Raw genomic sequence first — 55717 nt, 5'->3', positions numbered from 1 at the left:
TCCAGAGGGCCCTCAATTTTATCCGGCAGATCAAGTAACAGATCACCCAGAGCGATTTATTATTTCTGAATTAATTCGTGAAAAAGTGCTGCATTTAACGAGAGAAGAGATCCCTCACAGTATTGCGGTTGCGATTGAATCGATCAAGCCAGATGAAAACGGCAAGATTCATGTTGCAGCGACCATCGTCGTAGAACGTGATTCACAAAAAGGGATTGTGATTGGTAAGCGCGGCAGCTTATTAAAAGAAGTGGGACAAAAAGCGCGCAGAGACATTGAAGCACTTTTAGGCTCAAAGGTGTATTTAGAGCTTTGGGTAAAGGTGCAGAAGGACTGGCGTAATAAATCCACACATCTTCGTGATTTCGGATTTAGAGAAGACGAATATTAAAAACCCATACAGTTGTTAGTAGATCTGACAATGGTGCGGTTCGATTAGTAAAAATTGTTTATCATGAAATGGAGGTAGCCTGGTCAAGATAAAATTAATATGTTGGATGTAGCGTTGCTGCTTCTAATAAAGAAAGGTGGGGTTTTTATGTTGAATTTTACATGGAACGTATTTTCACAAACAGGAAGCGTTGACACGTATCTGCTTTTCAAAGAGTTAGAAAAGGAGAACCTGGAAAGACCCGATGTACTTGAAGAAGAAATAGCACGACTTGATTTTCCAATCTTATAATTCTTGACCCCCTCCAACGCTCGGAGTGTAGACAAATGCTCATTAAAAGTGAAGGAATCGTCCTTAGAACAACAGATTATGGCGAAACAAACAAAATTGTCACGCTGCTCACTAGAGAACATGGGAAAATTGGTGTGATGGCAAGAGGCGCTAAGAAATCGAACAGCCGCCTGTCAGCCATAAGCCAGCCGTTTTTATACGGAACCTTCCTGATCCAATCATCAACAGGACTTGGAACGCTCCAGCAAGGTGAAATGATGGAAAGCATGCGAACCATTCGGGAAGATTTATTTCTGACCGCATATGCCGCATATATGACAGAATTACTTGATAAAGGAACAGAAGAAAAGAAGCCAAACCCTTACTTGTTTGAACTTCTTCTTCAATCTTTACGCCATCTCAATGAAGGCACAGATGCTGATATTATTTTATTTATCGTAGAGGTTAAAATGCTGTCAGTGATGGGGTTGAAGCCTGAACTGGACCAATGTGTACACTGCGGTCAAAAAGAAGGGCAGTTCCATTTCTCAATTAGAGATAACGGATTCATCTGTAGGCAATGCTTTTCTAAAGATCCATATAAACTGCCCTTATCCCCAGCAGCAGCAAGACTGCTCCGTTTGTTTCATTATTTTGATTTATCAAGGCTTGGTCAGGTTGACGTGAAACCACAAACGAAACAAGAAATTCGTCAAGTGCTCGATCATTATTATGAAGAGTATTCAGGTCTTTATTTAAAATCAAAAAAATTCATGAATCAAATGGAATCCATGAAAAAGCTAATGGACGGTGAAAACAAAAGTTGACATCTCTCGTGACTTTTTGTAAGATCATCTAAGATCAAATATGTTGCATTGACAGAAAGAAGTACTTACGTATCAGCCATAAAAGCGACCTTAGGGCGGTGTGAGCTAAGGATGGACACGTAACGAAAGGCATTCTTGAGCAACGTAAAACAAAGCGGCTGGGTGCTACGACACCAGCAAATAGGGTGGAACCGCGGGAAAAACTCTCGTCCCTATGTTTGCAAGGAACCTTGTGAGCATAGAGACGGGAGTTTTTGTGTTTTGCAAAGAGGTTCTAGGCCCCACCGCCATACATAGCGGATGGTGTAAAAAAGATGGAGGTGCGATCATTGAATATTCAAGACATGATTTTGACACTGCAAAAGCATTGGTCAAATGAAGGCTGCGTATTAATGCAGGCATATGACACAGAAAAAGGTGCTGGAACGATGAGTCCATACACGTTCCTCAGAAGCATTGGACCAGAGCCATGGAAGGTAGCCTATGTAGAACCTTCAAGACGCCCGGCTGACGGCAGATATGGAGAAAACCCAAACAGATTGTATCAGCATCATCAATTTCAAGTGATCATTAAGCCATCACCTGACAATATTCAAGAACTGTATCTAGAATCATTGAAGGCGCTTGGCATTGACCCGCTGAAACATGATATTCGTTTTGTTGAAGACAACTGGGAAAACCCATCTCTTGGCTGCGCAGGACTTGGCTGGGAAGTTTGGCTTGATGGAATGGAAATTACGCAATTTACGTATTTCCAGCAAGTCGGCGGTTTAGAATGTAAGCCAGTTTCTGTTGAAATCACATACGGAATTGAGCGTCTTGCTTCTTACATCCAGGACAAAGAAAATGTATTTGACCTTGAATGGACAGATGGCTTTACTGTAAGAGATTTATTCTTAATGGCTGAATACGAGCATTCTGTGTATACGTTTGAAACATCTAATACGGATATGCTGTTCGATTTATTTACAACATATGAAAAAGAAGCACATAGCCAAATGGACAAAGGGCTTGTTCACCCGGCATATGATTATGTACTCAAATGTTCTCACACATTTAACCTGCTTGATGCCAAAGGCGCGATTTCTGTGACTGAGCGAACAGGCTATATCGGAAGAGTACGTCAGTTAGCGAGAAAAGTAGCCAAAACATATTACGAAGAACGAGAAAAACTAGGATTCCCTATGCTAAAAGAGGAGGCGGCTTCTCATGAATAAACAAGATGTATTACTTGAAATCGGCTTAGAAGAGATGCCGGCTCGTTTCATGCCAGAAAGCACAAAGCAGCTGGGTGACAAAGTAAAAGCTTGGTTCGTAGCGCAAAATATTTCATTCGAAGACGTTGCTTTATTTAATTCACCAAGACGTCTAGCTGTACTCGTCAAAGGTGTTGCAGAAAAACAAGAGGACATCAAAGAAGAAGCAAAAGGACCGGCTAAAAAGATTGCTCAAGATGCTGAAGGCAATTGGACAAAAGCTGCCGAAGGTTTTGCCCGCGGACAAGGTGCTTCAACTGATGATCTGTATTTCAAAGACATCAAAGGTGTGGATTATGTCCATGTCCAAAAGTTTCAAGAAGGAAAACAAGTCAAAGACCTTCTTCCAGCATTAGGGGACATTGCCGCTTCATTGAGTTTTCCAAAGAACATGAGATGGGGAAGCGAGGATTTACGCTATATCCGTCCAATTAAATGGATTATTTGTTTATTTGGTCAAGAGATCATTCCTGTCGAAATTGCAGGAGTGAAAAGTGGACGGGAGACTAGAGGACATCGTTTCCTAGGGACGACAGCCAGCATTGACACACCAGCTTCTTATGAGCAAACATTAAGAGATCAATTTGTCATTGTTGATTCAGATAAAAGAAAACAATTAATTACTGAGCAATTACATGCCCTTTCTTCCGAAAAAGGCTGGGTCATTCCAGTTGATCCTGAGCTTCTAGAAGAAGTGAACGATCTCGTTGAATATCCAACCGTTCTATTTGGTTCTTTTGAAGAAGAATTTCTTGCGCTGCCAGAAGAAGTGCTTGTCACGACAATGAAAGAGCATCAGCGTTATTTCCCAGTGAAAAATGAACAAGGGGAATTACTGCCGCATTTTATTACGGTCAGAAACGGGAACAGTGAGGCACTTGAAAATGTGGCAAGAGGGAACGAAAAGGTCCTTCGTGCACGTTTATCAGATGCGGCATTTTTCTATAAAGAAGACGAAAAACTCGTCATTGAAGACAACATTCAAAAACTTGATAAAGTCGTATTCCATGAGAAACTTGGCACGATTGGCGACAAGCTGAAAAGAGTAACAGACATTGCTGTCCGCCTTGCTAGTCATGTGGGTGCAGATGAAGAAACGTCTAAACGCGCTGCAAGAGCAGCTAGTATCTCTAAGTTTGACCTTGTGACTCAGATGGTCTATGAATTCCCAGAACTGCAAGGAATCATGGGTGAAAAATATGCTAGAGCACTTGGCGAGCATGAAGAAGTGGCAAAGAGTATCAACGAGCACTATATGCCGCGTTTTGCCGGTGACGATGCGCCGTCAACACTTATTGGGGCGATTGTTGCAGTGGCGGATAAGCTAGATTCTATTTGTTCATTCTTCTCAATTGATGTCATTCCAACGGGCTCTCAAGATCCTTATGGATTAAGAAGACAAGCGAGCGGTATCGTTCAAATCCTGCTCGACCGCCAATGGAATCTTTCATTTAAAGAGCTTTTAGCACTAGCTCAAGTAGATGCAAAACATGAAGCTGTTCTCATTGAATTTTTAACACACCGTTTGAAATATGTTCTCCAAGCAGAACATATCCGTCATGACGTGGTGGAAGCAGTCCTTGATGTTGAAAATATTGAACCATATGCGGTTGTGAAAAAAGCGGCTGTTCTTGAAGAGAGCGTGAAACAGGAGAGTTTCAAAGAAACGGCTGAGGCACTAGGCCGCGTCATTTCAATCAGTAAAAAAGGGGAAGACGCACAGATTCAGCCTGAACTGTTTGAAAATGAACACGAACAAAAGCTATTTGAAGCGTATCAGCAAGCGGAAAAAGCCGTCAACGAGTATATGGCAAAAGGTCAGTACCAATCAGCACTTGAAGCGCTAGATACATTAAAAGCACCAATTGTTCATTATTTCGACCATACCATGGTTCATGCCGATGATGAAAAACTGAAACAAAATCGTTTGGCACAAATGGTCAAACTTGCAAAAGTCATTCAATCATTTGCGAATATGAACAATTTAATTGTAAAATAAATACCTAAGAACGGTTGCCTTTTTCGAAGGGCAATCGTTTTTTACTCATTTAATTCACGGTTTTTGAGTGGATTTTTGTTTCATTCGGACGAAGATGCGCTATAATATGATGAGTTATGAAATTGATATACATAAAGTAAGGATTCGCTCTCTCTATTTAAAGGTGGTGAGTACAATCGAGTTAAATAAACGGCAAGAGCAGATTTTACAGATTGTCAAAGAGAATGGTCCGATCACTGGAGAGCATATCGCCGATCGGCTGAACTTAACAAGGGCTACCCTCAGGCCGGATTTAGCCATTTTAACGATGTCTGGCTTTTTAGAAGCAAGACCAAGGGTCGGCTACTTTTTTACAGGCAAAACAGGCACGCAGCTTCTGGCAGATAAGCTGAAAAAACTTCAAGTGAAAGATTTTCAGTCCATTCCGGTCGTGATACACGAGAATGTTTCGGTTTATGATGCGATTTGTACGATGTTTTTAGAGGATGTGGGCACATTATTCGTTGTGGACGATCACTCTATTTTAACAGGCGTGTTATCAAGAAAAGACCTCCTTCGAGCAAGTATTGGGAAACAAGAGCTTCCATCTATACCTGTCCATATTATTATGACAAGAATGCCGAACATTACCGTTTGCCGCAAAGAAGATTTTATTATGGATGTGGCCAAGCACTTGATTGAAAAGCAAATAGATGCACTTCCTGTTATAAAAGATACGGATAAAGGCTTTGAAGTGGTCGGCAGAATTACGAAAACAAACATGACGAAAATACTTGTTAGCTTATCAGAGAACGAAATTATCTAATTACAGAAGACTGCGAGGGGATGTTATGAGTAATCGCGTAATTTTTGTTGTATCAGATTCAGTAGGAGAAACGGCAGAGCTCGTGGTCAAAGCGGCACTTAGCCAATTTGATGGCGGCTCATCCGACCATTCAAATATTAGAAGAATCCCATATGTAGAGGATGTCGGTACGATTAAAGAAGTGATTTCATTGGCGAAAGCAGATAATGGGATCGTTTGCTTTACTCTTGTTGTGCCAGAAATGCGCCAATTCTTAATAGAAGAAGCAGAAGCGAATGGCGTCGTGTACTATGACATTATCGGTCCACTTATTGATAAAATGGAGACGGCATATGGAAATGAAGCGAAACATGAGCCAGGTCGTGTACGTCAATTAGATGAGGACTATTTTAAAAAGGTAGAAGCCATTGAATTCGCTGTGAAATATGATGATGGCCGGGACCCAAGAGGTATTCTAAAGGCTGATATTGTGCTGATTGGTGTATCGCGTACGTCTAAGACACCACTTTCTCAATACTTAGCACATAAACGCTTGAAGGTAGCAAACGTTCCGATTGTTCCTGAAGTTGATCCGCCAGAGGAGTTATTCTCAGTTGATCCCAAAAAATGCATCGGCCTGAAAATTAGTCCAGATAAACTAAATCATATCCGTAAAGAACGTTTAAAATCACTCGGTTTAAATGACCGTGCCATTTATGCGAATATCGAGCGGATTAAAGAGGAACTAGAATATTTTGAAAAAGTGGTTGACCGCATTAACTGTCAAGTTGTTGATGTATCGAATAAAGCAGTTGAGGAGACAGCAAATGTCATTCATCAAATGCTGACCAAAAGAGGTTCCGAATAAACTCAGGATGCTCCTCCTGGGTTTTTCCTATGGTGGGAAACGGGTAAACAAAAACAATGGCATATTTGCTGCATTTGTATTATAATAAAAAATTGTGATAAAATGATTGATTTTAGGTTTAAGTTAAGTCAAGAACGAATAAACTAATATTGGCAGAAGTCAAGTGATTCTGAACATAACTTTTCGACAAAATGAGTTTTACTGTTGATTGCTTTATGGGGGAAAAGTATGGTCTTTTTGCTTCTCTAAAGCAGGAATAAGGTGGAGGGATGGAGAATTAGTCACCTGAATGAACGTAAAAAAGAAAGGACGATTTATGTCGATGCAGATGCTTGTCCTGTAAAAGACGAAATCCTTTCTGTCGCATCTCAATTTCAAGTACCTGTGACTTTCATTGCTTCATATGAGCATTTTCAAACCAAACGATCACCACTTGAAGATTGGCGGTTTGTTGATACACATAAGGAAGCAGCAGATTTAGTCATTGCGAACTTAGCTGTCAAGCACGATATTGTTGTCACCCAGGATATTGGTCTGGCCTCCTTACTGCTTCCAAGACAAGTCATTGTTCTGTCTGAAAGAGGACGAATGTACACAAACGAAACAATTGATTTTGATTTGGAACGCAGGCATGTTTCCAGTAAACAGCGAAGAAAAGGTGTATACGGAAAAGGTCCCAAAAAGCTTTTAGAAGAGGATAAAAAGCGATTTATTGCCCAACTACAAAAAATCCTGTCGAATCATGAAGGATTTTTAAATTAAAAGGCGAATAATGTACGACGGAGTGTTATTAGGATGAGCAAACGTATACCAGATGAACTTTTGGAGCAAATCCAAAAAAACGCAGACATTGTCGAAGTGATTGGAGAATACGTACAGCTTAGAAAACAAGGTCGGAATTACTTCGGTCTTTGTCCATTCCATGGTGAAAATACTCCTTCATTCTCTGTTTCAGCAGATAAGCAAATCTTCCATTGTTTTGGCTGTGGTGCAGGAGGCAATGTATTTTCGTTCCTCAGACAAATGGAAGGCTACTCATTTATTGAAGCCGTTTCACATGTTGCTGATAAGTACCATATTGATTTGCCGGATCATGTAGCGAATGCGCAGATCAGTTCCTCACAGCAAGAGGATACAGCAGATCATAAAATGATTGAGGCGCATGAGCTTCTTAAGAAATTTTACCACCATTTGCTGGTAAATACAAAGGAAGGTCAAAACGCACTCGATTATTTAAGGTCCAGGGGCTTTACGGATGAAACAATTGCCAAGTTTGAGATCGGGTATGCTCTCGACTCGTGGGATTTCGTGACCAAGTTTTTAGAAAAACGAGGGTTTGATCCTGCGATGATGGAGAAGGCTGGTCTTTTGATTCAACGAGAAAACGGCACAGGTTTTTTTGACCGCTTTAGAGATCGTGTCATGTTTCCAATTCATGATCATCACGGGACGGTCGTCGCTTTTTCTGGAAGATCACTTGGTGATCAGCAGCCAAAGTATATGAATAGTCCTGAAACGCCACTTTTTCATAAAAGTAAGCTGCTTTATCACTTTCATGACGCGCGTATGCATATTAGAAAACGCGAACGTGCAGTCCTTTTCGAAGGATTTGCTGACGTCATCTCGGCTGTCACAAGTGGTGTTGGCGAAAGTGTTGCAACAATGGGTACGTCTTTAACAGAAGAGCACGTAAAGCTTCTTAGGCGGAACGTTGAAGAGATCATTTTATGTTATGACTCTGACACGGCCGGGTATGAAGCGACCATGAAAGCATCAGATTTGCTTGGAAAAAGAGGATGTAAAGTTCGCGTTGCCATGATACCAGATGGACTTGATCCAGATGATTACATTCGTAAATATGGCGGCGAGAAATTTAGGAATGACATCATAGATGCAAGTGTGACATTAATGACATTTAAGATGAATTTTTTCCGAAGAGGAAAGAATTTGTCTGACGAAGGAGACCGCCTGACTTACATGAAGCAGGTTCTCCGAGAAATTAGCCGATTAAACGGTTCCTTGGAACAAGAGATTTACATGAAGCAGCTGGCTGGGGAGTTCTCCATTTCACTTGACTCATTAAAGGAGCAATTGGAGCTTTTTGAAAAGCAGCAGAGACAAGAGACCAAGAGCTCGCAAGAAGAAAATGGACTTGAAAAGCGGCGTGCACATCTGTCAACACAGGTAAGACGAAAACGTCTAAGGCCGGCATATGAAAACGCAGAGCGAATGCTCCTTGCACATATGTTGAAAAATGATGACGTGATCCGAAAAGTGCTTGATAGGATAGGGTTTGAATTTAATATAGATTCGCACAGAGCGCTGGCAACATACATTTATGCATTGTATGAAGAAGGCAAGGAGCCGACCCCGCAGCATCTGATGAACCGTATAGAAGATGATGTGATTAATCAGCTCCTGACGGATATATTCATGATTCAAGTTGGAGACGAACTAAGTGAAGCTGAATTAAGTGATTATGTAAAAAAAGTGTTGAATCATCGGAATTTGTCAATGATAAAGGAAAAAGAACTAGAACGTGCAGAGGCGGAGAGGCAAAAAGATTTCTTCAAAGCGGCAACACTTGCAAAAGAAATTATTCAGTTGAACCGTTCGCTGAAGTAATACGTCTACTATTTATGACAAGACTTACGGCTGGCAATGAATCCTTTAATGGGAGGAGCATAAGCCGCAAGCATCTTGCCTTCATCATTATTTATTTTATTCCTATTTGCTCATTCTGTTTGATAGAGAGAGAAAGGCAGAGCAGAAGCAAATCGCAAGTTACTTTAGAATTCGTTGCAAGCTTTGGAAGGAGGGATCCATAATGGCTGATAAACAAGCCCACGAAACTGAAACTGAATTAACCTTTGAACAGGTGAGAGATAAGCTCACTGAAACGGGTAAAAAACGGGGCGTTTTAACATACGAAGAAATTGCAGAGCGTATGTCTAGCTTTGAAATTGAATCAGACCAGATGGATGAATACTATGAATACTTAGGCGAACAGGGTGTAGAACTCATCAGTGAAAATGAAGAGACTGAAGACCCAAATGTTCAGCAGCTGGCTAAGGCAGAAGAGGAATTTGACCTGAATGATTTAAGCGTACCACCAGGTGTCAAAATTAATGATCCTGTTCGTATGTACTTAAAAGAGATCGGGCGCGTCAATTTGCTATCTGCTAAAGAAGAGATTACGTATGCTCAAAAGATTGAAGAAGGCGATGAGGAATCAAAAAGAAGATTAGCGGAAGCGAACCTTCGTCTCGTTGTCAGCATTGCGAAACGTTATGTTGGTCGTGGTATGCTGTTCCTTGACTTGATTCAAGAAGGAAACATGGGGCTCATGAAGGCGGTTGAGAAGTTTGATTACCGCAAAGGATACAAATTCTCAACATATGCGACTTGGTGGATTAGACAGGCGATCACACGTGCGATTGCCGATCAGGCAAGAACAATCCGGATCCCGGTTCATATGGTGGAAACCATTAATAAATTAATCCGTGTTCAAAGACAGCTTCTACAAGATCTAGGTAGAGAACCAACGCCAGAAGAAATTGCGGAAGACATGGATTTAACACCAGAGAAAGTAAGAGAAATTCTTAAAATTGCGCAAGAGCCAGTATCTTTAGAAACACCTATTGGTGAGGAAGATGACTCGCATCTTGGTGATTTTATCGAAGACCAAGAGGCGACTTCTCCATCAGACCATGCTGCCTATGAGCTCTTAAAAGAGCAGCTTGAAGATGTATTAGATACGCTAACGGACCGTGAAGAAAATGTGCTGAGACTGCGTTTCGGACTAGATGACGGAAGAACACGCACATTAGAAGAGGTAGGAAAGGTGTTTGGCGTAACAAGAGAGCGTATTCGCCAAATTGAAGCGAAAGCTCTTCGTAAATTAAGACACCCAAGCAGAAGTAAACGATTAAAAGACTTCTTAGAATAGAAACCGGACGGATCTTGAGAGAGATCCGTTCTTTCTTCATCAAAATGAAAACGCTTTTTTGATCTGATTATATTTTACTGAATAACAAATGAATTTGCAACGTTCTTAGAGAAAAGATGTATAAAAAATACATCTAAATGTGCTGAAGGCTTCTTTTCTCATTTTGAATCATTTTTGTCTAATCTGTGAACTTGACCAAAGTTTTGTATCATAATTCGTTTACTTTTTGTAAAATTAAAGTAGAATTAGAATTGTTTGCATAGTCTCAAAGGGGTTTTTCACAAAGGGGAGGATGAAAGAAATGAAACGGAATCCACTTATACCATTCCTATTGATTGCCATTTTAGGTATTGGACTCACTTTTTTCTTATCAATGAAGGGGTTGAAAGATGAAGACAAAATTGCCTCTGGGGGCAAAGAGCAAAAGCAAGAAGAGACCGCAAATGCGACGCCGGAAGAATTGTATAAGCAGAACTGTATTAGCTGTCATGGGGAAAACTACGAAGGTGGCGCTGGTCCTGCATTAAAAGGTGTTGGCGACAAGCTTGAAGTGGCAGACATCAAGAAGAAAATTCAAGAGGGCGGAAATGGGATGCCGGGCGGGCTAATTCCGAATGAAAAGCTCGATGAAATGTCAGAATGGGTATCCAAAATTAAATAATAAAGCGCAAAAAGCTCTTTTTCATCAGAAGAGCTTTTTTCATTTGAAAACGACTTTTAAAAAGTCCATAATTTATATAAGATAGACAAGTATGAACATTAAAGAAAAGTAGTGATATGGATGAATGAAATGAATTTGTCAAAACGATTAAAAAGAGTCGCAGACTTTTTACCAAAAGAGGCGGTCTTTGCTGATATTGGCTCAGATCATGCCTATTTGCCATGTTATGCGATATTACATCATAAAGCATTGAAAGCCATTGCTGGTGAAATTACTGATGGACCGCTTCAATCTGCGAAGCAGCAAGTACATAGGCTTGAATTAGATGAGCAGATTTCAGTCAGAAAAGGCAATGGCCTTGAAGTGATTGAAAAAGGCGAGGTGAATGCTGTCACGATTGCAGGAATGGGCGGGGCACTCATTGCAAGCATTCTAAATGAAGGTAAACACAAGCTCACAGGGCAGGAGCGGCTTATTCTTCAGCCTAATATTCATGCCCACCATATTCGTTTATGGCTCTATCAAGAGGGGTATGAACTGTTGGATGAAGTGATTTTAGAAGAGGATGGTAAGATATACGAAATCATCATTGCCGAAACAGGAGACAAAGATAAAGCTTATGAAGGCATGTCGATTGAAACAGGCATGCTCGTTGGTCCGTTTCTTGCCAAAGAGCAAAATGATGTCTTCCGGCGCAAATGGATGAATGAGCTTCAGCACATGGAGCATATAGAAGGCCAGATTCAACAAGCAGCGCAGACGGAAGAGAACAAAGAACGTCTCAAAGAGCTGAATGCGAAAATAAAAATTCTAAAGGAGGTTTTGATTGTTGGCTAAAACAGTGAACGGGCATGAAATCATCCAATTATTTGAGCAATTCTCACCAAAGGCATATGCAGTGGAAGGTGATAAAATTGGGCTCCAGATTGGAACGCTCAATAAAAAAGTGACCAATGTCATGATCACCTTAGATGTATTAGAAAATGTGGTAGATGAGGCAATTGAGCGGAAGGTGGATCTCATTATTGCCCACCATCCGCCAATTTTCCGTCCATTAAAACATGTGGCGACAGATCAGCCGGCAGGACGGATCATTGAGAAATGCATCAAACATGATATTGCGGTGTATGTAGCACATACAAACCTGGATGTGGCTGATGGAGGAGTCAATGACTTGCTTGCAGAGGCTTTAGAGCTCGGGGAAACAAAAGTGCTAGTTCCAACATACGAAGATCCAATTAAGCAGCTAGCCTTGTATGTTCCAGTGGAATTTGAAGAGGCCATCAGGACGGCTTTAGGAAATGCGGGAGCTGGCCATATTGGCAACTACAGTCATTGCGCTTTTTCAAATGAAGGGACAGGCAGTTTTCTGCCATCAGAAGAAGCTGTGCCATTTATTGGTGAGACGGGTAAATTGGAATTTGTGAAAGAAGTACGAATCGAAACCATTTTCCCAGCAAGTATTGAAAAACAAGTGATTCGTGAAATGATCAAAGCACACCCTTATGAAGAAGTGGCTTACAGTGTACACACGACAGATCTTCCTCCTATTCAAAAAGGCCTTGGCCGTATTGGAGAATTAAAAGAACCTATGACACTTAAAGACTTCACTCAATTTGTGAAAACGAAGTTAGATGTGAATGGAGCGCGTTTTGTAGGAGATCAGGAAGCGGTCGTGAAAAAAGTAGCTGTGCTTGGAGGAGACGGAAATAAATATATCCATCAAGCGAAAAGAATGGGGGCAGATGTGTACGTGACTGGCGACCTTTATTTCCATGTCGCTCACGATGCCATGATGCTCGGACTGAATGTAGTGGACCCGGGTCATTACGCAGAAAAGATCATGAAAGAAGGCGTGAAGACAAAACTAGAATCGCTATGTACAGATAAAAAATATGATGTGCAGTTCTTTGTATCAGAATCAAACACAAACCCGTTTCAATTTGTGTAAGCAAAAACGTCAGAGCATAGCAGCTCTGACGTTTTTTTATTTCTTTGTTTTCACGCGAGGTAATATCTTAGAAAGAGGAACCGTCCGTTCAATTTTCCATGTCGATTCATCATCAGGTTCGTAGTTTTCTAAGAAACGAATGACTTCTTTTGTAATAGGTGTTGGTGTGGAAGCACCTGCAGTAACGGCAACTGTTTTTACCCCTTGGAGCCATTCAAGCTTTAACTCACTGAGATCACCAATTCGGTAAGCCTGCGTTCCTGCAATCTCCATTGACACTTGCGCCAGACGATTTGAGTTATTGCTTTTTGGATCGCCGACCACAATGGTCAGATCGGCTTGGCCTGCTTGCTGTGACACAGCTTCCTGACGTACCTGTGTCGCAAGGCAGATTTCTTGATGGTACTCGACGTGAGGATATTTTTCTTTAATGAGCTCCATCAGATCATGAACATCCCACTGAGACATTGTCGTCTGATTGGTGATGAGCAGTTTATCCGACGTTAAATTGAGCGCTTTAATATCAGCTTCTGTTTCGACAAGGTGCACTTTGTCAGGTGCAACACCGACGGCTCCTTCTGGCTCAGGGTGACCCTTTTTCCCGATATAAATAATGTCATATCCATCAGCTGTTTTTTCTGAAATGAGTTCATGTGTTTTCGTGACATCTGGACAGGTCGCATCAATGGCGACAAGGCCCTTTTCTTCTGCAATTTGACGGACTTCAGGAGATACGCCGTGAGCGGTGAAAATCACTGTGCCACTTTCAACCTGTTTTAAAATATCCAGACGGTTTGGTCCGTCCAGTGTGTAAATTCCATCTTCTTCGAAGGCATCTGTGACATGTTTGTTGTGCACAATCATACCTAATATATAAATTGGGCGTGGCAAGTTTTTATCAAGTGCGGCATTTTTAGCAATGACCATTGCATCTACAACGCCATAGCAATAGCCACGCGGCGAAATTTTAATTACATTCATTTATTCGTCCTCCTGTAGGGAAGTGCTGCTAGAGAAGAACAATATAAAAAGCCGTGAAAAACGGCTTTTGATCATTCTCTTCCTTCATTATAGCCAAAGTAAGCGCATATATCAAAGATTGTTATACATGGGAAACACTTCGCCTTTAAAAGATCACTAGACATATAGTTTCGGAATGGAACTACCCGATCTTTTTTTCGGTTTTGCTTCAGGAGCAGCTGATGTGTGTACAGTGGTTTTTTTGACAAGGATGTCCTCTGGTTCTGCTTCTTTTCCTTCTTCTATTTCATCATCAACCGGTGCTGTTTGTTCGTGCGGAACGTCTGTTTCTGCAGTGATTTCTTTTGGTTCTTCGTCTGCATCATTCGTATTTGTTTCATCATCATCCGCACTGCCAAGCTGGCTATAGAGTTTAATCATGGCAGGCAAATTTCTGACTAAAGGACCGTATTGCTGAATCATAGGCGTGAATTGCTGCGCCATTCCGAGTACTTTTTGAACATTTCCTAACATGCTTGAAAGGTTCGCAGGGTTTGCGAAGCTCTGGATTCCTTGTAATCCCGAACCACCTCCAGCTCCAGAGATCCCTGCTCCTCCAGCTCCAGGAAGAAATTTTGCCAGCATGCCCTTAATTCCGGCTCCGCCGCCTAGTGCACGGCTTTCGCCTCCAGGAATGCCACCCATCCCGCGTAGACCGCCGCCTTGTACAGACGGAGAGCGAGGCATCATTTGTTGAAATTGGTTGCCTTGCCCTTGAAAAGGCTGTTCGATCGGAGCCTGCTGTCTCCGTTGAAAAATCCCGGGCTGTCCGCCATTTCCAAGGTGCCGGCGTGAGGGGCGATGCGGCTGAAAATCGCCCATAGGCCTTTGCCCTAACATACTTGTACCTCCCTTACTGCATTCTCTTTCTCTTCATAGGTTATGCAGGGAAGTATCATTTGGTTTCCTGTGAGAAAAGCGGACATGGTTTTTTTGCGGAAAATCAGCTATAATGAGGAGATGAGCAAAAAGGCATTGCCTTAAGGAGTGAAAACATGAAAGAAACGAAATTTACGACATATGAATTAAAGTCTTTTATTATAGATGCTATTCATGAACTGGGCTTTTATGAGCCGACTGATATTCAAAAAAGAATCATACCTGCTGTTTTAAAAGGTGAAAGCGTGATTGGACAGTCTCAAACAGGAACAGGGAAAACCCATGCGTATTTATTGCCGCTTATTCATTCAATTGATCCAAGCAAAGAGCAAGTACAAGTGGTCATTACTGCACCAACACGAGAATTAGCGAATCAAATTTTTAAAGAAGCACAAACGATCTTAAAAAATACGCCTCCAGAAGAAGAAATCAAGGCAAAGCTTTACATTGGCGGAACGGACAAGCAGAAATCCATTCAAAAGCTAAAGAATCAGCCGCACTTAGTGGTCGGCACTCCTGGACGTATTGCTGATCTTATTCATGAGCAAGCGCTGAATGTGTACAAAGCAACATCTCTTGTCATTGATGAAGCAGACCTGATGCTGGATATGGGCTTTTTAGAAGATGTGGATCGTATTGGTTCACAAATGCCAGAACAGTTGCAAATGCTCGTGTTCTCAGCAACTATTCCAGAAAAATTAAAACCTTTCCTCAAAAAATATATGGATAATCCGAAATATGCACATGTTGAACCGAAACGCATTACGGCTGAAAACATTCAGCATATTTTAGTTCCATCTAAACAACGTGATAAATTAAAATTACTTCATGAAATGGTGACGAATGTACAGCCTTATTTAGGGATCATCTTTGCCAATACGAAATCAACTGTTGATGAAATTGCCTCATTCCTACAGGAAAAAGGAATGAAAATTGGGGTACTTCATGGTGGTTTAACGCCTCGTGAACGTAAAAAAGTGATGAAACAAATTGAAGATTTGGAGTTCACCTATATTGTGGCATCTGATCTTGCTGCCCGCGGGATTGATATTAAGGGCGTCAGCCACGTGATCAACTATGAACTCCCATCCGATCTTGATTTCTATGTTCACCGTGTGGGAAGAACGGCTCGCGCTGGTTCATCTGGCATTGCAATGACCATTTATGATCTCGCTGATGAGGATGCACTCGTTCAAATTGAAAAAATGGGTGTTGTGTTTGAAAACAAAACGATTGTTCATGGCGAATGGCGAGATGCAGATGATCGTTTGAAGCGTCAAAGACGTAAAAAAGCACCAAATGAAATTGAAGAAAAAGCAAAACGTCTTGTCAGAAAACCGAAAGCCGTCAAACCTGGATATAAAAAGAAAATGACACGTGAGATGGATAAGATCAAAAGACAAGAACGTAGAAAGTCAAAGCGTAACGGAAAGTAGGGGGACACATTGTTGAAGATTGGATCACATGTATCCATGAGCGGAAAACATATGCTACTTGCAGCGAGTGAGGAAGCTGCCTCTTATGGTTCAAATACTTTTATGATTTATACAGGTGCACCGCAAAATACGCGCCGTAAAAAAATTGAAGATCTTAATATTGAAGCTGGACAAGCGCATATGAAAGAGCATGGTATGACAGATATCGTCGTTCATGCACCGTATATTATCAATATTGGGAACACAGTGAATCCAGCGACATTTGAGCTTGGAGTGGACTTCCTTCGCTCTGAGATAGAGCGTACAGAAGCGCTAGGTGCAAGACAAATTGTTCTTCATCCGGGTGCGCATGTTGGAGCAGGTGCAGATGCTGGAATTCAAAAAATCATTGAAGGTCTCAATGAAGTCATTGTGAAGGGGCAGGAGGTTCAAATTGCGCTGGAAACAATGGCGGGAAAAGGATCAGAGTGCGGAAGAAGCTTTGAAGAGCTTGCCCAAATTATTGACGGTGTGACACATAACGAAGCACTTTCTGTTTGCTTTGATACGTGTCACACGCACGATGCAGGTTATCCCATTGTGAGTGATTTTGATGGAGTGTTAGAAGAATTTGATCGAATTCTCGGGATCGACCGAATCAAAGTTCTTCATATTAATGATAGTAAAAATGTACAAGGCGCAAGAAAAGACCGACATGAAAATATCGGTTTTGGAGAAATTGGTTTTGATGCCCTGAGCTATATCGTTCATCATCCACAGCTTCAAGATGTGCCGAAGATTCTAGAAACGCCTTATGTAGGTGAAGATAAAAAGAACAAGAAACCACCTTACAAATTTGAAATTAAGATGCTGAAAGAAAAGCAATTTGATGAAGGTTTACTAGATAAGATTACGAGTCAATAAAAAGTGCATGCAATGTGATGAGGTGCCGCTAAATGCGGCCCTTTTTTGCCTAATTTGTGAATTGATTAAACAGATCATTGACGGTCTGTGCTGTCTGTTTAGACGTAATCGCTTCCACTTGCTTAAGCAGCCGGTTGCGCTCTGCATCATTAAAAATATTGACGTTTTTCCCATTCATGAGTTTGGCGACCTCTGCAGCCTGATTGGATGTTAAGCTGACCCCATACTGTTTTGCATACCTTAACAAGTCATTTGCTGTGATCTGATTCAGACGCTGCAACACAATTTTTTGAATTAAAATCAATTCCATTCCTCCCCTCTGTATCAATGTATGGGCGAAAACGGAAAATGTGCAAAAAATTTTATTTTACTCTGTGAAATGATAAAATAGTAAAGTGAATAAAATGTTCATTGAAAACTAAACATGTGTAGAAGGGAGAACGTATGGCAAATAGTAAACAGCATAAAAAGGAATCAGTGCCTCATTTTATTTTGAGAATTTTTCTGATTCTAGTAGGAGCTGCATGTGCAGCAGTCAGCATTGAATTATTTTTAGTGCCAAACAATATTATTGATGGAGGCATCATCGGTATTTCGCTTATTTTGGATTATCTTTTTACGGATAACCCATTCATTAATTTTGCGACGATTGTTGTCATTTTAAATATTCCATTTATGATATCAGGATACAAACATATTGGGAAAACCTTCTTGATTTCCACTGTGATTGGGATAGTCAGCTTGGCCGTGATTGAATCTTCACTCCATCATGTAGAAGCATTTACGACGCAGCCGATTTTAGCTACTGTATTTGGAGGGCTGTTACTCGGGTTTGGCGTTGGGCTTGTGATACGGAATGGAGGCTCAATGGACGGAACGGAAATCTTAGGAATTCTTCTGACGAAAAAAATTCCTTTCTCCGTCGGTGAGTTTGTCATGATCGTCAATGTGTTCATTTTTATTTGGGCGGGCTTTGTCTTCGGACCGGAGCAAGCTATGTATTCTGTCATGACATATTATTTGGCAATGAAAACAATTGATGCTGTTATTCAAGGGCTTGATGAAACAAAAGCGGTCATTATCGTTTCGGATTATTATGATGAAATTTCAGATGCGATCCTTCATCGTCTCGGCAGGGGAACCACCAAGCTTAGAGGAAAAGGCGGTTATACCGATGAAGAAAAAGATGTCATTTACGCCGTCGTGACAAGACTTGAAATTACGAAGCTGAAATCTATCGTGTTTGAAATTGATGGTCAAGCCTTTATTACGATTATGGATACGCATGAAACAAAAGGCGGTAAATTCAAAACAGCCATTCATTAGCTTTTATTTTACTTTTTTATCTTTCTTTTATATAATGAAATGTATGTATGGACAAAGAAAATGGCTTTTGCCATTTTCTTTTTGTTGTATAAATCGTAATCATTCTTTTTATATTGGATTAAAGGTGGAAAGATTTATGGCAAAGCCAATTATTGAAATGAAGGACATTTCGTATTCATATGGACAGCGAAATGTCATCGATCACATTCATTTAACAGTAGAGGAAGGAAACTTTCTAGCACTTGTTGGACCGAATGGATCTGGTAAAACAACCTTATTAAAATGCCTGCTTGGCTTGATTAAACCCCAGCAGGGAGAATTGAAGCTGTTTGGCACACCTGCTCAAAAATTTAAAGACTGGGATCAAATTGGATTTGTTTCTCAAAAGGCGAATAGCTTTAATACAGGGTTTCCTGCTTCTGTATACGAGGTCGTGGCAAGTGGTTTAACGGCGAAGATTGGTTTATTCAAACGCATGAGTAAGCAGGATAAGCTTCAAGTAGATGAGGCCATCCGCTCAGTTGGTATACAAGACTTAAAACATCAAAACATTGGTGAGCTTTCAGGCGGTCAGCAGCAGCGTACATTTATTGCCCGTGCACTCGTCAGTCAGCCGAAGCTGCTTATTTTAGATGAGCCGACTGTGGGTGTAGACCAAAGAACAGTAGAGGGCTTTTATCAGCTGTTAGAAACATTGAACAAAGAAAAAGGAATGTCTTTAATTCTCGTTACACATGATGTAGGAACCGTTTCTGACAAAGTCACGCATGTGGCTTGTTTAAATCAGACACTTCATTTTCATGGAGATGCGGAAACGTTTGATTCGATGGATGATCAGGCGCTTTCTCAGTTTTACGGGCATGACATTCAAGTGATTCATCACGATCATCACCATCATGGGGGACATGAATAATGCTATTTCCATTTTTTCATTATGAATTTTTACAAAATGCGTTTATCGCAGGTATGTTGATCGGCTTTATTGCGCCCTTACTTGGTGTATTTATTGTCGTGAGAAGGCTCTCTCTCATCGCAGATGCGCTTAGTCACGTGTCACTTGCTGGGATAGCGGCAAGTTTATTCCTTGATAAAAAGTTTGGACTTTTGACAGGGGTTAGCCCGCTTTACTTAGGAATGGCTTTTTCTGTAGCTGGCTCATTGTTTATTGAACGTCTGCGCTCTGTGTATAAACATTATCAGGAGCTGGCGATTCCCATTATTTTATCAGGTGGTATTGGGATCTCTGTTATTTTCATTTCACTTGCAAATGGTTTTAATACAGATTTGTTCAGTTATTTGTTCGGAAGTGTCAGTGCGGTTTCAAGACTCGATCTCTGGATTATTGTTGGGATCTCACTTGTCGTTGTATTAGTGGTTGTGCTCTTGTATAAAGAATTGTTTTTGCTTTCTTTTGATGAAGAACATGCGAAGGCTTCTGGTATTTCAGCTAAGTGGATTCATTTTATTTTTATTTTAGTCGTTGCACTTGTCATCGCAGCATCGATGCGTATTGTCGGTACACTCCTAGTGTCCGCACTCATGACACTGCCTGTTGCGGCAAGTATTCGGATTGCCAAAGGATTTAAACAGGCGATTTTCCTTTCCATCTTATTTGGGGAATTGTCTGTTATGGTCGGCTTGATTTTAAGTTATTATCTTGATTTAGCGCCGGGTGGAACCATTGTGATGTTGTCTATCTTGATTTTAATCGGGTGTATTAGTATTGGGAAATTCAGAAGGGGGAATCATCATGAACGTACAAGAAGCGCTTGATTTATTAAAGGAAAAAGGCTATAAATATACAAGCAAACGTGAAGATATGCTTCAATTGTTTTCTGATTCTGATAAATACTTGACCGCTAAAAATGTATTAACAGCATTAAGTGAAGATTACCCAGGGCTTAGTTTTGATACGATTTATCGAAACCTGTCTTTATATGAAGATCTTGGGATATTAGAGACAACGGAATTATCAGGGGAGAAACTGTTCCGTTTTAAATGTTCGTTTTCCCACCATCATCATCACTTTATTTGTTTGACGTGTGGTAAAACAAAGGAAATTGACGCTTGCCCTATGGACAAGCTTGATGCTGATCTAGAGGATTATCACATTAGCGGACATAAATTTGAAATTTACGGAACGTGTCCTTCTTGCGAACCGAAAGAAGTTCATTCATGAAAGAAGCCAGCCGATGGGCTGGCTTTTTGTTTTGTGATCTTGAAAACGTTTTACAAAGGATAGCTGTTTCATTAAAATGAGAACAATAGATCATCTATTGAAACATCATTGAGTCTTTTGAAATAGGGGAGTGGTCAAAGGTGGCATATTATGTTGTTTTCGATGTAGGCGGAACAAAAACAAAGCATGGGGTCATGGATCGAAATGGTGAGCTGATCACGAGCGGCGACTACGTAACAAACTGCCGACAACTTGAGCCGTTTTTAGAGGACATGGAGAACGTGGTGAAAGAGTATCAAAGGACTTGGGATATCAAAGGGATTGCGATGAGTCTTCCGGGTTTTGTTGACAGTCAAACGGGTTATACGGAATTTGCAGGAGCGATTATTGCTTTAAATGGCCAAAATGTCAAAACGCTTTTGGAAGAAAAAACATCACTTCGTGTAGAAGTAGAAAATGATGCGAACTGTGCAGCGCTGGCTGAAAAATTTAGTGGTCATGCGAAAGAGTGTGACAGCTTTATATGTATGACGCTTGGGACTGGTGTCGGCGGCGGTATTTTTGCTGGTGGCGAGCTTGTTCGCGGTGCCTCTTTTCGCGGCGGTGAATTTGGCATGATGCTGACAGAAACAGAAAATGGTCAGTTTACCACACTCAACAGCAGTGCTTCGACAGCTGGATTGATACGAAGTTACAAAGAGCAGCAGGGCATTCCACAAAGTCAGCAAATCGACGGTCAAGAAATCTTTGAAAAAGCCAAGCAAGATCCGGCCATTGAGAAGATGATCGATCAGTGGTACAAACGAATCGCAATTGGTATTTACAATGTGGCAACAGTTCTCAATCCAGAGAAAATCCTCATTGGCGGGGGCGTGAGTGCAAGGCCCGATTTGATTCCAAACATTGAGAAACATTTACATACTTTGCATGCATGGAAAAACATACAGGTGACACTGGAAACGTGCTATTACTTCAATCAGGCAGGTATGATGGGTGCACTTTATCATTTTTTAATAAAAGAAGGACATCATCGTAAAATCCAAAAGCCGATACATTAAACGGATCGGGTCTCAGCGTGTAGACAAACCCTCGCATTCGGTGTCAGTCCTGCGTGCCGGTGCTCACGAATGTCAAATTCGCTCCGCGCCGGTACTCGTCCTTCCTAGGGCTGCAAAGGTTTTCTATCACGCTGAAAAGAAGACAAAAGGCTAAAATCAAGTTCATTTTAGCCCTTTGTCAACAATCTGAAGCCGATACATTAAAAACGTATCGGCTTTTGATCTGTTTTAGTAAGCAGTTTGCAGACGCTTTTCATACTGTTTGATCCATTGGGATGCTTCTTGCCAGTTATTAACGCGAATGATCCGTTCATCAATTGGCATTTGATTATACGGTGAGTTAAACAGAATCACTGGAATGTCAGCTTCTTTAGCAATCATTGTGGCATTGCCATGGTGATCTTCAAAAAACACATCGATCTTATGTTTTTGAACAGCTTCCACCTTATGATGTCCGCCAACAAGCTCGATATCGTCGTAATGGACATGATTCTCCTCAAACCATTTGTAGGTGATGTCTGAGTGATGCTGCCTTCTGGCTGTGATATAAATCAATTGATGATGATGTTTCATTTGATTGAGGATTTCTTTTGCACCCTCGGCAGGCTTTGCCTGTTTATAAATAAGAGGCTCATACTCATTCATCCAGCCCCAAAATTCTTCATTTGAAATCTTTAAAAGCTTCGTCAAATCATATTCCGTCATATCATCTAGTGTGATGTCACATTGAAACGACTCATTTAAGTAGGGGACAAAGGTGTCCTGTGCCGTGACTGTGCCATCGATATCAATTCCTAAACGTAACATGCCCACACTCCTCATATTTATCCTCTTAAAGTGTAACATAATCAATTCACAATTCCAGCAAGTTTTAGCAAACATGAAACAGACATTTTTGCTCATACTAAAAAAGCTCCTTTCTATTAACCAAAAGGGGGAATTGATCATGGAAAGAGACGAAGATTTCAGAAGGAATGATCGTGAAATCGACACACACTTTAGTAATGATGATGGCTATTTAGAGGAAACAGCTGCTGAAATAGCAGAGCCATATCAAGCATCAAGAGATCGTGAAGACAGAAGAGAACGTGACCATGTAGGTGACGATTCAGGCAGTAAGGGGATAGGCTATACAGCACTCGCGATTGCGATTATCTCATTATTTGTCTTGCCGGTGCTATTAGGCGTAGCGGCAATCGTCGTTGGTTATATTGCAAGAAGAAAAGGAGCACATGCGCTTGGCGCGTGGTCAATCGGGATCGGAATCGTTTCCGTCATCCTCGGCATCTTTATCACCCCGTTCTTTTAACAGGACAGGAACAGAAAAACGCCTGACAGTGATGTCAGGCGTTCTTTGTTATGCGTTCGCTTGTTTTGCTTTTTCAGCTTCCATTTTTGCATAATGTTCTTCAGCGATTTTATCGATTTCTTTTTTCAGTTCTTCGACCATTGTTTCTTCTGGCACTTTCCGAACGATTTCACCTTTGCGGAATAAGAGGCCTTCACCTCTAGCGCCAGCGATGCCGATATCAGCTTCACGCGCTTCACCCGGACCGTTTACAGCACATCCGAGAACAGCTACTTTAATCGGTGCTTTAATTTTAGAAATATATTCTTCGACTTCATTTGCAATGCTAATGAGGTCAATTTCAATTCGTCCACAAGTTGGACATGAAATGAGTGTTGCTGCATTAGATGCAAGGCCAAATGATTTTAATAATTCACGTGCCACTTTGACCTCTTCGACCGGGTCAGCACTTAATGAAATACGGAGTGTGTTACCAATCCCCATATTCAAGATTGCGCCAAGACCAGCTGCACTTTTGACCGTACCTGCAAATAACGTACCTGATTCTGTAATCCCAAGATGAAGAGGATAATCAAAGGCTTTTGCTGCTTTTTCGTATGCCTCAATCGCAAGGTTTACATCAGATGCTTTCATACTGACAATGATGTCATGAAAATCTAGGTCTTCTAAAATTTTAATGTGATGCAGTGCACTTTCAACCATACCATCTGCTGTTGGATAGCCGTATTTATCAAGAATCTTTTTCTCGAGCGAACCGGCGTTTACCCCAATACGAATTGGAATGCCTTTTTCTTTTGCCGCTTTCACAACAGCTTCGACTTTTTCTCGTCTTCCGATGTTTCCTGGGTTGATACGAATTTTGTCTGCACCTGCTTCAATGGCTTTCAGTGCAAGCTTGTAGTCAAAATGAATGTCGACAACAAGGGGGATGTTGATTTGTTTTTTAATGTCCGCAATCGCATTTGCTGCACGCTCATCTGGGCATGCGACACGCACGATTTGACAGCCAGCTTCTTCTAAACGTTTAATTTCGGCTACTGTCGCTTCGACATCATGTGTTTTGGTTGTCGCCATACTTTGAATGACGACTTCATTGTTTCCACCTATAGTTAAAGGTCCCACTTTGACGGGACGCGTTTTTGTACGATGTGTGACTTCACTCACTTGTCAATCGCTCCTTAGTGTACATGCAATTCATTTGCAGTGTACGACGTGTTTTACATCTCATATTGTAACAGTCTCTTTGTATGAATGACAAGGAATTAACGTTTTATCTCTTATAGACCGGAAACTTGTATGTGCTGCCTGCCCGAATTTCGTTCGCTTTGACGCCTTGATTCAGTGCTTCAAAGTCTTCGATCACTTCATCTAATGGCTTACTTGTATGCACGATAGAGACGACGGTTTGTCCTTGTTTAACAGTGACAGTTTTATATGCCTGTTTTTCAGCTGTTTGAAAGGCGCTGGCGGGAACAGCAGGGCCTTCCTGAACGGAGATCGTTCCATTTTTTAAATCAAAAAAGATAATAAAGAGGACAAACAAACTGACTAGTAAAAAAATAATTCGCCGCATTTTACTCACCGCTTTTAAGAGTTTACTTCAGATTATGCATGTCCCTGAGTTGATAGAACAAAAAAGAGTGAAAAAGCTAGGAAGGGTGGTTCTAGTGAGTTCTAGTATGACTTGTAAGTGAAAAAAGTTTGGAAAAAGCAATCCTAAGCCCTTTCTTTATTATGATAAAATCAAAACAGGGGGAGAGTATATGAAGAAAATCAGTCAGCATATATATGTAAGAACACTAACAGAAAGTGATGCAGAAGCACTATTAACACTTGAACGAGAAAACCGCACTTATTTTCAGCAATTTACACCTTTGGTTCAGGATGATTTTTTTACTGTACCTCGTCAAAAGGAACGGATTAACCGCAGTATGCAAAGGCGTGCAAAAGATGAAGCCTATATGCACGGTATTTTCTTAAATGAAACAGATGCATTAATTGGAACGATCTCACTCAATTCTGTTGAAAGAGGACCGATTCAAGGGGCTTTGCTTGGATATGTACTTGATGAAAAGCAAGGCGGGAAGGGGTATATGACAGAGGCGATTCGTTTGATTATCGATTATGCCTTTTATGAACTGTACCTTCACCGCATTGAGGCTGGCGTAAAACCATCTAACATTGGTTCCATTCGTGTGCTTGAGAAGACAGGGTTTGAAAATGAGGGACTTCATCGTAAAAAAGTAAAGATCAATGATAAGTGGGAAGATCACTATTTGTTTGCGATCATCCATCCAGATGAGTCATAGGGTCAAAACAAATAAAAAAGCTCCCCAAAATGAGGGAGCTTACAGCGTGTAGACAAACCCTCTCCTGCGCTTCGGTGCTCACGAATGTCAAATTCGCTCCGCGCCGATGCTCGTCCTTCCTAGACTGCAAAGGTTTTCTATCACGCTGAAAAGAAGACAAGGGCTAAAATCAACAACATTTTAGCCCTTTGTCAACAATCTGAAAGCTCCTCAAAATGAGGGAGCTTATTTTTTTGCAGGTATTTCTTTAACGACAAGATATAAGAAAATAAAGTTAATCACCCAATTTAATAAAAATGAGTTCGCAACCGGCGTGTTTAATGCACTCATGATGGCGAAAAAGACGGTTGTTAATGTGAGTGAATAGGCAGAGAGCTTCCAAAGCATTTGAAAGGACAGCTCTTTTTGCTGCATTCGTTTAATAAATGTGCCAAGCATGGCTAGGAATGTTGCGCTGATGAACATGAGAGCAGCAGTAGATAGGTACAGCAGGACACAAATGACAGGGATAATGATCGCTTGATTCTGGTTTGTGACGCTGGCAAGTTCATCTTTTGTGAGTGTTCCGCCAAGCAGCTGGTATGGAATATCTGTCATTTGTCCGTCAATGGCAATCACTGCTTTTTCTTTCAATAACGCAATGGCTGTTTGTTTTGATTCAAGCTCACTTGATTTTATTTTTTCATTGGGATCAAAGATAATCGTGATGCCATTTTCTTCTTTTTCGATCGGCGTGCTTTGATCCGCTTGAAGCGTTCCTTTTTCAATGGAAAAGTCGGGTAAATCTTTTTTAATCACATGTTGAAATCCTGACATCGCATTTGAAATCTCTTGGCTCATATGATAGCCCTGGGGGACAGCTGCGATGATCGAAAGGATAAAGATGAATAAAATGGCCTTTCCAATCCCAGTAAAACGAGCTCTGGCAATATCTTTTGGTGAATAAATTCCTTTTAACAATAAACTAAATACGTTCAACCGATTCACTTCCTACATTCTTTTCTATTTCTCACATTGTATCAATGTCTATCCATCCAGTACAAGTACGGCCTTCATTACTGGTTAAGATAGAAGGAATGAGGCATAATGTATACAGCATATAAAAAGGAGGCGGCAGCGGATTGGACGTGCTGTATTGGATTTTGATCGGCTGTGCATTTATCATTGCGTTTGTGGGACTTGTCTATCCAATCATTCCTAGTGTGGTTTTCATGGTTCTTGGGTTTATTTTATATGGGCTCTTTTTTAGCTTTGAGAAATTGACGCTCACCTTTTGGCTCATTCAAGCCATGTTTACAGCTGTGTTATTTGCTGCGGATTATGTCTCCAATCTGATTGGGGTGAAACGCTTTGGCGGCAGCCGGGCGGCCATTTGGGGAAGTACCATTGGGCTTTTAGCCGGTCCTTTTGTGATTCCGATTGCTGGAATTATCATTGGTCCATTTATCGGCAGTGTCATCGCAGAGCTGCTCGTTCATCAAAAAGATCTGAAGACAAGTGTGAAAGTTGGGCTTGGCTCATTAATTGGTTTTGTGTCAGGCGTATTTGCAAAAGGGTTGATTCAAGCACTGATGCTGGGAATCTTTTTGTTTTATGTGCTTCGCTAAATGGAAAATCGGTGTTTAAAACTCTTTCTGAAGGGTTAAATACAAAATAAACACTGAAATGTTTCAGATCATGAGCAATAACGTTGAAACAAGCCGTTTCTTTTGATACTCTTTGATTAGGGTGAATTGCTTGCTTACTAAGGAAGCATTTCAGTACATACATTTCTAAGGAGGAATTTAACCATGGCTTTTAAACTTCCAGAATTACCATATGCTTACGATGCATTAGAACCACATATCGACAAGGAAACAATGACGATTCACCACACAAAACACCACAACACTTATGTAACAAACTTAAACAAAGCAATCGAAGGTGTATCAGCTCTTGAAGATCAATCAATTGAAGAGCTAGTGGCTAACTTGAACTCTGTGCCTGAAAACATTCGTACAGCTGTACGTAACAATGGCGGAGGACATGCGAACCACTCATTATTCTGGACGCTTCTTTCACCAAACGGTGGCGGCGCACCAACTGGTGAACTTGCAGATGCGATCGAAAAAGAATTAGGCGGATTTGAAAAATTCAAATCTGATTTCGCTGCAGCAGCTGCAGGACGCTTTGGTTCTGGTTGGGCATGGCTTGTTGTGAACAATGGCAAACTTGAAATCACAAGCACACCAAACCAAGATTCTCCTTTAACTGAAGGAAAAACACCAATCCTAGGACTAGACGTTTGGGAGCATGCTTACTACCTAAACTACCAAAACCGTCGTCCTGATTACATTTCAGCATTCTGGAATGTTGTGAACTGGGATGAAGTGGCTCGCCTTTACAGCGAAGCTAAATAAATGATTTGATTTGAAAAGACCTGCTTCTCTCTGAGAGCGGGTCTTTTTATATTTTCCCTCCTTTTTTTACATATCTGCCTTTTGATGAGACAGACTATTGTGTAGAAAAGGAGAATGAATGATATGAGCAGATTAAAGAAAATGTTCGGGGACATGGATGTCACAAGAGATTTATTGCTCCTCCTCACGATTGGCGGATTATACGCACTTGCGATTGCGCTTTCGAATACGTTTGTGAACGTGTATTTATGGAAACAGTCTGGGCGATTTACAGACCTTGCGATTTATAACTTGGCAATTGTTGTCCTTCAGCCCATTACCTTTTTATTTGCTGGACGGCTCGCTAAAAAAATAGATCGTGCATTTGTCCTTCGTTTCGGTGTCATCTTCTTAGCCGCTTTTTACTTAATTGTTCTCATGGCAGGAGAGCAAGCGGCAGCTCGGCTCGTGTTATTAGGCAGTGTGCTTGGAATCGGCTATGGTTTTTACTGGCTTGCCTTTAACGTGCTCACTTTTGAGATTACTGAACCTGAAACAAGGGATTTCTTTAATGGATTTTTAGGAGTGCTTACCTCTACAGCCGGTATGATCGGGCCGCTCATTGCAGGAATTGTGATTTCTCAATTAACGGATGATACAGGCTATACAGTGATTTTCACTTTATCGCTTTTTTTGTTTTCACTAGCGGTTGTGATGAGTTTTTTCCTCAAGAGGAGACAATCAAAAGGAAAATTTATCATTAAGCAAATTTGGAAAGAGCGCCATGCGGACGAGAATTGGCGTAAGATCACAACTGCTCACTTTTTTCAGGGGCTCCGTGAAGGCGTGTTTGTCTTTTTAATCAGTGTCTTTGTGTTTATTGCAACAAACAGTGAGCTTGCTTTAGGCACATTTGGTCTAGTCAATTCAGGTGTTGCCTTTTTTGCCTATTTTTTTGCTACTCGTTTGATTAAGAAAAAATGGCGCAAAAAAGCGATTATGTTTGGCGGGCTTATTTTATACGGCGCTTTATTTTTAATCGTCTTTCACTTGTCCTATGTATCACTGCTTATGTACGCAGTAGCCATTGCGATCGGCTACCCGCTTCTGCTAGTTCCGTATGTCTCTTTAACTTACGATGTCATCGGTCATGCCAGATATGCAAGAAAAGCCCGAATTGAATATATTGTCGTCAGAGAACTATTTTTAAATGCAGGGCGTATTTGTTCGATTGTCTTTTTTCTTTTATCTGTCACCTTACTGGGCGATCGGCTTGGGATTCCTGCTTCACTTGTCGTACTCGGAGCGGGACACACCCTTATTTATTATTTTGTAAAGGACATTCATTTAAAAGAAAAAACAGCTGATATAGAAGAGGCTGACGGTCAAAAGCCTGTTTCTCAAACGAACCTTATGAAGGGAGAAAGGTAAAATTTCTTACCAATGGAACATCAAATTTCTAGATAAATGATAGAAAAACCGCTAAAATGATGATGGCACCTTTTATACACAAAAAGGGGTGCCATTTCTTTCTTGATAGAAAAGGTGATGTGATGAGAAACAAGAAAAACAAAAAAGACGCGAAGGAAGGGCGCAAAACACTTCCGATCCGGCTGAATTTATTATTTTTAGCTGCGTTCATTATTTTTACCGGTGTTGTGGTCAGACTCGGTTTTGTGCAGATTGTGAATGGAGAAGATTATAAAAAGCAGGCAGAAAAACAAGAAGACGTGAATGTCAGTTCATCTGCTCCGCGCGGAAAAATTTATGATCGAAACTATAACACGATTGTCAGCAATAAAGCGCTAAATGCCATTACATATACGAGAACCTCGACGACTTCACAAGAAGAGCGGCTCAAAGTGGCAACAAAATTAGCGGATATGATTCACGTAAGTACGAAGAAAATCACAGATCGTGATAAAAAAGATTTCTGGATCTTAACCCATCCGAATGAAGCGAAAAAGCTTGTTCAAAAAGAAGCCGATTTAAAGGGTGACGATAAGGTCTCTGATGATAAACTATACGAGCTCCAGCTGAAACGCATCACAGACAAGGAATTAAATCAACTGACGAAAAAAGATTTGCAAGTGCTTGCGATTAAAAGACAAATGGATGCAGGCTATGCACTTACGCCTCAATTCATAAAAAATGAAGACGTTAAACCAAGTGAAATTGCTTACGTCTCTGAGCATTTGGACGAGCTACCAGGTGTAGATGTCACAACAGACTGGTCGCGCAGCTATCCTTATAAAGGACTGCTCCGCAGTATGCTCGGCAGTGTGTCTTCAAGTGATGAAGGTCTTCCGTCGTCTCTGCTTGAACATTATCTATCACTCGGCTACAGCCGAAATGATCGTGTAGGAAAAAGCTATCTTGAATATCAATATGAAGATGTGCTACAAGGTCAAAAAGAAAAAGAACAAAGTACAACGGATAAAGAAGGCAATGTCACAAGCTCTAAAGTGTTAACAGAAGGAAAGAGCGGGAAAGACCTTGTGCTGACGATTGATATTCAGCTGCAAAAAGCGGTGGAAAAAATCATCGAAAAGAACTTGAAAAGTGCGAAGCAAAGAGGCGGCACAGAACTTCTTGATCGTGCGTTTGTTGTCATGATGGACCCGAGAAATGGGGAAGTGCTCTCGATTGCGGGTAAACAGATTACCAATAAGAATGGGACATACAAATTTGATGACTATGCACTAGGAACGATGACATCATCATATGCGATGGGATCAGCAGTAAAAGGGGCAACTGTGCTGACAGGTTATAAAACAGGCGTCCTTCACATTGGAAGCACCCAATACGATGAACCGCTCTATATCGCTCAGTCACCGCCGAAAAAATCCTATCAAAATATGGGACTCATTAATGATTTAACCGCACTAGAACGTTCATCAAACGTGTATATGTTTAAAACAGCGATTGCAATTGGGAAAGGGGAATATCGTAAGAATCAGCCGCTCCCAATTGATACAAAGGCGTTTGATACGTTCCGTTACAATTTTAGTAAATTTGGTCTTGGAGTTGAGACAGGTATTGACCTGCCAAACGAAGCAACTGGCTATCGTGGAACGTCTACACAATCCGGTCTTTTACTTGACTATGCGATTGGACAATATGACACGTTTACACCGCTACAAATGGCGCAATACGTCTCAACGATTGCCAATGGCGGCTATCGTTTACGTCCTCAGCTCGTAAAAGAAGTGAGAGAGCCAGATCCGCAAAGAGGCATTGGGGCTGTAACGGAGTCCGTCAAGCCGGATGTACTGAATAAGCTCGATATGACAAGTGATGAGATCAAACGCGTACAGCAAGGATTCAAGCTTGTGATGCAGAACCCAAGAGGGACAGCATATTCGAACTTTGGCAACAAAAAATACAATCCAGCTGGCAAAACAGGGACCGCTCAATCATTCTATGACGGCCCGATTAAAAGTAAACGCGGCACACCAACGTATAACACAACACTTGTTGCGTATGCGCCTGCTGATAATCCAGAAGTAGCGATTTCAGTTGTCGTGCCTTGGGTGTATCAAGATTACAACCAGCGCTATCCGATTACAAATGATATTGGTGAACAAGTATTAGACAAGTACTTTGAACTGAAATCGAAACAGGAAAGCAATGATACACAAGCGAAGAACAAAAACAAAATTGAAAATGAAGCAGAAACAAATAACTAGACCTATTCTAGGTAAAAACGCTCACTTTTTGTGGGCGTTTTTTTATATTTTCTTCAAACTTTTCGATATAAATTGACAAAAATCATAAAAAACCCCGCAATTTCTCTACAAATCTTCGACATTTACAAAACCTTAACATTCCATTTAAACGAAATTAATAAAGAACCTTTAATGTATTACTCGTAGGACAAATTATTCAGGGGGTATTCTTGAAATGAAAAAGAACAAATTATGGCTGCTTACTTTCCTTACTATCGCATTGTTAGCATTCGTCACAGCATGCGGAAACAGCAGCTCAAGCGGAGATTCAAAAGACAGTAAAGGAAATGCTTCAAACAAAGATGAGGCATCAGGTTCCATTACCATCTCAGGATCATCTGCGATGCAGCCTTTAGTTCTTGCGGCAGCAGAAAAATTCATGGATAAACATCCAAAAGCCGATATTCAAGTACAAGCCGGCGGTTCAGGAACAGGACTTTCTCAAGTATCAGAAGGATCTGTACAAATTGGTAACTCAGATGTATTCGCAGAAGAGAAAGACGGAATCGACGCAAAAGCTTTAAAAGACCACAAAGTAGCAGTTGTTGGAATGGCTGCAGCTGTTAACCCTGAAGTTGGTGTCAAAGACATCACAAAGGACGAATTGAAAAAAATCTTCACTGGTAAAATCAAAAACTGGAAAGAGCTTGGCGGGAAAGACCAAAAAATCACACTTGTGAACAGACCAGACTCATCAGGAACTCGTGCAACATTTGTGAAATATGCACTTGACGGCGCGACTCCTGCAGAAGGAATCACAGAGGATTCTTCAAATACAGTGAAAAAGTTGATTGCAGAAACACCAGGTGCGATTGGGTACCTAGCATTCTCTTATTTAACAGATGACAAAATTACACCGCTTAGCATTGATGGTGTGAAACCAGAAGAAAGCAATGTAGAAAGCGGTAAATATACAATTTGGGCATACGAGCACTCTTATACAAAAGGTGAGCCAGAAGGTTTAGCAAAACAATTTTTAGATTACTTGATGAGTGACGAAGTACAAAAAGAAATCGTTAAAGACCAAGGCTACATCTCAGTCTCTAATATGAAAGTAGAAAGAGACGCAACAGGCAAACAAACAGATAAGTAAAAGGTCTTGAATTGATGATGAAGGAAAAGTGGAGCTTTTCACTTTTCCTTTTATGACATTCATAGGAGTGTAGAAAAAGATGAAACAGATAGAACATACAGAAGCGAGCGATCGACTGATCAGCTCGAAAAAAAATAGGCAAATGGATGAAGTAAGAGGAAGTATTTTGGTGAAATTTTGCGCATTCTTAATGATTGCTGTATCAATTGCCATCACAATCTTCCTTGGCATTAAGGGTTTACAATCTTTCATCGTAAATGGTGTAAGCCCAATTGAGTTCTTAACCAGTATCAATTGGAACCCTACAGCAGAAAATCCGCAATACGGCGCATTTCCATTTATCTTTGGATCAATCGCTGTCACGCTTCTATCAGCACTCATAGCAGCACCGCTAGGCATCGCAGGAGCGATCTTTATGACAGAAATTGCACCTGCATGGGGACGGAAAATTCTCCAGCCAGTGATTGAACTGCTTGTAGGGATTCCATCCGTTGTTTACGGATTCATAGGTCTTACAGTATTGGTGCCGTTTATTGGACATTTTAAGTCAAGCGGTTCAGGGCACAGTGTTTTAGCAGGAACGATTGTCCTTTCTATTATGATTTTGCCGACTGTTACATCCATTGCAACTGACGCAATGGCTTCACTTCCAAAAAGTTTACGTGAGGGATCGTATGCATTAGGCGCAACAAGATGGCAAACGATCAGACGTGTTCTTGTACCTGCAGCGCTTCCGACATTAATGACAGCAGTCGTGCTTGGAATGGCAAGAGCATTTGGAGAAGCCCTTGCCGTTCAGATGGTCATTGGAAACACGCGTAATCTACCAGAAAGTATTATGGACACAGCTGGTACATTAACAACCATTATTACGTTAAACATGGGACATACAACGTATGGAAGTGTTGAAAACAATACACTTTGGTCAATGGGACTTGTCCTTCTAGTTGTATCATTTATGTTCATACTCATTATCAGATACTTGTCATCTAGGAGGAAGATTTAATGAATAGCAAAATGACCGATCGTTTTGCCACAATTGTTTTTGGATTATGTGCCGCCATTATTACGGCGATACTTGTTGGCTTATTTTCTTATATCATCTTCAACGGTGCCAAAGAATTAAATTTTGACTTTTTGACTACCCGCTCAAGTGCGATTGGCTCTGGCGGCGGTATTAGGGATCAGCTGTTTAACTCGTTTTACATTTTATTTATTACGATGCTGTTTACCGTGCCTCTTGGCGTGGGCGGCGGGGTGTACATGGCAGAATATGCACCTCAAAACAAAGTAACCGATTTTATTCGTACATGTATTGAAGTGTTATCTTCTCTGCCATCGATCGTCATCGGTATGTTTGGTTTGCTGATGTTTGTTAATTTAACAGGATGGGGCTATACGATCATCGGAGGAGCCCTTGCGCTGACTGTCTTTAATCTGCCAGTGATGGTCAGGGTGACAGAAGATGCACTTCGATCTGTACCGAAGGATCAAAAGGAAGCATCGCTTGCGCTCGGTGTGACAAAGTGGCATACAGTGAAGACGGTTCTTATCCCAGGTGCGATTCCATCCATTATAACTGGAGCAATTTTAGCATCGGGAAGAGTTTTCGGTGAGGCGGCTGCTCTTCTTTTCACAGCAGGTCTTTCAACACCGCGTCTTGATTTTACAAACTGGAGTCCTTTCTCCGATACGTCACCACTCAATATTTTTAGACCGGCAGAAACATTAGCCGTTCATATATGGAACGTCAATACACAGGGGATTATTCCAGATGCAGAGGCCATTGCAAATGGTGCATCAGCCGTACTTGTGCTCTCTGTATTAGTATTCAACTTAGCAGCTAGATGGCTTGGTTCATTTATTCATAAGAAGCTTACGTCAAAATAAATAGTGAGAGGTGTGAAGGGGATATGGTTCAAATGCTAGCAGAAAAAAAAGAGATTGCAGCAAAAAAGGCTCCACTTCAAGCGGAACAGATTCTACAGGTGCAGGATTTAAGTATTTATTATGGTGAAAAAAAAGCAGTCAATCAAATTTCATTTGAAATTGAAAAAAATGCAATTACGGCATTAATCGGCCCATCAGGGTGCGGAAAATCGACTTTTTTACGCAGCATTAACCGCATGAACGACCTAATTCCAGGTGCACGAAGTGAAGGGGCGATCATGTACGAAGGGTTAAATATTTTGGATGACCGTATTAATGTGGTGAATTTAAGAAGAGAAATCGGGATGGTCTTCCAAAAGCCAAATCCATTTCCTAAATCCATCTACAACAACATTACGCATGCGCTAAAATATGCGGGTGAAAAAAGGAAATCAGTGCTTGATGATGCGGTAGAAGAAAGCTTAACAAAGGCAGCGCTATGGGATGAGGTCAAAGATCGCTTGCACCGCTCTGCCTTATCATTATCAGGCGGCCAGCAGCAGCGCCTCTGTATTGCACGTACCCTTGCGATGAAACCTAGCGTGCTTTTATTAGATGAACCGGCTTCTGCCTTAGATCCGATCTCAAATGCAAAAATTGAAGAACTATTATCGGAATTAAAACATGATTATTCGATTGTCATTGTCACACACAATATGCAGCAAGCGTTACGTGTATCTGATCATACAGCCTTTTTCCTGAACGGTGATCTAGTGGAATACGATGCGACTGAACGTATCTTTACACGTCCTGCGCAGCAAAAAACAGAAGACTATATTAATGGTCGATTCGGATAAGGCGGGTGGATTTTGATGAATGCAGTAGCAACTGAAACAGCCAAAAAAGAAGTGTTTCGTGTGAATGATATGAACCTTTGGTACGGACAGCATCACGCACTGAAGCATATTGATTTAGACATTAAAGAGCATGAGGTCACAGCGATTATCGGTCCGTCCGGCTGCGGAAAGTCAACATTTATAAAGACCTTAAATCTCATGGTCAAAACAGTGCCAGGTGTGAAAATCACCGGGGATATGATGTATAACGGTGACAATATTTTAAAAGGCCGTGTCGATCTAGTGGAACTGCGTAAAAACGTCGGGATGGTCTTTCAAAAAGGAAACCCATTCCCTCAATCTATCTTTGATAATGTCGTCTACGGGCCAAGAATTCACGGGGTGAAGAGCAAGCAGCAATTGAAAGAAATCGCTGAAAAAGCGCTTCGTGATGTTGCCCTTTGGGATGAAGTGAAAGATCGATTAAGTGCGCCTGCATTAGGTCTTTCCGGCGGTCAGCAGCAGCGTCTTTGTATCGCAAGAGCCATTGCCACAAGCCCGGATATTCTATTAATGGATGAACCAACATCTGCGCTTGATCCTGTTTCAACATTAAAGATTGAAGAATTAATCATGAAACTGAAAGAGAAATATACGATTGCCATTGTGACGCATAATATGCAGCAAGCGGCAAGGGTATCAGACCGAACAGCGTTCTTCTTGATGGGCGAGCTTGTTGAGGTCAATGATACGAATGTGATGTTCTCAGAGCCAAATGATCAAAGAACAAATGATTATATATCAGGACGATTTGGATAATCAAAAACCCCCCTGGAGGTCAATGCCGCCAGGGGGGTTTTTGATGTTATTTTGTTAAGGCTTTGACAATTTGTTTAAATGTCATACCTGTTTTTAAATTGAATTTGCCGGCACGAATTTCTTTATGGTAGCCTGCGTCTATCACGTAATCATTAAAATCTTTAGACGAGTTGATGATTCCGTCCTTTTCAAGCATGTCTGAAACATCACTTGTGCTCATACCGTTTTTAATCACGAATTTAACCGTTTTGCCTTTTGGCTTGTCCGTTGTTTGTTTATCGTTCTGAGAATCGCCGTCTTCATTTGCTTTCAGCGCTTTTTCTTTATAATCAAGAAGTTGTTGATATGTTTCACGGCTGACGGAGACTTCTTTTTTAGAGTCTAAGTAATTTTTCACGTCAGTGTCTGTCACTTTCGCTGCGAGGGTTTCTTTTGTTGTAGAATCAGCTGCCGCTTCATCTTTTCCAGTAAGGAAAAAGACGATCGCCAGAACACCAGTTGCAAGAATCATACCTGCTGCAAACGTTTGGATGCTTTTTTTCGTCATACAAGCACCCTCTCGTTGTCTTTAATGATCATGTTCACATCTTCTACAGATACATGCTCAGCGCGCGCAATCGCCTCAGGAGACATGCCATTTTGATGCTTTGAAATGATTTGTCTTGCAATAGATGGATCAATTTCTGAATGCTTGCGGACAACGATGTTTGTTTCAAGCAATTCTTCTTCAAGAACCTTCATTTTCTTTTTCAGTTTATAGATTTCTTGCATTGCAGATAGTTGAAGTGTTTCAAGTTCCTGTTCGACTTCTTTAATCGGCTCTCTTTGAAAATATGAGAATGCGATCAGTACAATACTGACAACAAGCAATCCGATAATTGCAATTTCCATGTTTCATCACCTTTTATTCATATTTTAATGCTGAAAGCCAAAAAAGGCTCTCATGATTGTTTCAGACAGTTTTCGACCCTTCTTTTTTATACCATAAAAAAGCTAGTTTCAAAAGGAATTGCTGAAAAAATCACCTTTTTTTCATCATTTTTCTTTTTATAGGGAAACCAAGTATGAAAACCTTGCCCGCTGTTAAAATAAAAGAAGACGGATCAGATGAAAAAAAGCTGTGGAACAAAGAGGGGGTTCTCATGTATACAGTACGACAAAGAACGTGTTTTTATAGGGGAGAAGGCGATTTTTCATCACATGACCAGACAATATGGATCAGGATGCGGGTGGAATGCATTGAAAAATGAAATTGGTGAAAAAACATTCTAGCATTCCTTAGCTAGAAGTGGTATTATAGTTAGGTCTGAATGTGAATTGATTTTAGTTTGGAGGGAAAAACATGCGCGTAAATATTACTCTAGCTTGCACTGAATGCGGTGAGCGTAACTATATTACTAAAAAGAATAAGCGAAACAATCCAGATCGCGTTGAATTCAAAAAGTATTGCTCACGTGATAAAAAACAAACTTTACATCGTGAAACAAAGTAAGCAGCAGGGAATTTTCCTGCTGTTTTTTTATGATGGGAGATGAACCTGTATGAAAAAGGAGCTCCGCCTTCAAACATTAGCCATGCTTGATCAGATAAGCGCTGATGAGTTCAATCGCCACGCTTCTCTACTTCATGAACACGTGTTGCAGTTGTCAGAATGGAAACAGGCGAAAACGATTGCTTTGACTATGTCTAGGGGAAAAGAAATACCGACAATGCCTCTGATTGAAAAAGCGTGGGAAGAAGGAAAAACAGTTTGTATTCCCACCTGTTTTCCGAAAACAAAAGAGATGGTGTTTTATGAATATACACCTGAAACAAAGATGACATCCAGCTACTTTGGGCTATTGGAGCCAGACCCTCTTGAGTCTACAGCTGTACATAAAGAAGCCATTGATTTGATCATTGTCCCTGGGGTGTGCTTCGATCAACGTGGTTACCGGATTGGGTTTGGTGGGGGCTATTATGATCGCTACTTAGCGGACTACCACGGCGTAACCATTGCCCTTTGTTTGTCTTTACAGCAGATGAGGCATATTCCGGCTGAAGCGCACGACATACCGGTGTCTATGATTGTCAGTGAAAAAGGTACGTTATATCAAAAGTGAAAGCCCGCTCATTGTCCAAAAACGGGCTTTTTGTGTTGAGATCGTTTCATTAGCTCATGGCATTTTAGCTAGTAAGAGTCATATATTGAAAAAATTTCGAGGAAAGAAAAGATACTTCCGAAATTTTGTGGGAGGAAGTGAATACTTTTGACTTACAACTCGAACATGATTCATGGGTTTATTTTTGGCATACACACCTTGATTTTTTTGGAGTCGGAAAAATAAGAAGAGAGCATATCAAAGCGTTCAAAGATTTAATCGCCCTGCATCAATTTGACGTTTCTTATGATCAATCAGAGTGTGAAGAGTTCTATTATATTCAATCAAAAGAACAAGGGATTAGAGTGTGAAAACAGATCGCATGTTAAGCGATAAAAATGACGGTTCATGCATAAACAAATCCTATTTAAGCCACGATACGAACATAGGAGGGAATATGATGAATAAAATGATTTGGAGCATTGTGTTCACACTGTTTGCATTCGTTCTTGTGCAAAATCGTTATCGGGTCATGAATTTGATCTTAGGTCAAAACCAAGTGCGTCACTTTTTTATTAAATGGCTGATGAAAATCCCATATTTTCGGACGAAATTTATTCGCCAAGCATTCTAATCCCGCAAAAGCCGGGATTTTTTTGTTGAGAAATGCGTATAAGAGTAATTCTTGCTATAATAATGTAAAAAATGGAGCGCGAATGAATGAATGTCATAGATAGTCTATTTTGGCGAGTGATTGATGAACTCAGACAAAAAGGATACGAGATGATTCAAAGTCCGTACCCAGAAGATGAAATCTTTTTTGAAGCACCACGAAACTCAGGATATGATCTCATCCGTCTATATAGAAGAGATGTGAATTTTAGACAGGAGATCGTTCGAGATATGGAAGAGCAGGCCTTTCGGATGAATCAGTTGAGAGAAGCCATGCGTAAACGTTCTCTCCATCTCCTGCAGCTACAATTTACAGCTGATCATCCAGTAGATGATTGGGAAGACATAAACGGTCAACCGCAAAAACAACAAAAGGTGACGGTGACACCTGTTTTACTGAATGAAGAAACCCTTCAAAACGATGGACACGAGCTGCAAAAATGGCTGAATACATCACTCTCGATTGATGTAGAAGAGGCGAAGGCAGATACAGCCGAAAATGTGATGCAGCTTAAAATGAACGTGCTTCAGGCATTTCAAGATCAGGAAAAGCAACGTGAACGAGAACGGGCCGTTTTTCAAAATGGCAGACCGATTTTTACCTACTTGTTAATCGCAGTTCAAGTGGTGATGTTTCTTTTACTTGAATTATCTGGTGGAAGTACAAATACAGCCACTTTAACAGCATTCGGTGCGAAAAATAATGTGCTGATTTTAGAGGGTGAATGGTGGCGTTTTGTGACACCTATGTTTTTACACATTGGTTTGACGCATTTACTCTTTAATACATTTGCTCTTTGGTCCGTTGGAGCGGCTGTTGAGAGAATTTATGGTTCAGGAAGATTTTTGCTGATTTATTTAGTTTCCGGCATCTTTGGCTCCATAGCGAGCTTTGTGTTTAATACAGCCATCGCAGCAGGAGCATCAGGTGCGATCTTTGGCTGTTTAGGCGCATTGCTATATTTAGCGATCTCTAACCGGAAGCTCTTCTTTCGTACAATGGGGACAAATATTATTGTGATTATCCTCATCAATTTAGGGATAGGTTTCACTGTATCAGGGATTGATAATGCAGGGCATCTTGGGGGGCTCGCTGGGGGATTTTTAGCCGCTTTAGCGGTCCGTCTTCCTAAACAGTTTCAGCCTGTCAAAATGCTTCTTGCTAGTTTTCTTCTTCTCCTTATTGGCGGCTTTGGATTGTATACAGGGTTTCATTCAGACGATCAAAAAGAAGCGGCGGCAACTAGCGAGGCAGCGAGTTTATTTGATGAAAAGAACTATAGCGAAGCAAGTCAGCGTCTAGAGGAATATGTAAAGCAAAAGGATGCCTCAGCTGAAGCACTTCATATATATGCGCTTTCCGAAGCACAGCTTGGACATCTTGACAAGGCCATTGAGTATTTGCAAAAGTCGCTTGAAAAAGATCCAAATGAGCCGAATAAATTGTATCACTTATCGTTGTTGTATGTAGAAAAAGGCGAGACAGCGGAAGCAGACGACTTCATCGAAAAAGCATTAAAACAAGATCCGCAAAATGACCAATTTTTAAAGTTGAAACAATATATTGAAAACACTCAAACACGTTGAATGACTTGACTGAAAGCGTATTTATGAATACGCTTATCCTATCTGTTGATTTAGAGAAATGGTGAAAATAATGAAAACGTTATATGATGTACAGCAGCTGCTCATGAGATTTGGAAATTTCGTGTATTTCGGAGATCGTGAAGTGGAATTAGAATTTATGGCAGATGAATTGAAGGAAATGTATACATCGGGCATTATCGATCGAACTGAATGGTCAAACGCAATGACCATCCTTCAAATGGAACTAGCCAAATTAAATCGAAAAACAATGTGAAGGTGGAGGACATATGACAGGGGATTGGTTTGTAGGAGTTGATCTTGGCGGTACGACAATTAAGCTTGCGTTTATTAATCTTTATGGTGAAATTCAGCATAAGTGGGAGATTCCTACGGATAAATCTGGGCAGACAATTACAGTCGACATTGCCAAGTCAATTGACCATAAACTAGTTGAGATCAGCATGCCGAAATCAGCCCTAATTGGGATCGGTATGGGGGCACCTGGACCAGTGGATAAAGTATCCGGAATTGTCTATAAAACAACGAATCTGGGCTGGACAAACTATCCCTTAAAAGACCATTTAGAGGCAGAGACAGGACTTCCATCTGTCATCGAAAATGATGCGAACATTGCTGCACTCGGTGAAATGTGGAAGGGTGCAGGTGATGGCGCCAAAAACATCCTGATGGTTACACTGGGCACAGGGGTTGGCGGCGGTATTATTGTCAATGGAGAAGTGGTTCAAGGCGAAACAGGTGCTGGTGGAGAAATTGGTCATATTTGTGCCGTTCCATTTCAAGGAGCACCATGTAACTGCGGGAGAACAGGCTGTATTGAAACCATTGCGTCTGCCACAGGTATCGTCCGAATCGCAAAAGATACATTACAAACAAAGAGCCATACATCATCACTTGGCTCACTTACTTCGCTGTCTGCAAAGGATGTATTTGAGGCAGCAGAAAACGGAGACGAACTTGGGATGCATGTCGTAGATGAAGTAACAACCCATCTTGGTCTTGTCCTTGCGAATCTAGCTAGTGCCTTAAACCCAACAAAAATCGTCATTGGCGGGGGGGTATCTAAAGCGGGCGAGCTTCTTCGCAGTAAAGTAGAGCGTGTCGTCAAACATCATGCCTTCCCGCCCTGTGCTGAGGATGTTGAAGTGGTGATTGCCTCACTAGGAAACGATGCAGGCGTGATCGGCGGTGCATGGATGGCAAAAAACAAGTGGCTGTCTTGAACAAAAATGTCATAATGATGTCATTTTTATTAAAATCAGCGATAGATAGGCATGAAATTGAATGTTTAGCATATTCATAAGTTTGTCATGGGGAAAAAGACATTGATTTTCCATCATAGACAGGATAAGATATACTTTAGTTATTTTTGAAGAAGCACCAATAATTGGGGATGTCCCTAACCTGAGTGCGTTTTTAGCATAAGGAGGTTACAATGCGAAAGAAAAGATTAAAGGCGATTTCATTTTTACTGATTGCGACTTTGTTAATGTGGGTGAAAACCTATGTTATCTATAAATCTAGTTTTAATATCAAAATTGAAAATTTCATGCAGGAATTTATCCTGTTTATTAATCCGCTTAGCTTTCTCTTGTTTATCTTCGGTATCGGTTTATTCTTTAAAGAAAAAAATCGCAATCGATATATCATCGTGACGAGTTTTGTTCTGACATTTATTTTGTTAGCTAACATTGTATTTTATCGATTCTACAGTGATTTTCTAACCATCCCCGTCCTATTTCAAACAAACAATATGGGTGACCTCGGGTCAAGTATTACCTCTTTAATTGAACCAGTTGATTTTCTGATGTTTGTTGATATCATCATTTTAATTTGGCTCTATAAAAAACAGCCTTCCTTTAGAACAGATGTAACGATTTCACGTAAGGGACGTGCAGCTTATTATTTATTTGTGGCAGCCACTTTCTTTTTTAACCTTGGTTTGGCTGAAACAGAAAGACCAGAGCTGTTAACTCGTTCATTTGACCGTGAGATGCTAGTGAAAAACATCAGCTTATATAACTTCCATATTTATGATGGGGTTCTGCAATCGAAGCAATCCGCTCAGCGAGCACTTGCCGACAGCAATAGCTTAACTGAAATTGAAAACTATGTAAGCGCAAATCAAACAGACCGTAATGAAAAGACGTTTGGTCAAGCAAAAGGACGAAATGTCATTTTAGTATCGCTTGAGTCTACCCAGAGCTTTGTGATCAATGAAAAATTGAATGGGAAAGAGATTACGCCGTTCTTAAACAAATTGATCAAGAAAAGCTACAATTTCAGTAATTTCTATCATCAAACGGGTCAAGGGAAAACATCGGACTCCGAGTTTATTGTTGATAATTCACTCTATCCGCTTGGAAGAGGAGCTGTATTTTTCACAAATCCAAGCAACGAGTTCAAAGCCGCACCTGAGTTGTTAAAAGAGGAAGGTTATCATTCTTCTGTTATTCATGCGAATAACAAAAGTTTCTGGAACCGTGACCTGATCTATGACAGCTTTGGCTACGACAAATTTTTTGATATTAAATCATTCGATGTAAATGAAGAAAATTCAGTTGGCTGGGGACTAAAAGATGGTCCGTTTTTTGAGCAGTCAGTAGATTTAATGAAAACGATCCCGCAGCCGTTCTATACGAGATTGATTACATTAACGAACCATTTTCCATTTGACTTAGATGAAGAAGATAAGCTCATTGATGAATATGACTCAAAGAGCAAAACGTTGAACAAATACTTCCCTACAGTGCGTTATCAAGATGAGGCACTAAAGCTTTTCTTTAAAAAAATGAAGGAAGCAGGGTTATACGATAATTCCATTTTTGTGTTATATGGTGATCACTACGGGATTTCTGAAAACCATAACGAAGCAATGGGACAATTCTTAAACAAAGACATTACACCTTTTGAAGAAGTTCAGCTTCAAAAAGTACCATTTGTCGTACACATTCCTGGTATCACGGATAAACATCCAAAAGAGATTGATACAGTTGGCGGGCAAGTAGATATCCGTCCAACAGTCATGAACCTTCTAGGAATTGATACAAGCAAGCAAATTCAATTTGGTCATGACCTATTATCAAAAGATACAAATGACTTCACAGTGCTTCGAGATGGAAGTTTTATTACGAAGGACAGTGTTTTCACAGCTGGTGTGTGCTACAACAAAGAAACGGGTGAGCCGAGAGAAGATGAGTCTGTTTGTCAGTCTTATGAAGAAAAGGCAAAACAAGAGCTTCAATTCTCTGATCAAATTATCTATGGAGATCTCCTTAGATTTTATGACCGAAACAACTCGGACCATTCACCATCTAAAAAAGAAGATGACACTGAGCTAAAAAAGGCGTCTTAATTTAAAAGAAAACCTCTGCTATTTACATGCAGAGGTTTTCTTTTTTTACTTACTGGTTCATATAGTGTAAGAGGAGGGATGTAAATGAAAAAGTCGTTTGGCACAATTGAATGGCATCTGGATGAGGCAAGGAAGGAGGATGTGGCAAAGCAGCTTGGTATAGGAAAAGAAGCTTTCCGTTTGTCCAATCAGTCAAATACGGAGCACCTCCTTTTACCGGGGTATAGACTTCCAGAAGGGACCCATTCATTTCAATCGGTAGGTGAGGTGCAAAGCTTCATTGCGCCTTACCGGCTCCAGCAATCAGATGATTGGATCAGCGGCACATTTGAATATGATAGCGCTCACTTAGAACGAGAGCTTCAATATTTGAAAGCTGTTTTTCCTTTTCTTCAGATGAGTGTGATTGGTCAATCAGTGCTTGATACGCCCATTTATGAAATCCGTACGGAGCCTGTACAACATTTACATTCCATACATGTTAATGCCTCTTTTCATGCAAATGAATGGATCACGACCTCTGTTTTATTAAAATGGCTTAAATCACTTTGTTTAGCGGCCTCGGACCCAGTGCAAGCAAGACATCATGAAGCGGTTCGCATATTGCAGACCACTGCTTTGTCTATTGTCCCGATGGTAAATCCAGACGGTGTTGATTTGGTTCGCAATGGTCCAGAATCTTTAGGGTTGTGCCGTGAGGAGTTCGCGCCGCTAAATGGTGGATTTTCCGATTATCGAGAATGGAAGGCGAATATTCGAGGAATTGATTTAAACAATCAATTTCCTGCTTATTGGGAAATCGAATATTATCGTAATAAGCCGAAGGCACCGTCTTATAGGGATTTCCCAGGGCATCAGCCGTTAACAGAACCAGAAGCGAAAGCAATGGCACATCTCGCCTTACGAAAACGCTTTGACCGGCTGATTGCCCTTCATACACAAGGAGAAGAGATATACTGGGGTTTTCTTGGCCACGAACCGGCCATTTCAAAAGAGACGGTCGAACGGTTAGAACGGGTGAGCGGTTACAAAGCGATTCAATATCTTGATAGCTATGCAGGTTATCGTGATTGGTTTATTTATCAATGTAAAAGTGAGGGATATACGGTGGAACTTGGGCGAGGAAAGAACCCGCTTTCTATGAGTCAATTTGATTCGATCTATGAAAAAACAAAGCGGTTATTGTGGGAAGCATGTAAGTATTAAAAGCACCTAATCGGTGCTTTCAGCGTGTAGACAAACCCTCGCCTTCTTTGTCAGTCCTGCGTGCCGGTGCTCACGAAAGGGAAATTCGCTCCGCGCCAGTACTCATCCTTCCTAGGGTTGCAAAGGTTTTCTATCACGCTGAAAAGAAGACAAAGGGCTAAAATTGAGTTCATTTTAGCCCTTTGTCAACAATCATTTAATACGTTCAAACCAATCAATTTCTTATGGTCAATAAAAACCGTGCTGATGTGATTGACGAGAGCATTCCTGTAAGCTATTGTGAAAGAGTGGATGTAAAAAAAAGGATATGAATTAGGGAGATGTCGATGATTGAATGCTCAAAGCCTGTGGAAACGGAATTTTACTTATCTATTTGTTTCTAAAATGTGTAAAATTACTGCTGATAGTTTATCTTTTAACACCATTTTGTGGCTTTTAGTGCTAGGGGGAAAAGGAGCAATTGGAACAGCATTTTTTATTGCCGTTAGTTTTGTCCCTCAAGCCATTATTGGGCCGTTTATTACCCCAATGATGAAGCCGCATCAATTGAAATTTTGGATGTGCTTTGCTGATTTAACTCGGGCGGCGATTATACTTGTGATTGTGGTGAGTTACTTTTATGATTTTTCTCCTTTGGCACTCATCATTGGCGGTATGTTGCTGCATTCAGCGACTGGTGGTTCCTATGAACCAGCTTCGGTGTCCATTATTCCAAAGCTTGTGCATGAAGATGTGATACAAAAGGCGAATGCAACCATTCAATCAGCCAGTCATGTGGTCAGGCTTGTGACTGTGACGATTTGTGGTGTCATGATTGCATTTGTAGGGGTAGGATATACAATGCTTGTCATTATTCCTCTTTACCTCATGTCCGCTTTGCTGGTTTTGCTGATTACATATAAAACGGAAGCGATCATGGATAAAGGAAAAAAAGGATTATCATACGGAAAACGATTAATAAGAGGATTTTCACTTGTGAAAAGTCATCATATTTTGTTTCCATTAGCCATTTTTTGTGTCTGCTCCAATTTTGCTGCGGCACCGTGGGAGGCATTGTCGGTTATTTATTTAACAGAAGATTTACATAGTGGACCAGTAGTATATTCATTCATCAAAGTGACCACGGCATTAGGTGCATTTTTGATGGGATTCGTTTTAACAAAGGTGAAAGTGAATCGATACGGTCTGTTGTTTATCGGGGCAGGGATCGTTGATGGAATTGCATTTTTCATTACAGGGATGAATGCTTTATTACCACTTGTGTTTATATCTGCATTTGCCTTAGGTGCAGCCATCAGTGCAGTCAATGTACCTGAACATACAATGATTCAATTGTCAGTAAAAGCGGAGGATCAGCCACAAGTGTATGCGATTATTAACATGATCTCTTATTTAATGATACCGTTAGGCGCTCTCATTGGTGGTTATATGGCGACGTTATTCGGTTCAGGTTATGTCATTGCAGCAGGAGGACTGATCGAAGCCATTTCAGGTATATGCTTGCTCCTTTTCACAAATATTGGGAAGGTAGAGAGAGCAGATTTGACGATAGAACGGGACAAACCAGGCTTACACGCCACATGATGATGGCATTTTTGAATCGCGATGGGTTACAATGAGAACGAGAAAGAAATAGGATGTCATTGAAAGGAGCAAGAACCATGGCGATAGCAGATGTCACCATCATTCCAATAGGCACTGAGACACCAAGCGTGAGTGCATATGTAGCAGACGTACAAAGATTGTTAGAGGGCTTTCAACAAGAAGGGAAAATCAAATATCAGCTCACACCAATGAATACTTTAATTGAAGGGGAGCTATCCGTTTTATTTGAGGTCATTCAGCGTATTCATGAAGTTCCATTTGAAAAGGGTTTACACCGAGTAGCAACCAATATCCGCATAGATGACAGAAGAGATCAAACGACCACCCTTTCAAGCAAATTAGAAAGCGTGAATAAACATTTGAATCAATAGAAAAAGCCTGCTAATTGCAGGCTTTTAATGTGCAGTTGGATAACCGCTATAGATGATGGTCATGACGGTAAACCATCCAAAAACCAAAAATGTGGCGCCAGCGAAAGCAATGGCCAGTACGTTCACTTTTTTGAGTGAGCGATAGATGCCGAGAGCGGCTAAAATCGTGACTAGACCAAAAATAATGACGAGCATCATATGAAAGTCCCCCTTTGTCATCAATCCCCTTGATTTCCTTTCTTTTCATTTTAACCGTTTTCATAAAGCTTGTCGAGTACATTCAAGTTGACGATTGTTTGAATTTTTATTGAATAGCCTTCATAATAAAAAAGAATGAAAAAAGTAGTAGGTGATGAAAATGAATTGGAGAAGAATGCCGCTAGGCTATGTGCAAGCGAACGCATATATTTGGAAAAATGAACAGGGAGAATGTTTAATTTTTGATCCAGGCGGCGAAGCGCAAAAGCTAATTTCTTATGTGAAAGAAAAACAGCTGAAACCACTTGCTGTCTTATTGACACATGCCCATTTTGATCATATTGGTGCAGCAGATGAGGTGCGTCAAGAATGGGGAATTCCGCTTTATGTCCATGAAAAGGAAAAAGAATGGCTGACAAATGCTCAGCTAAACGGTTCAGCTCGACTAATTGGTAACGGAATTACGGTCAAAGAAGCTGAACAATTGATTACGTCAGAAGGACCTCTTCAAATTGGATCGTTTACATTAGAAATGTTCCACACACCAGGTCATTCACCTGGCAGTGTGTCTTACTATTCAGCGGAAGAGGGATTTGTCATTTCTGGTGATACTTTATTCCAAGGCGGTATCGGGAGAACTGATTTAACGGGCGGTAATCAAGACGTGCTGCTTCAATCGATACATGACAAATTGTTGTCATTGCCCGAATCAACTCTTGTGTTAAGTGGACATGGCGAGGAAACAACTGTGCTTACAGAACAGGAGCAAAATCCGTTTATCAATGGGTTTTCTTTATAATAGCACGCACGAAAAAAGCATCTCTTTCAAAGGAGATGCTTTTTTCTATTAATGTCCGGTACCGGGAACCATGATGAAAATCGAATAATATGTAAATCCGGCAAAGAAAATCGTCAAGTACGCTCCGAAAATGTAAATATACATTCTTTCGGATAAATTCAAGTAGGATAAAAATACAAAAAGAACGGTTTGACCGAAGAACAGCAAGGATGCATCTTTCATATGTCCTAAATAGAACATGACAGCAAAAATACCCGTCCAAAACCCAAGAACGCGGAACATGCGATTCATTTCTTTCCCTCCCCTTAAAAAACCCCTTTGATTCATATTATAGCTGATGATCACTTGTTATGTAAACATTTACATTTTTGACAACGTGTGAACATTCATTCTTTCGTTAGAAAAAATTTTTTTGAAAAAGTGATGAAAAAGTGTTTATGCCTAAATGCATGAGGGTACTTAGTCCATAAGAGAAAAGGTTAACGACCTAAGGAGGAAGACTAATGAGTGACATTACTTTTTATTCATACCCAAGCTGCACGTCTTGCCGCAAAACAAAACATTGGTTAAAGGCGAATCAAATTGATTTTAAAGAGCGTCACCTTTTCAGAGAAACGCCAACACTAGACGAATTGAAAAAAATCCTGTCCTTAACAACAGAAGGAATGGATGAAATTTTAGCTACTCGAAGCCAAGCTTTTAAAAGCTTAAATTTAAATATTAATGATCTAAAAGTAAATGAGGTACTTCAGCTTCTCATTGAAAAACCAAAGCTGCTCCGGAGACCTATTATCATTGATGGAAATAAATTAGTGGTCGGCTATAATCCAGGGGAACTCATGAAAATTTCAAAAAAGAAAGCGATTCATCAATCGGTTTCCTAATCAAAAACGAAGATCAGCTGAATGATGTTTCAGCCGTCTTCGTTTTTGTGCTGAACTGGGCTAGCTGGGTTCGAACCAACGATCACGGAGTCAAAGTCCATTGCCTTACCACTTGGCTATAGCCCAATATGAAACGTGTAATGCTATTGTTCACCATCTGCGGTCATTTATACATAAAAGTTGGTTGTCACTAGTTGTAAGTGAAAAAGGAGCGAACGACAGAAATGAAAAATGAAAAATCTGAGCAATTATATGAATTTATTCTTAAAGAAGCCCCTGTCATGACCGAAGAATGGCTGAAAACAAGAACAGAAGAAGGCTCATTATATTCCAAACATGCTTCAGAGGAGACAGAAAAGAAGCTGAAAGAACAAAACACAGCATTTATCCAAACGATTGCAGCAACGTTAGTCACGCTATCAGATAAAGTAGAAGACCATCTAAAAAAGTGGTCAGTTGATATTGCCCGCGATCGAGCTGTTCATGAAGTACCTTTATATGAAATCATCGGACAATTTAAGGTGTTCCGCCACATTTTTTGTTCCAGAATTGAGACCTTTACACAACATACGGAGCTTGAAGTGACACTCAAAGATGTGTGCGATTGGAATCAGCATTTTCACGCCACATTTGATGACATGATTGCACGTTTATCAGAAGAGTATGACCGCGTGACAATCAATCAGCTTAATGCACAAAGAGAAATGATTCAAGAGCTTAGTGCGCCTGTTATTCCAGTTTCAAAAGAGATCGGTATTTTGCCGCTGATTGGTGAAATTGATACGTACAGGGCGAAAATCATTTTGGAATCAGTACTAGAACAGGCATCTAGACTGCGTCTAACCCATTTATTTATTGATATATCTGGCGTTCCCGTTGTTGATACGATGGTTGCTTATCAGCTGTTTAAAGTGGTTGATAGTGCGAAGTTGCTAGGAATTGAGACGATTATATCAGGCATTCGCCCAGAAATCGCTCAAACTGTAGTGAAACTCGGCATTGATTTCTCAAAAGTAAATACTGAACACAGCCTTGCAAAAGCTTTAGAAAAAAGAGGCTTTCGTATCTTTGAAGAGCAGCAGCAAGAAGCAACGTGAACCAAAAAATGTTACTAGTAAAAGTAACGGGTCCGTTGACAAGGAGAAACAATATAATGAGCATATGAATGAGATGACCAATTCGCATACAGATTTGGTCTCTTTTTTTACCCATAAATCAGACACGAAAGGATATTCTTTATCTTCAAATCAGTAATCTATTAAGGAGGATTAAATTTGGAGACACCTCCTTGTAACAGATCATCCATAATGAAAGAACCAAATGAAATGATCATAAAAAGAGGTGCCAATAGCACTTCTTTTTTATTTTCTCCTCTGAACGGAACCCGTTGTTGTAAAAGTCAAATTTTTTGATATGTGCTTCTGTTATTTATAGATGAAATACACCTCAAATTGAACATTTTCACACCTTTTCAGTCATGAAAACCATGAAATACGCTTTTGTCAGGCACGTTGCGCCATCATACAATATGGTCACTGAAAGGAGTGAACCACTTGTATGGTATTGAATATTTGGGGCAAGAGCTGCTAGAAGAGGCGTGCCGCATGAGAGCATCTGATGTGCATATTGTTCCGAGAGAAAAGGAAGCTTCAGTCTCTTTTCGTGTAGACGCTGACCTCATTCAGCAGCGGATCATTGACAAAAAGAGCGGAGAGCGGCTCATTGCTCATTTCAAATTTTTATCTTCTATGGATATTGGTGAAAGAAGGAGACCACAAAATGGATCATTGGCTGTGATGCTAAGACGCGGTCAAGTGTTTGTTCGGCTCTCTACACTACCAACTGTAAATGATGAAAGTCTAGTGATTCGGATTTTACCGCAGGATCATGTGCCGAAAACAAAGTATTTGTCACTGTTCCCGAAGGCTTCAGCGAGATTATTATCGTTTCTGAATCATTCGCATGGGCTCATTTTATTTACAGGACCAACAAATTCAGGGAAAACGACAACACTTTATTCATTGATTCAGTTTGCCAAAAAACATTTTAATCGGAATATTATTACCCTTGAAGATCCTGTGGAAACAAGAAATGAAGAAGTGTTGCAGGTTCAAGTAAATGAAAAAGCTGGTATCACGTATGCGGCAGGTTTACGCGCTATTTTAAGACATGATCCAGATATGATTGTGCTTGGAGAAATAAGAGATGCAGAAACAGCGAGAACAGCTATTAGAGCAGCTTTGACAGGTCATTTAGTCATGAGCACACTGCACGCAAAGAATGCAAAAGGAGCTCTTTATCGAATGCTCGAATTTGGTGTGACGATGAATGAACTCGAACAAACAATGGTTGCCATTGCTGCTCAGCGGTTAATCGAACTCGCATGTCCATTTTGCGGCGAAACGTGTGAGCTTTATTGCAAACTAAATCGGCCAGTCAGACGAACAAATGTATTTGAATTGCTTTACGGAAAGGAGCTTGGTGAGTGTATCAAAGAGGCAAAAGGAGAATACGCTCATTCGTCATACGAAACACTGCAAAGGTTAATTCGGAAAGGAGTGGCACTCGGCTATTTATCAAAAAGCACATATCATCGCTGGGTTTATGAAGAAGCGAACCTCTAAAGCATGGTCTAAAAAAGAACAAGCTGAATTCTTATCGAAACTGGCTCAATTGATTCAAGCTGGATATACATTGGTTGAGGCATTAACGATGGTGAATATTCAGTTATCAAAAAAACAGCAACAGCGATTAACGCCAGGCATTCAGTGGCTGCTTGAAGGGGAGCCTTTTTACGTTGTACTTGAGCGACTTCATTTTCAGCGGGAAGCCGTCGCTATTCTTTGTTTTTCAGAGAAACATGGCAGCCTAGCGCGAGCTCTTGAACAAAGCGCCCGTTTTCTAGAGAAAAAAATCATGCAGGTAGACACATTCAAGCGTATGTTACGATATCCGATTTTTCTTATGTTTACGGTTTTTGTTGTGCTCATCATTGTTCAGCAAATGATCGTCCCTCAATTTTCTTTATTATATTCTTCTATGAATACAAGCATGACATGGCTGATTCAAGGGATGTTTGGCCTCTTCCAATTCCTACACGTTTTGCTGCTCATGATCGGTTGTATATGTATCTGTCTTTTTGGATATTATGAGCTCTTTTTTAAGAAAAAATCGACCCTTGAGAAACTGAAAGTCATCAGCAGGCTACCGGTGGTATTTAAAGGGGTGCAGCTGATGCATACGTATCTTTTTTCCCTTCAGCTAAGCGGACTTCTTCAAGCTGGGTTATCGATTTACGAAAGTTTGCAAGCTTTTAAACAGCAGACCTATTTACCCTTCCTTCAAGAAATGTCTGAACAAATGATAGGGGAGTTAAGAAAAGGTGAGAGTATGGAACATCAAATAAGCCGGTCTCCTTTTTTCGAAAGGCATTTTGCGGCTGTCATTAAGCATGGGGAAGCAAGTGGGATGCTAGCAAGAGAGATGTACACATATAGTCAATTTCTTTTAGAGAATGCAGAATTAAAAATTGAAAAATGGGTTTCATGGCTGCAACCTGTCATCTATGGCTTAACAGCATTTCTTATACTCATTGTGTATTTATCTATTCTTTTACCAATGTATCAACTAATGGAACAAGTGTGAAAAGGAGGACTAAGGCATGAATGATAAAGGATTTACACTGTTAGAAATGTTAATTGTCATGCTTGTGATCTCCATTCTTTTATTGATCACCATTCCAAATATCACTCGGCATCATCAAAGCATTCAAGCAAAGGGCTGTGAAGGGCTGAAATCAATGGTGAGTACACAGGTAATGGCATATGAATTAGAGCATGACGGCAAGACGCCATCTTTAGCTGAATTAGAAAAAGAAGGCTATGTCAAAAAAGGATTAACTTGTCCGAATGGAAAAGCAATTTTCATTCAAAACGGCGATGTGAAAAATGAATAAATCGCTTTTCCAGGAGAAAGGATTTACACTCATTGAACAGCTCTTGATCGTCATGATTTTCTCTATCTTATTATCGATAATAGGTGGAAAAGTGCCCAATATATTAGAAAGTGCTGAAGCAAAAAAGCAAGTGAACTTGCTAAAACAAGATCTTCAATTGGCATCTTATACTGCATTTATTAAAAAAACACGAGTAACTGTTGAGTTTCACCCGCACGATGTATCTTATCAAGTCATCGAACAGAATAGTGAGCAGATCATTGCTTCTAACCCACGCAAAAAAGGCATCATCAAGCAATCGACATTTCAACAAGGCCTTCACTTTAATAAAAACGGACATCCAAATAGCGGCGGTTCTCTCATTGTTCAATTTGGCAGTCAAATATATAAACTCACGATTTACTTAGGGAGCGGGCGGATTCATGTTCAGCAACAATAAAGGATTTAGTACGTTTGAGATGCTCTTTTCTTGCCACCTCTTTCTATTTGCTGCTCTTGTGCTCGTGCCATCCTTTGAAAAACTGATAATTGGGAAAGAAGAATTAAGGGCTAGACTGGAAGCTTATCAAATCTTACATGAGTATATGAATAAAGCTTTTATAGAAGGTCAAAATGAATCAAGTACAAAGAAACGAGGCGAGATCACATATGAATTCATTTGGGGTCAGGAGAAGGGATGTGTTTCATACAAAGTACAAAAAAAGAAGACGATTTGCTTTCGACATTTGGAGCGATGAACAAGGCTTTACACTCGCTCAAGCAATATGGCAATTGCAGCTATTTTTGCTGCTTTCTTTTGGCTGCATGCTGCTTTTATCAATTGCTGAAAAAGCTCATCCGTTTGCAGAAATCAACAAATTTTCGCAAATGGAGTGGAAACAAACGGTCCTGCAATTAGAGGAGGAGCTAAATTGTGCTGTTGCTGTAAGAGCGGTGAAAAATGGAACAGCACTGGAGTATATTTCAAATCAAGGGCGAGTGGTGACGATTGAGCCGTATCAAGAGATGCTTCGTAAACGAACGGATCAGGCAGGCCATCTCCCTTTATTACAAAAGGTGAAACAATTCTATGTAAGAACAAAAGAGCAAACCACCACTCTTCAAGTCACAGATGTATTTGGTCAAGTACATGAAGCTGTTTTTTTCACTTACAAAGGAGTGATTCCTAAAACGTGAAAAGAGAAGATGGGTTTATTTATCCACACGTACTTGCTGTCATTCTTTTATTTTTATTGATTCTAGGCTCAATGACCATTGGGTTTCAAAAAGAGTTGAAAAGTGCAGAGCTCACGATTTCTTTTTATCAAAAACAGCAGTTATTTCGTTTAGGTCTAAGTGAAGCTGCAAACAAATTAAATCGGATTTGTGATCAGCCATTGAGCCCAATTGTCACAGAAGAAGGTCGAGTGACGTTGAAGCGAATTGGGTGCGATGACAGAAAAAAGCTAGTCCGCCTCTTGGTTAACATCGAAACAAAGGGGGGTGTAACTGATGAGCGGGAACTAGAGATGAATAAGGAGACAGGAGAAATCAATCAATGGATCAGCACTTATTAGCGAGTGTATAAAACGATACTCTTCTTGGTAACACTTTAAGGAAGAAGAGGTGAGTGTTCGATGAAGACAAATGATTATGTAAAATATATGACGCAGGAAATTATTAAATACATGAATACACCACGTGACGAGCGGAAAGAACATAAACAGGAAAAAATGGAGACAAAACCACCATTTTCTCAGCGTTTATTTGGTGTTCTGCCTTTTGGTTTCTCAATGATGCTAAAAAAACGTCAACGTCATCGACAAAAGTAAAAAGCCGCCAGCAGGCGGTTTTTTAATGCCATTTTAGCTGTATTCTTCCACAACAATGACTTTATTGACCTTGTTCGAGTATGGGTTATAGGAAATGGTGACATATACCCCAAATTCTTTGGCCTGATCTTTCAACGTAATATGATATTGCTTCACGGATTCTTTCTCCCGGTGCCGATCCCACACTTTTTGTTTGAATAAAACATGTGCTAACGGATACCGTTTTTTTGCTTCTTTGACTGCCCTTGTTTCCCATTGATCTGCGGCAGCAGTGATTCCTTTTGCATCAGCTAGATGGGCGCTTTGGATCAAGGGGCTTAACAGTAAACTGAGCATGATCATGATTCTTCCATATTTCAACTAACATCACCTCACCAATTATTATCCTGACCAAATCCTGCACTTTTATGTAAATTTTTAAGAAGTACAAATGTCACAGAAAAAAATATTGAATATGGCGAAAGAATGAGAAAATGGAAGAATTTTCTCGGTAATGTTCTTGTTTAAGAACAAAATGGACTAATTTGACGTTTTGGATTTTATAGGTAATTCCTTATACTGAGTGTAATCGTTCTTTTTAAAGAACAATTGTTCAAGGAGTTGAAAGATTCAATGAAACAGCCGCTCTTTGTACTATTTTGTGCTATTTGTTTGATTTTCACTTCTTTTTTTATTACGTCTACTAACGCTTCTTTTAACGATGTCGAGCATTCGAACTTTGTCATGAAAACATGTGAAAATTTCGAAGAGACAGATCAGCATTGCCAGCCAAAGAAATGGGATAGAAGTCATTTGAAACTGATCGATCAAACGATCATTGAGGGGACAGTCTGTGCGCCTCAAAAGCTGAGCATGTCACTAAAAAATATTGGACAACCCATTGCGCACTCTGAATGGAAGTGGGAACTACATAAAGTAGAGAGTGTTCAGGTGCCATTACAAGATGGCCATGTTATTGAAAAAGGTGCTATACAGTCCCTCTCATCAGAAGAAACGACGACTGTCACGGCAGTTAAAGCAAAAACAAATGGAATCTATTTGTTTAAAATCTATTATCCTAAAGGGTTTGGTGGTTCT

At 40.5% G+C, this 55717-nt stretch carries 65 protein-coding genes, 1 tRNA gene and 1 pseudogene (2 of these 67 only partly in view); 54 read left to right on the top strand and 13 right to left on the bottom strand.

The window, feature by feature from the left end; translation table 11 throughout:
• From era to ASG46_RS16905, 13 genes are all read left to right on the top strand, one after another.
• Positions 1-391, top strand: the 3' portion of a protein-coding gene (gene era / locus ASG46_RS16960) for a GTPase Era (protein ID WP_007501305.1). It extends 515 nt beyond the left edge of the window; the window shows 391 of its 906 coding nt (coding positions 516-906); the start codon falls outside the window, past its left edge; its stop codon occupies positions 389-391.
• Between the two features lie 147 nt (positions 392-538).
• On the top strand, positions 539-682 hold the full coding sequence (locus ASG46_RS20770; protein WP_008342408.1) for a YqzL family protein: 144 nt from the start codon (positions 539-541) through the stop codon (positions 680-682).
• A gap of 35 nt (positions 683-717) precedes the next feature.
• The gene (recO, locus tag ASG46_RS16955) at positions 718-1488 is read left to right on the top strand and encodes a DNA repair protein RecO (protein ID WP_007501304.1); all 771 of its coding nucleotides are present in this window, start codon (positions 718-720) and stop codon (positions 1486-1488) included.
• Positions 1489-1817: 329 nt separating this feature from the next.
• Positions 1818-2705: a glycine--tRNA ligase subunit alpha gene (gene glyQ / locus ASG46_RS16950; RefSeq protein WP_003217487.1), complete on the top strand. Its 888-nt coding sequence runs from the start codon at positions 1818-1820 to the stop codon at positions 2703-2705.
• Positions 2698-4743: a glycine--tRNA ligase subunit beta gene (gene glyS / locus ASG46_RS16945; protein ID WP_045034385.1), complete on the top strand. Its 2046-nt coding sequence runs from the start codon at positions 2698-2700 to the stop codon at positions 4741-4743. The genes glyQ and glyS overlap by 8 nt, the downstream gene beginning before the upstream one ends.
• 166 nt (positions 4744-4909) lie before the next feature.
• Positions 4910-5548: a helix-turn-helix transcriptional regulator gene (locus ASG46_RS16940; RefSeq protein ID WP_024423017.1), complete on the top strand. Its 639-nt coding sequence runs from the start codon at positions 4910-4912 to the stop codon at positions 5546-5548.
• A gap of 25 nt (positions 5549-5573) precedes the next feature.
• Positions 5574-6395: a pyruvate, water dikinase regulatory protein gene (locus ASG46_RS16935; RefSeq protein ID WP_008342399.1), complete on the top strand. Its 822-nt coding sequence runs from the start codon at positions 5574-5576 to the stop codon at positions 6393-6395.
• A gap of 261 nt (positions 6396-6656) precedes the next feature.
• A complete protein-coding gene (locus tag ASG46_RS16930) occupies positions 6657-7157 on the top strand; it encodes a YaiI/YqxD family protein (protein ID WP_008342395.1) in 501 nt (166 codons plus the stop codon).
• A gap of 33 nt (positions 7158-7190) precedes the next feature.
• A complete protein-coding gene (dnaG, locus tag ASG46_RS16925) occupies positions 7191-9020 on the top strand; it encodes a DNA primase (RefSeq protein ID WP_045034384.1) in 1830 nt (609 codons plus the stop codon).
• Between the two features lie 202 nt (positions 9021-9222).
• On the top strand, positions 9223-10344 hold the full coding sequence (gene rpoD / locus ASG46_RS16920; RefSeq protein WP_008342392.1) for an RNA polymerase sigma factor RpoD: 1122 nt from the start codon (positions 9223-9225) through the stop codon (positions 10342-10344).
• A 301-nt stretch (positions 10345-10645) separates the two neighbouring features.
• On the top strand, positions 10646-11005 hold the full coding sequence (gene cccA, locus ASG46_RS16915) for a cytochrome c550 (protein WP_008342390.1): 360 nt from the start codon (positions 10646-10648) through the stop codon (positions 11003-11005).
• Between the two features lie 120 nt (positions 11006-11125).
• The gene (locus tag ASG46_RS16910) at positions 11126-11842 is read left to right on the top strand and encodes a tRNA (adenine(22)-N(1))-methyltransferase (RefSeq protein ID WP_056705273.1); all 717 of its coding nucleotides are present in this window, start codon (positions 11126-11128) and stop codon (positions 11840-11842) included.
• Complete coding sequence (locus ASG46_RS16905) at positions 11835-12956, top strand: Nif3-like dinuclear metal center hexameric protein (protein WP_048001530.1); 1122 nt, start codon at positions 11835-11837, stop codon at positions 12954-12956. Before ASG46_RS16910 ends, ASG46_RS16905 begins: the two co-directional genes overlap by 8 nt.
• A gap of 36 nt (positions 12957-12992) precedes the next feature.
• Here ASG46_RS16905 and ASG46_RS16900 read toward each other — a convergent pair whose 3' ends face one another.
• Together ASG46_RS16900 and vrrA are read right to left on the bottom strand one after the other, a co-directional pair.
• On the bottom strand, positions 12993-13937 hold the full coding sequence (locus ASG46_RS16900; protein WP_056705272.1) for a 4-hydroxy-3-methylbut-2-enyl diphosphate reductase: 945 nt from the start codon (positions 13935-13937) through the stop codon (positions 12993-12995).
• 156 nt (positions 13938-14093) lie between these two features.
• On the bottom strand, positions 14094-14816 hold the full coding sequence (gene vrrA / locus ASG46_RS16895) for a VrrA/YqfQ family protein (protein WP_056705271.1): 723 nt from the start codon (positions 14814-14816) through the stop codon (positions 14094-14096).
• A 155-nt stretch (positions 14817-14971) separates the two neighbouring features.
• On the opposite strand from vrrA, the gene ASG46_RS16890 reads away from it, so the two are divergent.
• Both ASG46_RS16890 and ASG46_RS16885 read left to right on the top strand, forming a co-directional pair.
• On the top strand, positions 14972-16291 hold the full coding sequence (locus tag ASG46_RS16890; RefSeq protein WP_024718822.1) for a DEAD/DEAH box helicase: 1320 nt from the start codon (positions 14972-14974) through the stop codon (positions 16289-16291).
• 9 nt (positions 16292-16300) lie between these two features.
• A complete protein-coding gene (locus ASG46_RS16885) occupies positions 16301-17194 on the top strand; it encodes a deoxyribonuclease IV (RefSeq protein WP_056705270.1) in 894 nt (297 codons plus the stop codon).
• Between the two features lie 49 nt (positions 17195-17243).
• Here ASG46_RS16885 and ASG46_RS16880 read toward each other — a convergent pair whose 3' ends face one another.
• The gene (locus tag ASG46_RS16880) at positions 17244-17498 is read right to left on the bottom strand and encodes a DUF2624 domain-containing protein (RefSeq protein WP_008342377.1); all 255 of its coding nucleotides are present in this window, start codon (positions 17496-17498) and stop codon (positions 17244-17246) included.
• A gap of 140 nt (positions 17499-17638) precedes the next feature.
• Here ASG46_RS16880 and ASG46_RS16875 point away from each other — a divergent pair, with 140 nt between their 5' ends.
• From ASG46_RS16875 to ASG46_RS16855, 5 genes are all read left to right on the top strand, one after another.
• A complete protein-coding gene (locus ASG46_RS16875) occupies positions 17639-18520 on the top strand; it encodes a YitT family protein (RefSeq protein ID WP_007501276.1) in 882 nt (293 codons plus the stop codon).
• A gap of 136 nt (positions 18521-18656) precedes the next feature.
• Positions 18657-19433, top strand: a complete 777-nt coding sequence (locus tag ASG46_RS16870; RefSeq protein WP_008342368.1) for a metal ABC transporter ATP-binding protein — start codon at positions 18657-18659, stop codon at positions 19431-19433.
• On the top strand, positions 19433-20293 hold the full coding sequence (locus tag ASG46_RS16865; RefSeq protein WP_007501274.1) for a metal ABC transporter permease: 861 nt from the start codon (positions 19433-19435) through the stop codon (positions 20291-20293). The genes ASG46_RS16870 and ASG46_RS16865 overlap by 1 nt, the downstream gene beginning before the upstream one ends.
• Positions 20271-20699 carry a Fur family transcriptional regulator gene (locus ASG46_RS16860; RefSeq protein ID WP_003217433.1) on the top strand — a complete coding sequence of 143 codons (429 nt, stop codon included), beginning with the start codon at positions 20271-20273 and terminating at the stop codon, positions 20697-20699. The genes ASG46_RS16865 and ASG46_RS16860 overlap by 23 nt, the downstream gene beginning before the upstream one ends.
• 140 nt (positions 20700-20839) lie before the next feature.
• The gene (locus ASG46_RS16855) at positions 20840-21757 is read left to right on the top strand and encodes an ROK family protein (RefSeq protein WP_045034380.1); all 918 of its coding nucleotides are present in this window, start codon (positions 20840-20842) and stop codon (positions 21755-21757) included.
• 228 nt (positions 21758-21985) lie between these two features.
• Here the strand turns inward: ASG46_RS16855 and ASG46_RS16850 are convergent, their stop codons facing one another.
• The gene (locus ASG46_RS16850; RefSeq protein WP_008342361.1) at positions 21986-22564 is read right to left on the bottom strand and encodes a 5' nucleotidase, NT5C type; all 579 of its coding nucleotides are present in this window, start codon (positions 22562-22564) and stop codon (positions 21986-21988) included.
• Between the two features lie 139 nt (positions 22565-22703).
• Here ASG46_RS16850 and ASG46_RS16845 point away from each other — a divergent pair, with 139 nt between their 5' ends.
• Positions 22704-23066 (top strand): DUF308 domain-containing protein, encoded by a 363-nt coding sequence (locus ASG46_RS16845; protein ID WP_008342359.1) that lies wholly within the window; start codon positions 22704-22706, stop codon positions 23064-23066.
• A gap of 48 nt (positions 23067-23114) precedes the next feature.
• Here the strand turns inward: ASG46_RS16845 and ispG are convergent, their stop codons facing one another.
• Positions 23115-24230 (bottom strand): flavodoxin-dependent (E)-4-hydroxy-3-methylbut-2-enyl-diphosphate synthase, encoded by a 1116-nt coding sequence (gene ispG / locus ASG46_RS16840; protein WP_008342357.1) that lies wholly within the window; start codon positions 24228-24230, stop codon positions 23115-23117.
• Between the two features lie 106 nt (positions 24231-24336).
• Positions 24337-24639 (bottom strand): hypothetical protein, encoded by a 303-nt coding sequence (locus tag ASG46_RS16835; protein ID WP_041506945.1) that lies wholly within the window; start codon positions 24637-24639, stop codon positions 24337-24339.
• Positions 24640-24829: 190 nt separating this feature from the next.
• Between ASG46_RS16835 and ASG46_RS16830 the strand changes: the two genes are divergently transcribed.
• Positions 24830-25375 (top strand): GNAT family N-acetyltransferase, encoded by a 546-nt coding sequence (locus ASG46_RS16830; protein WP_045034379.1) that lies wholly within the window; start codon positions 24830-24832, stop codon positions 25373-25375.
• A gap of 225 nt (positions 25376-25600) precedes the next feature.
• Here ASG46_RS16830 and ASG46_RS16825 read toward each other — a convergent pair whose 3' ends face one another.
• Positions 25601-26353: a DUF1189 domain-containing protein gene (locus ASG46_RS16825; RefSeq protein WP_008342352.1), complete on the bottom strand. Its 753-nt coding sequence runs from the start codon at positions 26351-26353 to the stop codon at positions 25601-25603.
• A 143-nt stretch (positions 26354-26496) separates the two neighbouring features.
• Between ASG46_RS16825 and ASG46_RS16820 the strand changes: the two genes are divergently transcribed.
• From ASG46_RS16820 to pstB (ASG46_RS16780), 9 genes are all read left to right on the top strand, one after another.
• On the top strand, positions 26497-26982 hold the full coding sequence (locus tag ASG46_RS16820) for a DUF456 domain-containing protein (RefSeq protein ID WP_007501265.1): 486 nt from the start codon (positions 26497-26499) through the stop codon (positions 26980-26982).
• A 183-nt stretch (positions 26983-27165) separates the two neighbouring features.
• Positions 27166-27774 carry a superoxide dismutase SodA gene (sodA, locus tag ASG46_RS16815; protein ID WP_007501264.1) on the top strand — a complete coding sequence of 203 codons (609 nt, stop codon included), beginning with the start codon at positions 27166-27168 and terminating at the stop codon, positions 27772-27774.
• A 123-nt stretch (positions 27775-27897) separates the two neighbouring features.
• Complete coding sequence (locus ASG46_RS16810; RefSeq protein ID WP_008342348.1) at positions 27898-29184, top strand: MFS transporter; 1287 nt, start codon at positions 27898-27900, stop codon at positions 29182-29184.
• Between the two features lie 122 nt (positions 29185-29306).
• Positions 29307-31442, top strand: coding sequence for a peptidoglycan D,D-transpeptidase FtsI family protein (locus ASG46_RS16805; RefSeq protein WP_017358000.1), 2136 nt, complete (start codon positions 29307-29309; stop codon positions 31440-31442).
• A gap of 214 nt (positions 31443-31656) precedes the next feature.
• Positions 31657-32574, top strand: a complete 918-nt coding sequence (locus tag ASG46_RS16800; RefSeq protein WP_017367609.1) for a phosphate ABC transporter substrate-binding protein — start codon at positions 31657-31659, stop codon at positions 32572-32574.
• 79 nt (positions 32575-32653) lie between these two features.
• Positions 32654-33580, top strand: a complete 927-nt coding sequence (pstC, locus tag ASG46_RS16795) for a phosphate ABC transporter permease subunit PstC (protein ID WP_017357999.1) — start codon at positions 32654-32656, stop codon at positions 33578-33580.
• Positions 33580-34464: a phosphate ABC transporter permease PstA gene (gene pstA / locus ASG46_RS16790; protein ID WP_007501259.1), complete on the top strand. Its 885-nt coding sequence runs from the start codon at positions 33580-33582 to the stop codon at positions 34462-34464. The genes pstC and pstA overlap by 1 nt, the downstream gene beginning before the upstream one ends.
• A 23-nt stretch (positions 34465-34487) precedes the next feature.
• Positions 34488-35300 (top strand): phosphate ABC transporter ATP-binding protein PstB, encoded by an 813-nt coding sequence (gene pstB / locus ASG46_RS16785; protein ID WP_056705269.1) that lies wholly within the window; start codon positions 34488-34490, stop codon positions 35298-35300.
• A gap of 15 nt (positions 35301-35315) precedes the next feature.
• Complete coding sequence (gene pstB, locus ASG46_RS16780) at positions 35316-36098, top strand: phosphate ABC transporter ATP-binding protein PstB (RefSeq protein ID WP_017367606.1); 783 nt, start codon at positions 35316-35318, stop codon at positions 36096-36098.
• 46 nt (positions 36099-36144) lie between these two features.
• Here pstB (ASG46_RS16780) and ASG46_RS16775 read toward each other — a convergent pair whose 3' ends face one another.
• The gene (locus tag ASG46_RS16775) at positions 36145-36645 is read right to left on the bottom strand and encodes an endolytic transglycosylase MltG (protein ID WP_008342335.1); all 501 of its coding nucleotides are present in this window, start codon (positions 36643-36645) and stop codon (positions 36145-36147) included.
• Positions 36642-36989 (bottom strand): hypothetical protein, encoded by a 348-nt coding sequence (locus ASG46_RS16770; protein ID WP_003217285.1) that lies wholly within the window; start codon positions 36987-36989, stop codon positions 36642-36644. The genes ASG46_RS16775 and ASG46_RS16770 overlap by 4 nt, the downstream gene beginning before the upstream one ends.
• A 451-nt stretch (positions 36990-37440) precedes the next feature.
• Here ASG46_RS16770 and rpmG point away from each other — a divergent pair, with 451 nt between their 5' ends.
• The 11 genes and pseudogenes from rpmG to ASG46_RS16715 all read left to right on the top strand — a co-directional run bounded on the left by rpmG (position 37441) and on the right by ASG46_RS16715 (position 46993).
• Positions 37441-37590 (top strand): 50S ribosomal protein L33, encoded by a 150-nt coding sequence (gene rpmG, locus ASG46_RS16760; RefSeq protein WP_008360061.1) that lies wholly within the window; start codon positions 37441-37443, stop codon positions 37588-37590.
• A 49-nt stretch (positions 37591-37639) separates the two neighbouring features.
• Positions 37640-38200: a 5-formyltetrahydrofolate cyclo-ligase gene (locus tag ASG46_RS16755; protein WP_056705267.1), complete on the top strand. Its 561-nt coding sequence runs from the start codon at positions 37640-37642 to the stop codon at positions 38198-38200.
• A gap of 85 nt (positions 38201-38285) precedes the next feature.
• Positions 38286-38550: pseudogene (locus ASG46_RS16750) on the top strand (hypothetical protein).
• 89 nt (positions 38551-38639) lie between these two features.
• Positions 38640-38813: a hypothetical protein gene (locus ASG46_RS21040; RefSeq protein ID WP_017357994.1), complete on the top strand. Its 174-nt coding sequence runs from the start codon at positions 38640-38642 to the stop codon at positions 38811-38813.
• 86 nt (positions 38814-38899) lie between these two features.
• Positions 38900-40438 (top strand): rhomboid family protein, encoded by a 1539-nt coding sequence (locus tag ASG46_RS16745; RefSeq protein WP_056705265.1) that lies wholly within the window; start codon positions 38900-38902, stop codon positions 40436-40438.
• 70 nt (positions 40439-40508) lie between these two features.
• Positions 40509-40712: a YqgQ family protein gene (locus tag ASG46_RS16740; RefSeq protein ID WP_056705263.1), complete on the top strand. Its 204-nt coding sequence runs from the start codon at positions 40509-40511 to the stop codon at positions 40710-40712.
• Between the two features lie 13 nt (positions 40713-40725).
• Complete coding sequence (locus ASG46_RS16735) at positions 40726-41679, top strand: ROK family glucokinase (protein WP_008342319.1); 954 nt, start codon at positions 40726-40728, stop codon at positions 41677-41679.
• Positions 41680-41891: 212 nt separating this feature from the next.
• A complete protein-coding gene (locus ASG46_RS16730) occupies positions 41892-43811 on the top strand; it encodes an LTA synthase family protein (protein ID WP_024718835.1) in 1920 nt (639 codons plus the stop codon).
• A gap of 84 nt (positions 43812-43895) precedes the next feature.
• Positions 43896-45017, top strand: coding sequence for a M14 family metallopeptidase (locus ASG46_RS16725; RefSeq protein ID WP_056705261.1), 1122 nt, complete (start codon positions 43896-43898; stop codon positions 45015-45017).
• A 330-nt stretch (positions 45018-45347) separates the two neighbouring features.
• Positions 45348-46601, top strand: a complete 1254-nt coding sequence (locus ASG46_RS16720) for an MFS transporter (protein ID WP_056705256.1) — start codon at positions 45348-45350, stop codon at positions 46599-46601.
• Positions 46602-46678: 77 nt separating this feature from the next.
• Positions 46679-46993 carry an MTH1187 family thiamine-binding protein gene (locus ASG46_RS16715; protein WP_056705254.1) on the top strand — a complete coding sequence of 105 codons (315 nt, stop codon included), beginning with the start codon at positions 46679-46681 and terminating at the stop codon, positions 46991-46993.
• A gap of 24 nt (positions 46994-47017) precedes the next feature.
• Here the strand turns inward: ASG46_RS16715 and ASG46_RS20760 are convergent, their stop codons facing one another.
• Complete coding sequence (locus ASG46_RS20760) at positions 47018-47191, bottom strand: DUF2759 domain-containing protein (protein WP_003217333.1); 174 nt, start codon at positions 47189-47191, stop codon at positions 47018-47020.
• A gap of 160 nt (positions 47192-47351) precedes the next feature.
• Here ASG46_RS20760 and ASG46_RS16710 point away from each other — a divergent pair, with 160 nt between their 5' ends.
• The gene (locus ASG46_RS16710; protein ID WP_017357989.1) at positions 47352-47990 is read left to right on the top strand and encodes an MBL fold metallo-hydrolase; all 639 of its coding nucleotides are present in this window, start codon (positions 47352-47354) and stop codon (positions 47988-47990) included.
• Positions 47991-48038: 48 nt separating this feature from the next.
• On the opposite strand, the gene ASG46_RS16705 is transcribed toward ASG46_RS16710, so the two are convergent.
• Positions 48039-48281 (bottom strand): DUF2626 domain-containing protein, encoded by a 243-nt coding sequence (locus ASG46_RS16705; protein ID WP_003217440.1) that lies wholly within the window; start codon positions 48279-48281, stop codon positions 48039-48041.
• A gap of 212 nt (positions 48282-48493) precedes the next feature.
• Between ASG46_RS16705 and ASG46_RS16700 the strand changes: the two genes are divergently transcribed.
• Entirely contained in the window at positions 48494-48874 is a 381-nt protein-coding gene (locus ASG46_RS16700) for a Spx/MgsR family RNA polymerase-binding regulatory protein (RefSeq protein ID WP_007501232.1), read from the top strand.
• Between the two features lie 55 nt (positions 48875-48929).
• Here the strand turns inward: ASG46_RS16700 and ASG46_RS16695 are convergent.
• Positions 48930-49000, bottom strand: a tRNA-Gln gene (locus ASG46_RS16695).
• Between the two features lie 98 nt (positions 49001-49098).
• Between ASG46_RS16695 and ASG46_RS16690 the strand changes: the two genes are divergently transcribed.
• The 9 genes from ASG46_RS16690 (at position 49099) to ASG46_RS16650 (ending at position 54640) form a co-directional block, all read left to right on the top strand.
• The gene (locus tag ASG46_RS16690; RefSeq protein WP_041506953.1) at positions 49099-49971 is read left to right on the top strand and encodes an STAS domain-containing protein; all 873 of its coding nucleotides are present in this window, start codon (positions 49099-49101) and stop codon (positions 49969-49971) included.
• 456 nt (positions 49972-50427) lie between these two features.
• Complete coding sequence (gene comGA, locus ASG46_RS16685) at positions 50428-51498, top strand: competence type IV pilus ATPase ComGA (RefSeq protein ID WP_024718839.1); 1071 nt, start codon at positions 50428-50430, stop codon at positions 51496-51498.
• Positions 51479-52519, top strand: a complete 1041-nt coding sequence (comGB, locus tag ASG46_RS16680) for a competence type IV pilus assembly protein ComGB (protein WP_056705252.1) — start codon at positions 51479-51481, stop codon at positions 52517-52519. Before comGA ends, comGB begins: the two co-directional genes overlap by 20 nt.
• A gap of 16 nt (positions 52520-52535) precedes the next feature.
• Positions 52536-52829, top strand: coding sequence for a competence type IV pilus major pilin ComGC (gene comGC, locus ASG46_RS16675; protein WP_008342186.1), 294 nt, complete (start codon positions 52536-52538; stop codon positions 52827-52829).
• Positions 52822-53268 carry a competence type IV pilus minor pilin ComGD gene (gene comGD / locus ASG46_RS16670; protein WP_056705250.1) on the top strand — a complete coding sequence of 149 codons (447 nt, stop codon included), beginning with the start codon at positions 52822-52824 and terminating at the stop codon, positions 53266-53268. The genes comGC and comGD overlap by 8 nt, the downstream gene beginning before the upstream one ends.
• Positions 53252-53566: a competence type IV pilus minor pilin ComGE gene (comGE, locus tag ASG46_RS21495; RefSeq protein WP_056705249.1), complete on the top strand. Its 315-nt coding sequence runs from the start codon at positions 53252-53254 to the stop codon at positions 53564-53566. Before comGD ends, comGE begins: the two co-directional genes overlap by 17 nt.
• A complete protein-coding gene (gene comGF, locus ASG46_RS16660) occupies positions 53508-54005 on the top strand; it encodes a competence type IV pilus minor pilin ComGF (protein WP_056705248.1) in 498 nt (165 codons plus the stop codon). The genes comGE and comGF overlap by 59 nt, the downstream gene beginning before the upstream one ends.
• A complete protein-coding gene (locus tag ASG46_RS16655) occupies positions 54002-54385 on the top strand; it encodes a competence type IV pilus minor pilin ComGG (RefSeq protein WP_056705244.1) in 384 nt (127 codons plus the stop codon). The genes comGF and ASG46_RS16655 overlap by 4 nt, the downstream gene beginning before the upstream one ends.
• A 60-nt stretch (positions 54386-54445) precedes the next feature.
• Positions 54446-54640: a YqzE family protein gene (locus tag ASG46_RS16650; RefSeq protein ID WP_008342191.1), complete on the top strand. Its 195-nt coding sequence runs from the start codon at positions 54446-54448 to the stop codon at positions 54638-54640.
• A 33-nt stretch (positions 54641-54673) separates the two neighbouring features.
• On the opposite strand, the gene ASG46_RS16645 is transcribed toward ASG46_RS16650, so the two are convergent.
• On the bottom strand, positions 54674-55000 hold the full coding sequence (locus ASG46_RS16645; RefSeq protein ID WP_056705243.1) for a DUF3889 domain-containing protein: 327 nt from the start codon (positions 54998-55000) through the stop codon (positions 54674-54676).
• 252 nt (positions 55001-55252) lie between these two features.
• Between ASG46_RS16645 and tapA the strand changes: the two genes are divergently transcribed.
• Positions 55253-55717, top strand: the 5' portion of a protein-coding gene (gene tapA, locus ASG46_RS16640; protein WP_056705241.1) for an amyloid fiber anchoring/assembly protein TapA. It continues 63 nt past the right edge of the window; only the first 465 of its 528 coding nucleotides appear in the window; its start codon is at positions 55253-55255; its stop codon lies off the right edge, out of view.

Source organism: Bacillus sp. Leaf49 (assembly GCF_001426125.1).
Lineage (GTDB): Bacteria > Bacillota > Bacilli > Bacillales > Bacillaceae > Bacillus > Bacillus altitudinis.
This window is presented reverse-complemented; position numbering and strand designations above follow the sequence as displayed.

What these genes read in the sequence shown, in the direction of transcription:
- ASG46_RS20770 (WP_008342408.1), top strand. Translation starts at nt 539, where the DNA reads ATGTTGAATTTTACATGGAACGTATTTTCACAAACAGGAAGCGTTGAC.
- recO (WP_007501304.1), top strand. Translation starts at nt 718, where the DNA reads ATGCTCATTAAAAGTGAAGGAATCGTCCTTAGAACAACAGATTATGGC.
- glyS (WP_045034385.1), top strand. Translation starts at nt 2,698, where the DNA reads ATGAATAAACAAGATGTATTACTTGAAATCGGCTTAGAAGAGATGCCG.
- ASG46_RS16935 (WP_008342399.1), top strand. Translation starts at nt 5,574, where the DNA reads ATGAGTAATCGCGTAATTTTTGTTGTATCAGATTCAGTAGGAGAAACG.
- dnaG (WP_045034384.1), top strand. Translation starts at nt 7,191, where the DNA reads ATGAGCAAACGTATACCAGATGAACTTTTGGAGCAAATCCAAAAAAAC.
- rpoD (WP_008342392.1), top strand. Translation starts at nt 9,223, where the DNA reads ATGGCTGATAAACAAGCCCACGAAACTGAAACTGAATTAACCTTTGAA.
- cccA (WP_008342390.1), top strand. Translation starts at nt 10,646, where the DNA reads ATGAAACGGAATCCACTTATACCATTCCTATTGATTGCCATTTTAGGT.
- ASG46_RS16910 (WP_056705273.1), top strand. Translation starts at nt 11,126, where the DNA reads ATGAATGAAATGAATTTGTCAAAACGATTAAAAAGAGTCGCAGACTTT.
- ASG46_RS16900 (WP_056705272.1), bottom strand. Translation starts at nt 13,937, where the DNA reads ATGAATGTAATTAAAATTTCGCCGCGTGGCTATTGCTATGGCGTTGTA.
- vrrA (WP_056705271.1), bottom strand. Translation starts at nt 14,816, where the DNA reads ATGTTAGGGCAAAGGCCTATGGGCGATTTTCAGCCGCATCGCCCCTCA.
- ASG46_RS16890 (WP_024718822.1), top strand. Translation starts at nt 14,972, where the DNA reads ATGAAAGAAACGAAATTTACGACATATGAATTAAAGTCTTTTATTATA.
- ASG46_RS16875 (WP_007501276.1), top strand. Translation starts at nt 17,639, where the DNA reads ATGGCAAATAGTAAACAGCATAAAAAGGAATCAGTGCCTCATTTTATT.
- ASG46_RS16870 (WP_008342368.1), top strand. Translation starts at nt 18,657, where the DNA reads ATGGCAAAGCCAATTATTGAAATGAAGGACATTTCGTATTCATATGGA.
- ASG46_RS16865 (WP_007501274.1), top strand. Translation starts at nt 19,433, where the DNA reads ATGCTATTTCCATTTTTTCATTATGAATTTTTACAAAATGCGTTTATC.
- ASG46_RS16860 (WP_003217433.1), top strand. Translation starts at nt 20,271, where the DNA reads ATGAACGTACAAGAAGCGCTTGATTTATTAAAGGAAAAAGGCTATAAA.
- ASG46_RS16850 (WP_008342361.1), bottom strand. Translation starts at nt 22,564, where the DNA reads ATGTTACGTTTAGGAATTGATATCGATGGCACAGTCACGGCACAGGAC.
- ASG46_RS16845 (WP_008342359.1), top strand. Translation starts at nt 22,704, where the DNA reads ATGGAAAGAGACGAAGATTTCAGAAGGAATGATCGTGAAATCGACACA.
- ASG46_RS16835 (WP_041506945.1), bottom strand. Translation starts at nt 24,639, where the DNA reads ATGCGGCGAATTATTTTTTTACTAGTCAGTTTGTTTGTCCTCTTTATT.
- ASG46_RS16830 (WP_045034379.1), top strand. Translation starts at nt 24,830, where the DNA reads ATGAAGAAAATCAGTCAGCATATATATGTAAGAACACTAACAGAAAGT.
- sodA (WP_007501264.1), top strand. Translation starts at nt 27,166, where the DNA reads ATGGCTTTTAAACTTCCAGAATTACCATATGCTTACGATGCATTAGAA.
- ASG46_RS16810 (WP_008342348.1), top strand. Translation starts at nt 27,898, where the DNA reads ATGAGCAGATTAAAGAAAATGTTCGGGGACATGGATGTCACAAGAGAT.
- ASG46_RS16805 (WP_017358000.1), top strand. Translation starts at nt 29,307, where the DNA reads ATGAGAAACAAGAAAAACAAAAAAGACGCGAAGGAAGGGCGCAAAACA.
- ASG46_RS16800 (WP_017367609.1), top strand. Translation starts at nt 31,657, where the DNA reads ATGAAAAAGAACAAATTATGGCTGCTTACTTTCCTTACTATCGCATTG.
- pstC (WP_017357999.1), top strand. Translation starts at nt 32,654, where the DNA reads ATGAAACAGATAGAACATACAGAAGCGAGCGATCGACTGATCAGCTCG.
- pstA (WP_007501259.1), top strand. Translation starts at nt 33,580, where the DNA reads ATGAATAGCAAAATGACCGATCGTTTTGCCACAATTGTTTTTGGATTA.
- pstB (WP_056705269.1), top strand. Translation starts at nt 34,488, where the DNA reads ATGGTTCAAATGCTAGCAGAAAAAAAAGAGATTGCAGCAAAAAAGGCT.
- pstB (WP_017367606.1), top strand. Translation starts at nt 35,316, where the DNA reads ATGAATGCAGTAGCAACTGAAACAGCCAAAAAAGAAGTGTTTCGTGTG.
- ASG46_RS16775 (WP_008342335.1), bottom strand. Translation starts at nt 36,645, where the DNA reads ATGACGAAAAAAAGCATCCAAACGTTTGCAGCAGGTATGATTCTTGCA.
- ASG46_RS16770 (WP_003217285.1), bottom strand. Translation starts at nt 36,989, where the DNA reads ATGGAAATTGCAATTATCGGATTGCTTGTTGTCAGTATTGTACTGATC.
- rpmG (WP_008360061.1), top strand. Translation starts at nt 37,441, where the DNA reads ATGCGCGTAAATATTACTCTAGCTTGCACTGAATGCGGTGAGCGTAAC.
- ASG46_RS16755 (WP_056705267.1), top strand. Translation starts at nt 37,640, where the DNA reads ATGAAAAAGGAGCTCCGCCTTCAAACATTAGCCATGCTTGATCAGATA.
- ASG46_RS21040 (WP_017357994.1), top strand. Translation starts at nt 38,640, where the DNA reads ATGAATAAAATGATTTGGAGCATTGTGTTCACACTGTTTGCATTCGTT.
- ASG46_RS16745 (WP_056705265.1), top strand. Translation starts at nt 38,900, where the DNA reads ATGAATGTCATAGATAGTCTATTTTGGCGAGTGATTGATGAACTCAGA.
- ASG46_RS16740 (WP_056705263.1), top strand. Translation starts at nt 40,509, where the DNA reads ATGAAAACGTTATATGATGTACAGCAGCTGCTCATGAGATTTGGAAAT.
- ASG46_RS16735 (WP_008342319.1), top strand. Translation starts at nt 40,726, where the DNA reads ATGACAGGGGATTGGTTTGTAGGAGTTGATCTTGGCGGTACGACAATT.
- ASG46_RS16730 (WP_024718835.1), top strand. Translation starts at nt 41,892, where the DNA reads ATGCGAAAGAAAAGATTAAAGGCGATTTCATTTTTACTGATTGCGACT.
- ASG46_RS16725 (WP_056705261.1), top strand. Translation starts at nt 43,896, where the DNA reads ATGAAAAAGTCGTTTGGCACAATTGAATGGCATCTGGATGAGGCAAGG.
- ASG46_RS16715 (WP_056705254.1), top strand. Translation starts at nt 46,679, where the DNA reads ATGGCGATAGCAGATGTCACCATCATTCCAATAGGCACTGAGACACCA.
- ASG46_RS20760 (WP_003217333.1), bottom strand. Translation starts at nt 47,191, where the DNA reads ATGATGCTCGTCATTATTTTTGGTCTAGTCACGATTTTAGCCGCTCTC.
- ASG46_RS16710 (WP_017357989.1), top strand. Translation starts at nt 47,352, where the DNA reads ATGAATTGGAGAAGAATGCCGCTAGGCTATGTGCAAGCGAACGCATAT.
- ASG46_RS16705 (WP_003217440.1), bottom strand. Translation starts at nt 48,281, where the DNA reads ATGAATCGCATGTTCCGCGTTCTTGGGTTTTGGACGGGTATTTTTGCT.
- ASG46_RS16700 (WP_007501232.1), top strand. Translation starts at nt 48,494, where the DNA reads ATGAGTGACATTACTTTTTATTCATACCCAAGCTGCACGTCTTGCCGC.
- ASG46_RS16690 (WP_041506953.1), top strand. Translation starts at nt 49,099, where the DNA reads ATGAAAAATGAAAAATCTGAGCAATTATATGAATTTATTCTTAAAGAA.
- comGB (WP_056705252.1), top strand. Translation starts at nt 51,479, where the DNA reads ATGAAGAAGCGAACCTCTAAAGCATGGTCTAAAAAAGAACAAGCTGAA.
- comGC (WP_008342186.1), top strand. Translation starts at nt 52,536, where the DNA reads ATGAATGATAAAGGATTTACACTGTTAGAAATGTTAATTGTCATGCTT.
- comGD (WP_056705250.1), top strand. Translation starts at nt 52,822, where the DNA reads ATGAATAAATCGCTTTTCCAGGAGAAAGGATTTACACTCATTGAACAG.
- comGE (WP_056705249.1), top strand. Translation starts at nt 53,252, where the DNA reads ATGTTCAGCAACAATAAAGGATTTAGTACGTTTGAGATGCTCTTTTCT.
- ASG46_RS16650 (WP_008342191.1), top strand. Translation starts at nt 54,446, where the DNA reads ATGAAGACAAATGATTATGTAAAATATATGACGCAGGAAATTATTAAA.